General features: G+C 35.0%; 60 protein-coding genes (1 of these 60 cut by a window edge). 29 read left to right on the top strand and 31 right to left on the bottom strand.

All coding sequences use genetic code 11. From position 1 onward, the window contains the following. On the top strand, positions 1-342 hold the final stretch of the coding sequence (locus tag FOL89_RS07385) for a dicarboxylate/amino acid:cation symporter (protein WP_144282173.1). The gene continues 858 nt to the left of window position 1, outside the view; 342 of the gene's 1,200 nt are visible here — the last part of the coding sequence; its start codon lies off the left edge, out of view; the stop codon is at positions 340-342. A 90-nt stretch (positions 343-432) separates the two neighbouring features. Here FOL89_RS07385 and rplS read toward each other — a convergent pair whose 3' ends face one another. Then, positions 433-786: a 50S ribosomal protein L19 gene (gene rplS, locus FOL89_RS07380; protein WP_089742977.1), complete on the bottom strand. Its 354-nt coding sequence runs from the start codon at positions 784-786 to the stop codon at positions 433-435. Positions 787-1,043: 257 nt separating this feature from the next. Between rplS and FOL89_RS07375 the strand changes: the two genes are divergently transcribed. Next, positions 1,044-3,074, top strand: coding sequence for a TonB-dependent receptor (locus FOL89_RS07375; protein ID WP_144282172.1), 2,031 nt, complete (start codon positions 1,044-1,046; stop codon positions 3,072-3,074). Position 3,075: 1 nt separating this feature from the next. On the opposite strand, the gene FOL89_RS07370 is transcribed toward FOL89_RS07375, so the two are convergent. Next, positions 3,076-4,047: a YpdA family putative bacillithiol disulfide reductase gene (locus tag FOL89_RS07370; protein ID WP_144282171.1), complete on the bottom strand. Its 972-nt coding sequence runs from the start codon at positions 4,045-4,047 to the stop codon at positions 3,076-3,078. Positions 4,048-4,147: 100 nt separating this feature from the next. On the opposite strand from FOL89_RS07370, the gene FOL89_RS07365 reads away from it, so the two are divergent. Beyond that, positions 4,148-4,783, top strand: a complete 636-nt coding sequence (locus FOL89_RS07365) for a hypothetical protein (protein ID WP_144282170.1) — start codon at positions 4,148-4,150, stop codon at positions 4,781-4,783. A gap of 53 nt (positions 4,784-4,836) precedes the next feature. Here the strand turns inward: FOL89_RS07365 and FOL89_RS07360 are convergent, their stop codons facing one another. From FOL89_RS07360 to FOL89_RS07330, 7 genes are all read right to left on the bottom strand, one after another. After that, complete coding sequence (locus FOL89_RS07360; RefSeq protein WP_144282211.1) at positions 4,837-6,144, bottom strand: glycosyltransferase family protein; 1,308 nt, start codon at positions 6,142-6,144, stop codon at positions 4,837-4,839. 185 nt (positions 6,145-6,329) lie between these two features. Further along, positions 6,330-8,873, bottom strand: coding sequence for a YfhO family protein (locus FOL89_RS07355; protein WP_144282169.1), 2,544 nt, complete (start codon positions 8,871-8,873; stop codon positions 6,330-6,332). Positions 8,874-8,914: 41 nt separating this feature from the next. Then, on the bottom strand, positions 8,915-9,133 hold the full coding sequence (locus tag FOL89_RS07350; protein WP_144282168.1) for a hypothetical protein: 219 nt from the start codon (positions 9,131-9,133) through the stop codon (positions 8,915-8,917). A 162-nt stretch (positions 9,134-9,295) separates the two neighbouring features. Then, positions 9,296-10,342 carry a DUF6263 family protein gene (locus tag FOL89_RS07345; RefSeq protein ID WP_144282167.1) on the bottom strand — a complete coding sequence of 349 codons (1,047 nt, stop codon included), beginning with the start codon at positions 10,340-10,342 and terminating at the stop codon, positions 9,296-9,298. Positions 10,343-10,416: 74 nt separating this feature from the next. Continuing rightward, positions 10,417-11,157: a 23S rRNA (guanosine(2251)-2'-O)-methyltransferase RlmB gene (gene rlmB / locus FOL89_RS07340; RefSeq protein ID WP_089742963.1), complete on the bottom strand. Its 741-nt coding sequence runs from the start codon at positions 11,155-11,157 to the stop codon at positions 10,417-10,419. Between the two features lie 50 nt (positions 11,158-11,207). Further along, positions 11,208-11,597: a four helix bundle protein gene (locus FOL89_RS07335; protein WP_144282210.1), complete on the bottom strand. Its 390-nt coding sequence runs from the start codon at positions 11,595-11,597 to the stop codon at positions 11,208-11,210. A 25-nt stretch (positions 11,598-11,622) separates the two neighbouring features. After that, entirely contained in the window at positions 11,623-12,093 is a 471-nt protein-coding gene (locus FOL89_RS07330) for a DinB family protein (RefSeq protein ID WP_144282166.1), read from the bottom strand. A 250-nt stretch (positions 12,094-12,343) separates the two neighbouring features. Between FOL89_RS07330 and FOL89_RS07325 the strand changes: the two genes are divergently transcribed. From FOL89_RS07325 to FOL89_RS07285, 9 genes are all read left to right on the top strand, one after another. Next, positions 12,344-13,348, top strand: a complete 1,005-nt coding sequence (locus FOL89_RS07325) for an AAA family ATPase (RefSeq protein ID WP_144282165.1) — start codon at positions 12,344-12,346, stop codon at positions 13,346-13,348. Between the two features lie 85 nt (positions 13,349-13,433). Continuing rightward, entirely contained in the window at positions 13,434-14,297 is an 864-nt protein-coding gene (locus FOL89_RS07320) for a DUF58 domain-containing protein (protein WP_144282164.1), read from the top strand. Between the two features lie 59 nt (positions 14,298-14,356). Then, positions 14,357-15,253 carry a BatD family protein gene (locus tag FOL89_RS07315; RefSeq protein ID WP_144282163.1) on the top strand — a complete coding sequence of 299 codons (897 nt, stop codon included), beginning with the start codon at positions 14,357-14,359 and terminating at the stop codon, positions 15,251-15,253. Continuing rightward, entirely contained in the window at positions 15,246-16,244 is a 999-nt protein-coding gene (locus tag FOL89_RS07310) for a vWA domain-containing protein (RefSeq protein ID WP_144282209.1), read from the top strand. Before FOL89_RS07315 ends, FOL89_RS07310 begins: the two co-directional genes overlap by 8 nt. Beyond that, the gene (locus tag FOL89_RS07305) at positions 16,244-17,251 is read left to right on the top strand and encodes a vWA domain-containing protein (protein WP_144282162.1); all 1,008 of its coding nucleotides are present in this window, start codon (positions 16,244-16,246) and stop codon (positions 17,249-17,251) included. The genes FOL89_RS07310 and FOL89_RS07305 overlap by 1 nt, the downstream gene beginning before the upstream one ends. A gap of 80 nt (positions 17,252-17,331) precedes the next feature. Next, the gene (locus FOL89_RS07300) at positions 17,332-18,066 is read left to right on the top strand and encodes a tetratricopeptide repeat protein (RefSeq protein ID WP_144282161.1); all 735 of its coding nucleotides are present in this window, start codon (positions 17,332-17,334) and stop codon (positions 18,064-18,066) included. Continuing rightward, complete coding sequence (locus tag FOL89_RS07295; RefSeq protein ID WP_144282160.1) at positions 18,066-19,799, top strand: BatD family protein; 1,734 nt, start codon at positions 18,066-18,068, stop codon at positions 19,797-19,799. The genes FOL89_RS07300 and FOL89_RS07295 overlap by 1 nt, the downstream gene beginning before the upstream one ends. 43 nt (positions 19,800-19,842) lie before the next feature. Further along, on the top strand, positions 19,843-20,445 hold the full coding sequence (locus FOL89_RS07290; protein ID WP_144282159.1) for a MarC family protein: 603 nt from the start codon (positions 19,843-19,845) through the stop codon (positions 20,443-20,445). Between the two features lie 5 nt (positions 20,446-20,450). Beyond that, positions 20,451-20,645, top strand: coding sequence for a hypothetical protein (locus FOL89_RS07285; RefSeq protein ID WP_144282158.1), 195 nt, complete (start codon positions 20,451-20,453; stop codon positions 20,643-20,645). A 72-nt stretch (positions 20,646-20,717) separates the two neighbouring features. Here the strand turns inward: FOL89_RS07285 and FOL89_RS07280 are convergent, their stop codons facing one another. The 7 genes from FOL89_RS07280 to FOL89_RS07250 all read right to left on the bottom strand — a co-directional run bounded on the left by FOL89_RS07280 (position 20,718) and on the right by FOL89_RS07250 (position 26,575). After that, positions 20,718-21,875 (bottom strand): hypothetical protein, encoded by a 1,158-nt coding sequence (locus FOL89_RS07280; RefSeq protein WP_144282157.1) that lies wholly within the window; start codon positions 21,873-21,875, stop codon positions 20,718-20,720. Between the two features lie 246 nt (positions 21,876-22,121). Then, a complete protein-coding gene (locus FOL89_RS07275; RefSeq protein WP_144282156.1) occupies positions 22,122-22,412 on the bottom strand; it encodes a hypothetical protein in 291 nt (96 codons plus the stop codon). A 2-nt stretch (positions 22,413-22,414) separates the two neighbouring features. Beyond that, on the bottom strand, positions 22,415-22,996 hold the full coding sequence (locus FOL89_RS07270) for a hypothetical protein (RefSeq protein ID WP_144282155.1): 582 nt from the start codon (positions 22,994-22,996) through the stop codon (positions 22,415-22,417). A 91-nt stretch (positions 22,997-23,087) separates the two neighbouring features. After that, positions 23,088-23,621 carry an NADPH-dependent FMN reductase gene (locus FOL89_RS07265; protein WP_144282154.1) on the bottom strand — a complete coding sequence of 178 codons (534 nt, stop codon included), beginning with the start codon at positions 23,619-23,621 and terminating at the stop codon, positions 23,088-23,090. Between the two features lie 111 nt (positions 23,622-23,732). Then, a complete protein-coding gene (locus tag FOL89_RS07260; protein WP_144282208.1) occupies positions 23,733-24,632 on the bottom strand; it encodes a pirin family protein in 900 nt (299 codons plus the stop codon). Positions 24,633-24,776: 144 nt separating this feature from the next. Continuing rightward, entirely contained in the window at positions 24,777-25,094 is a 318-nt protein-coding gene (locus FOL89_RS07255) for a GNAT family N-acetyltransferase (protein ID WP_144282153.1), read from the bottom strand. A gap of 74 nt (positions 25,095-25,168) precedes the next feature. Then, positions 25,169-26,575, bottom strand: coding sequence for an MFS transporter (locus FOL89_RS07250; protein ID WP_144282152.1), 1,407 nt, complete (start codon positions 26,573-26,575; stop codon positions 25,169-25,171). 228 nt (positions 26,576-26,803) lie between these two features. Between FOL89_RS07250 and FOL89_RS07245 the strand changes: the two genes are divergently transcribed. Beyond that, a complete protein-coding gene (locus FOL89_RS07245; protein ID WP_144282151.1) occupies positions 26,804-27,682 on the top strand; it encodes an aldo/keto reductase in 879 nt (292 codons plus the stop codon). A gap of 79 nt (positions 27,683-27,761) precedes the next feature. On the opposite strand, the gene FOL89_RS07240 is transcribed toward FOL89_RS07245, so the two are convergent. Further along, the gene (locus tag FOL89_RS07240) at positions 27,762-28,127 is read right to left on the bottom strand and encodes a winged helix-turn-helix transcriptional regulator (RefSeq protein ID WP_144282150.1); all 366 of its coding nucleotides are present in this window, start codon (positions 28,125-28,127) and stop codon (positions 27,762-27,764) included. A gap of 124 nt (positions 28,128-28,251) precedes the next feature. Between FOL89_RS07240 and FOL89_RS07235 the strand changes: the two genes are divergently transcribed. Both FOL89_RS07235 and FOL89_RS07230 read left to right on the top strand, forming a co-directional pair. Next, entirely contained in the window at positions 28,252-29,046 is a 795-nt protein-coding gene (locus FOL89_RS07235) for an SDR family oxidoreductase (RefSeq protein ID WP_144282149.1), read from the top strand. Between the two features lie 126 nt (positions 29,047-29,172). Further along, positions 29,173-29,487, top strand: coding sequence for a nuclear transport factor 2 family protein (locus FOL89_RS07230; RefSeq protein ID WP_144282148.1), 315 nt, complete (start codon positions 29,173-29,175; stop codon positions 29,485-29,487). Between the two features lie 118 nt (positions 29,488-29,605). On the opposite strand, the gene FOL89_RS07225 is transcribed toward FOL89_RS07230, so the two are convergent. The 4 genes from FOL89_RS07225 to FOL89_RS07210 are packed head-to-tail and all read right to left on the bottom strand — an operon-like array spanning position 29,606 to position 32,856. Next, on the bottom strand, positions 29,606-30,943 hold the full coding sequence (locus tag FOL89_RS07225; protein ID WP_144282147.1) for a UDP-N-acetylmuramate--L-alanine ligase: 1,338 nt from the start codon (positions 30,941-30,943) through the stop codon (positions 29,606-29,608). Between the two features lie 7 nt (positions 30,944-30,950). Then, the gene (locus tag FOL89_RS07220; RefSeq protein WP_144282146.1) at positions 30,951-31,385 is read right to left on the bottom strand and encodes a hypothetical protein; all 435 of its coding nucleotides are present in this window, start codon (positions 31,383-31,385) and stop codon (positions 30,951-30,953) included. Positions 31,386-31,391: 6 nt separating this feature from the next. Next, entirely contained in the window at positions 31,392-32,198 is an 807-nt protein-coding gene (locus FOL89_RS07215) for a lysophospholipid acyltransferase family protein (protein WP_144282145.1), read from the bottom strand. 28 nt (positions 32,199-32,226) lie between these two features. Beyond that, positions 32,227-32,856: an NUDIX hydrolase gene (locus FOL89_RS07210; RefSeq protein ID WP_144282144.1), complete on the bottom strand. Its 630-nt coding sequence runs from the start codon at positions 32,854-32,856 to the stop codon at positions 32,227-32,229. A 250-nt stretch (positions 32,857-33,106) separates the two neighbouring features. Here FOL89_RS07210 and FOL89_RS07205 point away from each other — a divergent pair, with 250 nt between their 5' ends. The 6 genes from FOL89_RS07205 to FOL89_RS07180 are packed head-to-tail and all read left to right on the top strand — an operon-like array spanning position 33,107 to position 38,877. After that, on the top strand, positions 33,107-34,366 hold the full coding sequence (locus FOL89_RS07205; RefSeq protein ID WP_144282143.1) for a hypothetical protein: 1,260 nt from the start codon (positions 33,107-33,109) through the stop codon (positions 34,364-34,366). Between the two features lie 59 nt (positions 34,367-34,425). Continuing rightward, on the top strand, positions 34,426-34,818 hold the full coding sequence (locus FOL89_RS07200) for a hypothetical protein (protein WP_144282142.1): 393 nt from the start codon (positions 34,426-34,428) through the stop codon (positions 34,816-34,818). 2 nt (positions 34,819-34,820) lie between these two features. Then, positions 34,821-35,552: a CsgE family curli-type amyloid fiber assembly protein gene (locus FOL89_RS07195; protein WP_144282141.1), complete on the top strand. Its 732-nt coding sequence runs from the start codon at positions 34,821-34,823 to the stop codon at positions 35,550-35,552. A gap of 11 nt (positions 35,553-35,563) precedes the next feature. Then, on the top strand, positions 35,564-35,977 hold the full coding sequence (locus tag FOL89_RS07190; RefSeq protein WP_144282140.1) for a curli production assembly/transport component CsgF: 414 nt from the start codon (positions 35,564-35,566) through the stop codon (positions 35,975-35,977). Between the two features lie 8 nt (positions 35,978-35,985). Continuing rightward, a complete protein-coding gene (locus FOL89_RS07185) occupies positions 35,986-37,371 on the top strand; it encodes a CsgG/HfaB family protein (RefSeq protein WP_144282139.1) in 1,386 nt (461 codons plus the stop codon). A gap of 3 nt (positions 37,372-37,374) precedes the next feature. Next, the gene (locus FOL89_RS07180; protein ID WP_144282138.1) at positions 37,375-38,877 is read left to right on the top strand and encodes a carboxypeptidase regulatory-like domain-containing protein; all 1,503 of its coding nucleotides are present in this window, start codon (positions 37,375-37,377) and stop codon (positions 38,875-38,877) included. Between the two features lie 62 nt (positions 38,878-38,939). On the opposite strand, the gene FOL89_RS07175 is transcribed toward FOL89_RS07180, so the two are convergent. Both FOL89_RS07175 and FOL89_RS07170 read right to left on the bottom strand, forming a co-directional pair. Further along, complete coding sequence (locus tag FOL89_RS07175; protein WP_144282137.1) at positions 38,940-40,208, bottom strand: DEAD/DEAH box helicase; 1,269 nt, start codon at positions 40,206-40,208, stop codon at positions 38,940-38,942. Positions 40,209-40,373: 165 nt separating this feature from the next. After that, positions 40,374-40,862 carry a DUF6438 domain-containing protein gene (locus FOL89_RS07170; RefSeq protein ID WP_144282136.1) on the bottom strand — a complete coding sequence of 163 codons (489 nt, stop codon included), beginning with the start codon at positions 40,860-40,862 and terminating at the stop codon, positions 40,374-40,376. 140 nt (positions 40,863-41,002) lie between these two features. On the opposite strand from FOL89_RS07170, the gene FOL89_RS07165 reads away from it, so the two are divergent. After that, complete coding sequence (locus FOL89_RS07165) at positions 41,003-41,734, top strand: class I SAM-dependent methyltransferase (protein WP_144282135.1); 732 nt, start codon at positions 41,003-41,005, stop codon at positions 41,732-41,734. Between the two features lie 64 nt (positions 41,735-41,798). On the opposite strand, the gene obgE is transcribed toward FOL89_RS07165, so the two are convergent. The 3 genes from obgE to hpt form a co-directional block, all read right to left on the bottom strand. Continuing rightward, on the bottom strand, positions 41,799-42,782 hold the full coding sequence (obgE, locus tag FOL89_RS07160; protein ID WP_144282134.1) for a GTPase ObgE: 984 nt from the start codon (positions 42,780-42,782) through the stop codon (positions 41,799-41,801). A gap of 79 nt (positions 42,783-42,861) precedes the next feature. Further along, positions 42,862-43,440 carry an adenylate kinase gene (locus FOL89_RS07155; RefSeq protein ID WP_144282133.1) on the bottom strand — a complete coding sequence of 193 codons (579 nt, stop codon included), beginning with the start codon at positions 43,438-43,440 and terminating at the stop codon, positions 42,862-42,864. A 127-nt stretch (positions 43,441-43,567) separates the two neighbouring features. Further along, positions 43,568-44,122 (bottom strand): hypoxanthine phosphoribosyltransferase, encoded by a 555-nt coding sequence (hpt, locus tag FOL89_RS07150; protein WP_089742235.1) that lies wholly within the window; start codon positions 44,120-44,122, stop codon positions 43,568-43,570. Between the two features lie 287 nt (positions 44,123-44,409). Between hpt and FOL89_RS07145 the strand changes: the two genes are divergently transcribed. Continuing rightward, positions 44,410-45,312: an ABC transporter ATP-binding protein gene (locus FOL89_RS07145; protein ID WP_144282207.1), complete on the top strand. Its 903-nt coding sequence runs from the start codon at positions 44,410-44,412 to the stop codon at positions 45,310-45,312. Positions 45,313-45,314: 2 nt separating this feature from the next. Beyond that, entirely contained in the window at positions 45,315-46,160 is an 846-nt protein-coding gene (locus FOL89_RS07140; protein ID WP_144282132.1) for an ABC transporter permease, read from the top strand. A 145-nt stretch (positions 46,161-46,305) separates the two neighbouring features. On the opposite strand, the gene pruA is transcribed toward FOL89_RS07140, so the two are convergent. The 5 genes from pruA to FOL89_RS07115 form a co-directional block, all read right to left on the bottom strand. Then, the gene (gene pruA, locus FOL89_RS07135; protein WP_144282131.1) at positions 46,306-47,931 is read right to left on the bottom strand and encodes an L-glutamate gamma-semialdehyde dehydrogenase; all 1,626 of its coding nucleotides are present in this window, start codon (positions 47,929-47,931) and stop codon (positions 46,306-46,308) included. Positions 47,932-48,022: 91 nt separating this feature from the next. Beyond that, positions 48,023-48,421 carry a hypothetical protein gene (locus FOL89_RS07130; protein ID WP_144282130.1) on the bottom strand — a complete coding sequence of 133 codons (399 nt, stop codon included), beginning with the start codon at positions 48,419-48,421 and terminating at the stop codon, positions 48,023-48,025. 78 nt (positions 48,422-48,499) lie between these two features. Next, the gene (locus FOL89_RS07125; RefSeq protein ID WP_144282129.1) at positions 48,500-49,603 is read right to left on the bottom strand and encodes a DNA topoisomerase IB; all 1,104 of its coding nucleotides are present in this window, start codon (positions 49,601-49,603) and stop codon (positions 48,500-48,502) included. 11 nt (positions 49,604-49,614) lie between these two features. Continuing rightward, a complete protein-coding gene (locus FOL89_RS07120; protein ID WP_144282128.1) occupies positions 49,615-49,782 on the bottom strand; it encodes a phosphatidate cytidylyltransferase in 168 nt (55 codons plus the stop codon). Positions 49,783-49,877: 95 nt separating this feature from the next. Continuing rightward, a complete protein-coding gene (locus FOL89_RS07115) occupies positions 49,878-50,315 on the bottom strand; it encodes a DUF6526 family protein (protein ID WP_144282127.1) in 438 nt (145 codons plus the stop codon). A 353-nt stretch (positions 50,316-50,668) separates the two neighbouring features. Here FOL89_RS07115 and FOL89_RS07110 point away from each other — a divergent pair, with 353 nt between their 5' ends. From FOL89_RS07110 to FOL89_RS07090, 5 genes are all read left to right on the top strand, one after another. Continuing rightward, entirely contained in the window at positions 50,669-52,438 is a 1,770-nt protein-coding gene (locus FOL89_RS07110; RefSeq protein ID WP_144282126.1) for an aminopeptidase P family protein, read from the top strand. Positions 52,439-52,832: 394 nt separating this feature from the next. After that, positions 52,833-54,221: a tRNA uridine-5-carboxymethylaminomethyl(34) synthesis GTPase MnmE gene (gene mnmE / locus FOL89_RS07105; protein ID WP_144282125.1), complete on the top strand. Its 1,389-nt coding sequence runs from the start codon at positions 52,833-52,835 to the stop codon at positions 54,219-54,221. Positions 54,222-54,370: 149 nt separating this feature from the next. Continuing rightward, on the top strand, positions 54,371-55,510 hold the full coding sequence (locus FOL89_RS07100; protein ID WP_144282124.1) for a tyrosine-type recombinase/integrase: 1,140 nt from the start codon (positions 54,371-54,373) through the stop codon (positions 55,508-55,510). Positions 55,511-55,745: 235 nt separating this feature from the next. Continuing rightward, positions 55,746-56,033: a helix-turn-helix transcriptional regulator gene (locus FOL89_RS07095; RefSeq protein WP_144282123.1), complete on the top strand. Its 288-nt coding sequence runs from the start codon at positions 55,746-55,748 to the stop codon at positions 56,031-56,033. A 91-nt stretch (positions 56,034-56,124) separates the two neighbouring features. Beyond that, the gene (locus FOL89_RS07090; protein WP_144282122.1) at positions 56,125-57,294 is read left to right on the top strand and encodes a VapE domain-containing protein; all 1,170 of its coding nucleotides are present in this window, start codon (positions 56,125-56,127) and stop codon (positions 57,292-57,294) included. Positions 57,295-57,494 lie beyond the last annotated feature (200 nt).

Below are 57,494 nucleotides of genomic sequence, written 5' to 3'. Positions count from 1 at the left end.
ATTGTTATTCCTATCGGAACAACGTTGCATAAGAATGGATCTTCAATGTCTTCGATTATTAAAATTTATATTGCTTTTTTGATTATAGGAAGAGATTTTTTTGATCCTGTCAATTTGCTTTTGGCTTTGGGAATTACTGTTTTTGTGAGTGTTGTTGCAGGTGGCATTCCAAATGGAGGATATATTGGAGAAATGCTGATGATTTCGGTTTATCAGTTACCTCAGGAAGCAATTCCTGCAGTGATGATAATAGGAACTTTGGTAGATCCTCTGGCAACTGTTCTGAATGCAGTCGGACAATTGATAGCCTCTCTTTTTGTAAGCAGATTTGTAAAAGTTTGATGTGATTATTTTGTGAAATTTGAGATCACTTATAAAAAAAAGAGACTTTCTAATGTAGAAAGCCTCTCTTCGTATGTGTTGTTGTCTGAATTATTTCTTGTAAGGAACGTCTTTAATTCTCGCTTTTTTACCTCTAAGGTCTCTGAAATAGTAGATTCTAGATCTTCTAACTTTACCTCTTCTGTCAACTTCAATTTTTTGTAAAGCCGGCATATTGATAGGGAAAACTCTTTCTACACCTACATCACCAGACATTTTTCTGATGGTGAAAGTTTTTGTAGAACCAGTACCTCTCAATTGGATAACTGTTCCTTTAAAGAACTGAGTTCTTGTTTTTTGTCCTTCTTTAATTTCGTAATACACAGTAATTGTGTCTCCTGCTTTGAATTCTGGGAATTCTTTTTTAGCGATGTACTTGTCTTGTACGTACTTTAATAAATCCATTATTAATTAAAATAAAATGTTAAAGCTAAGCAACTTACACGTTCTTCGTCAGAGGTTGAATAACAGACTGCAAAAATAAAACAAATTTTTCTGTTAACCAATACCTTATACAATATTTTTATTAAATTTTTATAAATCTTATCGTGATACACTAGACGGCAAAATTCTTAATGTTTATGATTCATTTTGATTAATAATATTTTAATTAACACTGTTTTTTTCTACATAAAAGAATAATTTTTGCTAAGACTATTTTCATGAAAAAACTTTACTTGCTCCTTACTGCATTTTGCAGCTCGTTTTTATTTTGTCAGGAGAAAGATTCTGCTTCAATAATTTCTGAAGTTACGATAGATGCTTATAAGAAACCAGGCAAACTGATCAATTCCACAAAATCTGTTGCTGTAATTATCAAAAATCTTCTCAATCAGAATATACCAGAAAGATTGCTGGAATCTGTCAACCAGATTCCAGGTGCAAGAATGGAAGAACGTTCGCCGGGTAGTTACCGTATTTCTCTTCGCGGAAGCACTTTAAGATCTCCTTTTGGAGTGAGAAATATAAAAGTTTATCTGGATGATTTTATCTTATCAGATGCCTCGGGAAATACTTATTTTAACATTGTTTCTCCTGAATTGATCGACAGAATGGAGGTTTTCAAAGGTCCGGAAAGTGGTGATTACGGAGCTGTAACAGGCGGAACAATAATTCTGAACACTAGGAACTTGGAAAGTCTTTCTATAAATTCTTCCATCGGCAGCTACGGAACATTTAATCAAAGTGCTGTTTTTTCTAAGCAGGCAGGTAAACATTTTTTCGAAATTTTTCAAAATTATTATCAGACGGATTCTTACAGAAACCAGTCATCTGTCAAAAGAAAGCAGATTTTTATGAAAGATAACTTTCAGTATTCGGAAAAAGGGATTGCAAAAGTAATGGTCATGTATTCTGATCTCAATTATCAGACTCCGGGCGGGCTGACTTTGCAGCAGATGGAAACCAACAGAAAGCAGGCAAGACCTAAAACAGCAGCTCTTCCAGGCGCAGAAGAACAAAATGCAGGGATCACAAACAAAATGATTTTGGGTGGACTTTCCAATGAATATCAGTTTAGTCCTAATTTCTCTCATTTTATTTTAGTTCAGGGTTCGTACGTAGATTTTGAAAATCCGTTTATCATCAATTTTGAAAATCGATTTGAAAAGAATCTGGCATTACGAACCCATTTTAATTATGAAAAAAATTGGGATGCGCTTTCTTTAAGTTACCGATTAGGTTTTGAAGGTGGAGTGAATGATATTTTTGTTAAAAATTACGATAATAACAGAGGGGTTGAAGGAAATCCACAAAATTTTGATCAGATTAAAAATACTTCCGGATTTTATTTTATTTCTCAAAGGCTGAATTTGCAGGATAAGTTGTTTACCGATATTTCTCTAAGTCTCAATTCCAATTCTTATCAATGGGAAAGGTTATTTCCGAATGCCGAATCGGGCAGTGCGAAATTTAGAAATCAATGGCTTCCTAATTTTGGAGTAACCTACGCATTTACAAAAGGATTCTCAGTTCGAGGTAAAATAGGTAAGGGTAATTCTGCACCAACGAATGAAGAAATCCGCTCTTCTAATCAGGAGTTTAACCAAAATCTGAGTCCGGAATTTGGTTGGAATAAAGAAATCGGGATCAGAAAACAGCTGGGAAATTTTCTTTTTGTGGAGGGAAGTTACTTTGATTTCAGGCTTATTGATGCCATTGTGAGAAGACAGAATGAGTCGGGGCAGGAATATTTTATCAATTCAGGAGAGACGGTTCAGAAAGGTTTTGAATTTTTATTGGAATCTAAAAATTTCAATCTTAAAAATGATTTTTTCAGCCATTTTAAATTCAGATTTTCAGGAAGTTTATATGATTTCAAGTTTAAAAATTATCAGCATAATGAAAAAGATTTTTCAGGAAATGATTTGACGGGAGTTCCGCGAAAAACCATCAACAGCTTACTCAATTTTACTTTTTTCAAAAAACTTAGTATTGATTATTCTCATTTTTATACTTCAAAAATACCTTTAAATGATGCTAATTCTGTTTGGTCGGAATCTAATTTGATTGCAAATATTCAGTTCAGATTTCCAATAAATTTTGAGAAAACCAAAGTTGACTTATATCTTCAGATTCAAAATCTATACAATGAAGATTTTGTTCTAGGTTTTGATATCAATGCTTTTGGAAACCGTTATTACAATCCTGCTGCCAAAAGAAATTTTGTTTTGGGAGCGAAAGTTGATTTTTAAGTCAAACGGATTTTTTTGAAAGAATATTTTTTATGATCAATTCCGCATGAATTCTGGAGTTTTCGATGAACCATAAGTGGGTGTCTTTTCCACCGCAGACAACGCCTGCCAAATATAGATCAGGAATATTGGTTTCCATGGTTTCAGAATTGTAGGTAGGGTTTAAACATTCACCATTCAGCTCAATTCCGGAGTTTTTCAGGAAATCAAAATCAGGAAGATAACCTGTCATGGCGAGAACGAAGTCATTTTCAATTTCATTCATAGTTCCGGTTTCATCTTTAAAAATAACGGAATTTTCTTTAATTTCAATTAATTCAGCATTAAAAAAAGCTTTGATAGATTTTTCTGCAATCCTGTTTTCAATATCTGGTTTTACCCAATATTTTACACTGTCAGAAATTGCCGAATTGCGGATGATCATGGTTACCTCTGCACCTTTTCGGTAGGTTTCCAAAGCAGCATCTACAGAAGAATTGCTTGATCCTACAACGGCCACTTTTTGTTTCGCATAAGGATAAGGCTCAGTGTAGTAATGTTTCACTTTTTGAAGCTGTTCTCCAGGAATATTCATTAGGTTCGGAATATCATAAAATCCGGTCGCAATAATTACATTTTTGGCAAAGTACTTAGATTTTGAAGTCTCAATATAAAAAGTCTCTTCGTTTTTGGAGACTTGTACAACTTTTTCGTAAAGTTTGATGTTGAGGTTTTTCTGCCTTGCAATTCCCTGATAATATTCCAACGCTTCCTGTCTTCCCGGTTTTGGAGCTGCAGAAATAAAGGGAATTTCTGCTATTTCCAGTTTGTCGGCTGTTGAAAAAAATTTCATATAAAGAGGATAGTTGTATAAAGAATTTACGATTGTTCCTTTTTCAATAATGAGACAAGAAAGATTTTTCTTTTCAGCTTCCAAAGCACAATTCAGTCCGATAGGTCCGGCTCCGATGATGAGAATGTCTAGAATTTCCATTACACAAATTTACAAAATCAAAAGTTTCCTGTGCGAAATTACCAAAGTCTTTTAGATCAATTCGGCATTGGTTTTGAACTTACCGGACAAATTTTTAGTTATGAAACATTTCCTTATCATATTTCTGATGTTTTTTTTTATTTCATGTGAAAAGAAGGTGAGCGAAAATTCCGCAGTTTCTTCTGATACTATTAAAAAACCAGATGAAAAAGCCGAAATTAGTCAGAAATCATTTTCTAAGGAAGTGATATTAGAGAAAATGAATGATGATTTGCTTCAGGCAATAAAGCTGGGTAATTATGGAACATTTTCAGATTGTATTCATCCGGAAAAAGGGGTGAGATTTTCTATGTACGCCTTTGTTAACAGAAATGAAGATAAACATTTTTCCAAAGCGGATTTTCAGAAGTATTTTCCTACCAAAACAATATTTACTTGGGGATCTCGTGACGGAACAGGTGAAATTTATCAGGCGACGATTAATAATTATTTTAAAAAATGGATTTTTAAAAAAGACTTTATTCAATCAAAATACTCATTCAATAGGTTTCAGGGAAGCGGAAATTCTTTGAACAATCTTAAAGAAATTTATCCTGATGCTGATTTCACAGAGAATTACATTTCAGGTTCGGAAAAATACAGCGGTATGGATTGGAACTCACTCCGTTTTGTTTTTGAGAAATTTGAGGGCAAGTATTACCTGGTTGCTGTGATTAATGATGAATGGACGATTTAGCAATTGTCATTTAGCAATTTAATAAAGCTCTTTTTAAATTATTGAATGAAATTTTAAAGAGACCTTTTATCCAATATTTCTGCTAACTGTTTCGTTAAGTTTCTTCTTGAAAATTGTTCAATGTTTTGAGTATTTTGCGAAAAATCTCCATTTTTCCATGATTCAAATTTGTTTAAGATAAAATCTTCAATTTCTTCAGAATCATGATAACTGAAATGTCTTCCTGCTTTTGTTTCATCTAAAATTTTGGAAACATCGGCTTCTTTGGGTCCGAAAGAAATAATCTGTTTTCCTGTCGCTAAATATTCAAAAATTTTACCCGGAATAATTCCTTTAGAAGCTTCACCCGGAAAATTGGTAATGAGAAGTAGTGATGATTTTGACATTTCTTCTACAGCTTTTTCATGCGAAACGTAGCCCAGATTCAAAATGTGATTTTTCAATACAGATTTTTCAATGGTATTTAAAATCTTGTCGTCGATTCTTCCAACAAATTTTAAGCTGAAATTTTCAGCAAAATCTGAGTTTTTTTGCACTAAACTTTCTAATGCTTTCCAAAGGTTTTCAGGATTTCTCAATTGTTCTAAAACACCGATATAGCTGAGTGTGAATTTAGCATGAGTGTCTGAAAGTCTGAGAATTTCAGATTTTGAATCTGTCTCATCAAATCCATTAGTGATACAGATTGCATTGGCTCCGTTTTTTCGGAAATTTTCCGCATCAGTATAGCTTGTTGCCAAAGTAATATCTGCATTTTTAAAAACTTCGCTTTCCAAAAAACGGTGTTTTTTATCGGATCTGTTGGTGAGTTTTAAATGTTTGTAATAGGAAATTTCCGTCCACGGATCACGAAAATCGGCAATCCATTGTAATTCAGGAAATTTCTTTTTTAGATTTAAACCAATCAGATGCATGGAGTGGGGTGGTCCTGAAGTAACAACCGTGCCTATCTTATTTTCTTTCAGATATTTTTCAAGAAATTCGGTAGAAGGTTTTACCCAAAAAACTCTTGCGTCAGGAATGAAAAAATTTCCTCTCACCCAGATCGAAAGTTTAGATTTCCAGCTTTGGTTTGTGCCTACATCAAACTGTCCTGCTTTGAATTTTTTATTGCTTTTATTGAGTTTTTCAGCCAGTTGATAAGGTTCCCATATTTTTGTTCTTACAATTTCTAAATCTTCAGGAACATCTTTCATTAGAGTATTGTCTAATAATGGGTAACTGGGATTTTCCGGGGTGTAAATAATAGGTTTCCAACCAAAATCAGGAAGATATTTTGCAAACTTAAGCCATCGCTGAACGCCCGGTCCTCCTGCAGGAGGCCAGTAATAAGTAATGATAAGAATTTTTTTATCTTCCATGAGTTTTAATGTAATCCTGCTTTCTTTTGTCATTCTGAATGAAGTGAAACGGAATGAAGAATCTCATTTAATTTCATCATTTAGGAACCTCCAAGTTGGATCGCTGTATTTTTTCATTGTGATTGTATTTAGTTTTTGGAGATTCTTCACTGCGCTTTGCTTCGTTCAGAATGACAATATAGCATTTAAGCTTCTTCTTTAAACTGAGTTTCTTTCTTTTTCTTTTTGTTTATCCAGAAAATCCCGAAAGCACTCAATGCAATGAATAATCCAAAACAAATAAGAGAAATCCATTTTCCTTTTTCGATTACTTGAGGCTCAAAAATCATTTTGATATTGTGAGTTCCGGAAGGAACGTGTACGGCACGTAAAAAATAATCTGCTTTAATGTAAGGAACTTCTTTTTCATCCACAAAAACTTTCCAGCCGTGAGGATAATATACTTCCGAGAAAACAGCCAACTGTCCGGTTTTCGACTGTGATTTGAATTCTAGTTCGTTCGGTTCATATTTTGTGAGATTGATCGAAGCGGTAGAGTCCTGCTGTACATTTTTACCATTGAAATACGCTTTGTCTTCTGCATTGATTACCGCAGTCTTTTTAGTGTCAATGTCTCCAATTAATTTAATTTCTTCGTCCGGTGTACTCACAAATTTCATATCACTTACGAACCATGCATTTCCATTGGCATTCGGATTAGGAACGACCTGTGGTTGTGAAGGATCACCGAAAATCATATATTTTGTATTGAGGAGGTTGAGAATTTTTGGTGTTTTGATGCTGTCAACATTAGAAATATATCTGTTCATTACATCATCAAATCTTCTCAGTCTCACTGCATGATAACCTCCTACTGAAGATTTGAAATATGAGGTATTGGTTTCACTGGTTACCCCTAAAACCTGATTGTAAATTCTGTAGTGTTTTTTATCTTTTTCGGCAATAGTTTCCAGAACTTTGTTGGTTGGAATGCTTGCCAAAATTGATTGCAGATTAGCATTGTCACCCACTTTTTCAGCCAGATATTCTGTGCCTTCTGTCTGAAAAGGGTTTTCAGCAAAAATTTTATCTACGTAATTGTCGTCATTCAGATAGCGTTTATTTACTGTCCACAGATCAAATAAACTTACTGCTCCGATAATAATAAGTGCAATATTCTGATTGAGTTTTTCTTTTAAAGCAAAGAATAAAACTGCTGCAGTAATTCCTATATATAATAAGGCTTTGATGGCATCAATTCTGAATAATTTAAAACGATCTTCTTTCAACACATCCAAGATGAAAGTTGGTATTTCGGCTTCTCTGGAATTCGTTAAATCTAATAAAGATTTTCCGAAAAAAATAAGGGTGAGGGTAAAGACGAATATTGCTCCGCTTACGTAAGTAAGAATTTTCTTTTTGTAGTCTGCGTCCAGTTTTTCACTCTTGAAAAAACTGTACAATCCCATTATTGCAATGAGTGGAAATAACAATTCTACCACCACCAATATAGAAGAAGGAGCTCTAAATTTGCTGTAAAAAGGAACATATTCAATAAAGAAATCCGATAGAAACATAAAGTTGCTTCCCCATGCTAATAAAATTGTTAAAATAGTGGCACCTAAAATCCAGTAGCGGTATTTCTTCGGCGCAAAAAAGAATCCTAGTAATGCTAAAAAGCATACTACAGCTCCCTGATAAGCGGGTCCGGAAGTTCCGGGCTGGTCTCCCCAATAAGGTGTTGTCTGCTGACTGATGCTCTCAATCGCCTGTTCTAATTGTTGCCCATCATCAATCTGACCCGATAAAGATTCTCTTAGTTTATTTTTATAAGAATCGGTGAAATTTTCCTGGCTTCCGCCTCCCATCAGTCTTGGAATAAAAAGATTCAGTGTCTCAAGTTTTCCGTAGCTCCACATCAGAATACTTTTTTTATCCATTCCGGAGTTTCCTGCGGTATTATTTTCAGTGTTGAGAATCTGTTTTCCTCTTACTGTTTCTTTAATGTATTCGGAGTTTGCCATAATTCTCTGGGAATTCATTCCGACTCCAATTGCCAATGATGCAGCAACAATTCCTGACGAAACCAGAAAATGTTTCATCGGAACTTTCTTCTGAATGGCTCTTACCAATTCGGAAATAAATAAAAATCCTAATCCCAAAAAGAGGTAGTAGGTCATTTGCGGATGGTTTGCAGCCACCTGCAATCCGAAGAAAAGAGTCGTAATAATAAATCCGAGAATGTATTTTTTTCTAATATAGACGAGTAAAATTCCAGCCAAAAGCGGAGCGAAATATTCTATGGTATTTACTTTTCCGTTGTGTCCGGCTGCAATAATGATGTAAAAATAAGTGGAGAGACCAAAAAATGTGGCTCCCAAAAGTGCATATTTCCAGTTTCTTACAGCAACCATTCCCAAAAGAAAAAAGCCTGAAAATAATAAAAAGAGATAATTGACCGGTCTCGGCAAAATATTGAGATAGCTGTCGATTTTTTTGATAATATCACCTTCGAACCGACTTCCCATCTGATAGGTTGGCATTCCTCCAAACATAGAATCGCTCCAGTAGGTTTCTTTATCGAAGTTATTTCTGTAGTCAATGAGTTCTTTAGCACCTCCTCGGTATTGTACAATATCGTGCTGGAAAAGCTGTTTTCCCGTAAATACAGGAGTAGAATATAAAAATGCCAATAATAAGAATACAACCAGTGAAGCTGCAACGTATATTAAGTTTTTATTTTTTGCCATTTTGGTCATTAGATAGATTTAATTTTCAATCTTTTTTAAAATTATTTTTTGTCTTTCACCTCTTCATAGTCAACAGTTTCCGCATCCCATTTCACTTTCTGTTCAATATTCGGTTTTGAGCTTTTCTTTTGTTCCTGCTGATTATTTTGCGGTCTGAAACCAGTGTACTTGTAAAAAGACTTAAAAAACATTCTTTTTAAAATATTCCAGACAAAGAAAATAATAATCGTTGCGAGAATTAACTCAAAAATAAATTTCATAGGTAGATATTTATTGTTTTTTTAAATGATGTTATTGCTTATTTCAGAATTTATAGGGAAATTCTGGTTTGGCAATTTCATAATCTTATTACTTTAATATTCAATTTTGAAATTCGAGGTTCAATTTAGATATATGACTGAACCTCAAATTGTACAATTCATTTATTTGGATGAAGGATTTACCATCACCGATGAATTTGAAACACTTTTCATAGATTTAGACTCTTTTCCGTCTGAAATGGTTTCTACCTGAGTGGTTTTTACACTGATGTTCTGGTTTTGAATCCATCCTGTATTTTGATCAAACTTTATCGTTCCGTTTTGCTGAAGCTCGCTGCTCATGCTGTGGTTGATTCCGTTCTGGCTCTGCTTCTCAGTTTTTTTAGGAATTCCTCCGGTAATGGAAATCTCAGCAACCCCGTTTCCTACACTTTTCAAAGCATAATTTGAGGTAACTTTTATTTTTCCTGCTTCATCAGCACTTTCAGAAGTAGTCCATTTTTCTCCGATTTTTACTCCTTTTTTAGGAATTACAGAAAGATTTTTTTCAAACTGATCTTTTAGCACTTTTTCGTTGAAAGTTTCTTTAAGACTTGCCACCACGCTTGCTCTCTGATTAGCATCTTTTACAATGTTTTTTAGTGCATCAGAAATTTTGGTGTAAACTGCATCAAAGCCAGTAATGGAAATTACCTTGCCGCTCGTGTCCATTTTCATATTCAGTTTATTTCCGGTAAGTGCTTTATTAACATTCCAGATCATTTTAAGATTGTCATCTTTTGGAATCGGCTGATTGGTGTCTACCACAATGGTTTTCCCTTGTGCGGACTGTGAGTTTCTTTTCGAAATAAGATTGATGGTCATATCATACACATTTCCTTTAATATCGTTTACGGTAAAACTCATTTCATCTGTAGATTCGCTGCTTCCGCTCATGCTTTTCCCTTCTGGGTCAGTCATGGTTTTGGTATCTCTCTGGTAAGTTGTTAAAGGATAGGTTTTTCCTTTTTCCAGTTTAAAAGTCTGCTTAAAAATACCTGCTGAATCTTTAATTGCTGCATCGGCTTTTACTTCTTTTACAGAATCTGCAGGAACTTCTACCGTAATGGTTTTACCGGTTTTAGGATCTACTTTGGTGATGGTTGCCGTTTCTTTTTTACATGAAACAACGGCTAACGAAATTATGGCTAATGCAAATATTTTTTTCATAAAATTTTTCTTTTTGAATCAGATAGATTTTTCAGATAAACGAAAATTTCTAATTGATATGAATGTAGGTTAAATTAAATCTTTGTAAGTTTTTGTCTCATTGCTTCATATAAAATAGCTCCACAAGCTACAGAAACATTAAGAGATTGGGTTTTTCCTTCAATAGGAAGCTTTATTTTTTCGTCGGAATGGTGCAATACTTCTTTTGAAATTCCTGTTTCTTCATTTCCCATTACGATGGCGCAAGGTTCAGTAAAATCTACATCATAGATCAGCTTTTGAGCTTTTTCTGTTGCCGAAAATACAGAAATTCCGCTTTGTTGCAGGAAATCTACCACATGCGCCAAATTGGGTTCTTTACAGATTTTGATGTTGTACATTGCACCTGCAGAAGTTTTGATGGCATCAGAATTAACGGGAGCTCCGCCTTTTTCAGGAATAATTACGGCATCAATTCCCACACATTCTGCGGTTCTGCAGATGGCTCCGAAATTTCTGACATCTGTCAATCGGTCTAAAATCAGAATGAAAGGAGTTTTCCCCTGCTCAAATAATTCGGGAACAATATCTTCAATTTTGTGGAATGGTACATCAGAAATAAAAGCCACCACACCCTGATGATTTTTTCTTGTAAAACGATTTAGCTTTTCTACAGGAACGTAATTGGGACGGATTTTATTTTTAGCTAAAATAGCTTTCAGTTCTGCATAAATCTCTCCCTGCAATGCGTTTTGTACAAAAATTTTGTCAATCGTTTTTCCAGCTTCAATAGCTTCTAATACGGGACGGAGCCCAAATATAAAATCGTCTTTCATATGTATCGTTCAACGTTTAAGGTTTAAAGTTCAATGTTTTTTACTGTCTGTTATTTGAACTTTGCCCCTTTCAAGTCTGTATTCTTTAAATAATTTATAAATGAGCCTATTTTTCTGCTCAATATTTCTGTCTGTTCTTTTAAATTTTCAAATTTTTCAGGAGTTATAAAATTCCTATCAAATACTCTGTACAATTGTGATCTTGTTTCTCCACAAGATGCTTTAGCGATTGAAAGGAAATTAATGAATTCTTTATTTCCGTTTCTTTCAAATCCTTCAGCAATGTTATCCATAATTGAACCGGATGAACCATCAATCTGGTTACTTAATCTAAAGTTGTTTTTAAGATTTGTAGTTTCAATAATTTCAAAAATCTCAGCGCATAAAATTCTTGATAATTTCCATATTTCCAAGTCTTCAAATTTATTGACTGTTGCCATAACCTTAAACTTTAAACATTGAACCTTAATACTTTTCTCCCAAAACTGCTCTTTTCTGCGCCATTGCATAGCCATAATGCAGACTTTCGTGAAGGTTATTAAAAATAATAGCATCCTGAATACTTTTCAGATCCATTCCGAAACTTGTGGTATAAGGAGTATAGTCTGAAAAAAAATCGCTGTCAAAATCTTTCATTAAAGTTTTAGAAGTTTCTGTCAGCAAAAATTCAAGATCTTCCACTTCAGATTTTTGAACATTCAGGTTAGGTAAAGTTCCTTTTTTGTAGGTTTCTATCCAGTATTTATCTATTCTGAAAGGATTTCCGCTCAGATAATAATGCAGCAGTTGCTGTGTGGCAACTGTATGGGCAATATTCCAGTAAATATTATTGTTAAAACCATCGGGAATCAGCAAAAGATCTTCATGAGAAGTATTTTGAAGAATATCTAAAAGGTTTTTTCTGACTTGTCTGTGTGCTTGAAAATGATAATTCATTTTGCAGAATTTTAATCTCCAAAATTAGTTTAATAAACTGAAAATGACAATTCTTAAATCATCTAATCCTTGAAATATTACATTTTTTTATGAAATTATTCCTTGTGTTTATTGGTTTTATGAGAAACTATTCGCAAATAATAAATTTATTTCGGAATTTATTTAACAAACTTTAACTCAAAAATGGCATTCATTGTGTTGATTAATGCAAGTATTTATCAGAAATTTACCCATTATTTTAAATTAAACTATGTCAGATTCATATCAAGCAGAAGACATCCGCCAACTTACAGAAAAAGTGAAAGAACAGAATTACTTTTTTACTCTTCTGAGGCAGGAAATCAATAAAGCAATTGTCGGGCAGCAATACATGATAGACCGACTTCTGGTCGGGCTTTTGGGAAACGGGCATGTTTTGCTGGAAGGGGTTCCCGGTTTGGCAAAAACTTTAGCAATAAAGACTTTGGCAGAGGCTGTTCATGGTGAGTTTTCCAGAATACAGTTTACGCCGGATCTGCTTCCTGCAGATGTAGTGGGAACGATGATCTTTAATATCAAAGACAATGATTTTTCTATAAAAAAGGGACCTGTTTTTGCCAATTTTGTTTTAGCGGATGAGATCAACAGAGCTCCTGCAAAAGTACAATCGGCTCTTTTGGAAGTCATGCAGGAAAAGCAGGTAACTATAGGAGACGAAACGATGGTACTACCAAAACCTTTTTTGGTTTTAGCCACTCAAAACCCGATTGATCAGGAAGGTACTTATCTTTTGCCTGAAGCGCAAAGTGACCGTTTTATGCTGAAATGTACAATAGATTATCCTGAATTTGAGGACGAGAGAAAGGTTATGAGAATGGTTTCTACCTCACATCAGCCGGAAATCAGGCAGGTGATTTCTCTGGAAAATATTATGGAAGCAAAATCTTTGGTCAATCAGATTTATCTGGATGAAAAAATTGAAAAATATATTCTGGATATGGTTTTTGCCACGCGTTTCCCTGAAAAATACGGACTTTCTGATTTGAAAAATTATATCAGCTTCGGGGCTTCTCCAAGAGCATCAATCAACCTGGCTATTGCTTCCAGAGCGTATGCATTTCTTAAAGGAAGAGCATTTGTGATTCCTGAAGATGTGAAAGCTTTGGCACATGATGTTTTAAGACACCGAATCGGGTTGACTTTTGAAGCGGAAGCAGAAGAGATTTCGGCAGAAGAAATTGTCAATAGAATTTTAGCAAAAATAGAAGCACCATAATAATGTAGCAATTGACCAATGTAACAGTTTGGCAATTTTTGAGATTGTTATATTGATAAACTGATACATTGTTACATTTGAAACTATGCAGATAAAAGATATTGTAAAAAAAGTAAAGCAGATAGAGATCCGAACCAGAAGGAAAACGGAATCTTCGCTGATGGGACAGTATCATAGTGCCTTTAAAGGGCAGGGAATGACGTTTTCGGAAGTGCGTCCTTATCAGTTCGGAGATGAAATCCGTAGAATCGACTGGAATAAAACAGCGCGTTTTCGCGAACCGTTTGTAAAAGTGATGGAAGAGGAGCGGGAATTAACGATGATGATTCTGGTGGACATTTCCGCATCCATGGATTATGGAACAAAAACTCAGCTCAAAAGAGAATATGCAGCAGAAATTGCAGCAAGTCTCGGTTTTTCTGCGGCAGGAAACAATGATAAAGTGGGTTTAATTCTTTTTGCTGACAAAGTCTATAAAGTGGTTCCGCCACAAAAAGGAAGAAAGCACATTTTATCAATCATCAGTCATATTTTAACGGCAGATTATATACCTGCTGTTTCAAAAATTGATAAAGCTTTAGAATATATGATGGGAATTTTCAAAAGAAAATCTCTGGTATTTCTGATTTCTGATTTTGAAGATGGATATGATCCTAAAACATTGCGTGTGGCATCCAAAAAACATCAGCTTTTGGGAATGAGAGTGTATGATGAAAAAGACAATGAAATTCCCGATGTAGGATATGCATTGCTGAATGATGCAGAAACAGGAAAGCAGATCTGGGTAAATACATCCAGTGCAAGATGGAGATATACTTTTGCGGAAGCCCAAAAACAAAAAATAAGAATGCTTGAAGAAGATTTTGCCAATTCTTCCGCAGAGTTGCTCAATATCAATACTGGCACAGATTATTCTAAGCTTTTATATAATTATTTTCAGAGAAAATAGATAAGAATTGAGATTTTATAACCTCACGTTCTAACTTTAACCTTGAATGATAAATTAAATTGAAAAAATTACTTTTATTACTCTCCTTTTTAATTTGTGTAAGTTCTTTTGCACAACTCCTTTCTTCCAATCTGGAGAAAAAAACTCTGGCACTGGGAGAGGTAGATCATTTAGTTATTAAAATTGATAATCTGAGAAGTAAATCTGTCATCACTGCTCCAGAAAATGAGCTTTTACCTTTTCATTTTGAAGAAATAAAAGACAGTATCGGTATTAGTGCTAATACTTATGAAAGAAAAATAGAATTTGCTGTTTATGAAGAGGGAACTTTTAAAATCCCCGAACTAGAATTTAAAGTAGGAGAAAAAATTCTGAAAACGATTCCTTACGAAATTGAAGTTGTTAATACTGCGCAAAAAGAAGATCAGATCAATGACATTATGAGTAATAAAGAAGTGCAGCTGGAAGTTACAGATTATTGGGAATTGTACAAATGGTATCTTTTGGCAGCTTTGGCATTGATTGCCCTCATTATTGCTATTGTAATGTTTATGAAATATGGAAGAAAAACCAAGGGGTCTCCGGTGGTTGCCACTAATCAGACCTTAAAGGAACTGGATTCATTAAAGAAGAAAAAATATATTGAAGAAGGAAATTACCGCTCGTTTTATGTGGAATTAATTGATATTTCAAGGAAATTTATTACCAGACAATATAATATTCCGGCAGATGTTTTGCTTACTGATGATCTCATTTCTCTGATGAAACAGAATAATACGATTTCACAGGAAAACGAAAAAATTGTGGAAGACGTATTTTTGAGAGGCGATCTGGTAAAATTTGCCAAAACTTTTCCGGATCAGCAAATGATGGAGAAAGACTTCAGCGAAATAAAAGATTTCGTGAAACGCTCATCCGAAGACATAGAATTTGAAAACCTTAGAAAAGATGTTTGATGTAGATTTCGAGTTTTACAGTCCATGGTTTTTATTGCTTTTCGCTGTTTTTATACCTCTTTTATTTAGAGATTTAAGTCAGAAAAAAAGAAAAGGAATCAAAGTTCCGACTACCAAAAATATGGAAGTGAACAGTGGTATTTTGCCGGTTCTTTTTCTTTTGAAAATTTCCAAATATATCATTCTTTCTGCATTGATTGTTGCCATGGCAAGACCCAGAACTTTTTCTGTTTCTCAGGATAGAGACGAAACAAAAGGGGTAGATATTATGCTTGCTGTGGATGTTTCTCTGAGTATGTTTTCTAAAGATTTTGATCCGGACCGATATTCTGTCTTAAAGAAAATTGCCGTTGATTTTATCAAAAACCGTCCGAATGACAGGTTTGGTTTGGTTAATTATAAATTGGAGGCATTTCTGAAAGTTCCGCTGACTTTTGATCATGATGCGGTCATCAATGAAATTCAAAATCTTAATCAGAGAGAAATGATAGATGGAACTTCTGTGGGAGACGGTCTGGCTGTTGCGGTGAATCATTTGATAAAAAGTAAGGCAAAAAGTAAGGTGGTAATTTTAATGACCGATGGGGTGAATAATCAGATCAATGGTTTGTTTCCGCCACAACTTGCTGCTGTACTTGCGAAGGAAAATGATATCAAAGTATATTGTATAGGAATCGGAACCAACGGATATGCGCTGATGCCTGTAGATGTGGATGAATTTGGATTTTTTTATCAGGAAATGCCGGTTTCTATTGATGAGGATACATTGAAAGAAATTGCTTCTACAACGGGAGGAAAATATTATCGTGCAAATTCTGAAAATAAACTTCAGGAAATTTATTCAAATATTAATACGCTTGAAAAAACAGATCTTAAGGTTGCAAAAAATTATAACTATGAAGAGCATTTCAGAATTTTTCTGTGGATAGCATTAGGAATGCTCGTCTTTGATGCTCTATTACGTTGGGTACTTTATAAATTTATAAGCTGATGAATTGGTATTTAGGAAATAACGGATACTTACTTCTGCTGTTGCTTTTACCGCTTCTGGCATTCATTGTCGTAAAATATCTCCGTTGGAAAAAAAGAAAGAAAAATCTTTTTGCAGAATCAAAATTTCATGACAGCTTATTTGAGAAAAACACCTCTTTTATCAGATTTTTTCCAGTGCTTTATTTTTTGGCGGTACTGTTTCTTATTTTTTCGATTGTGGATTTGCTGAGCGGATCAGAGAAAATAAAGTCTGTTCAGAAAATGAATAATGTGATGTTTGTAATGGATGTTTCCAACTCAATGAATGCGGAAGACATCAGTCCGGATCGTTTGACTCAGGCCAAAAATATTATCATCAATACCATTAAGGAACTTAAAAATGATAAGATTGGCATTGTCATTTTTGCGGGCGAAGCAGTTTCAGTAATGCCATTAACTACCGATTACAGCTCTGTGGAAACTTATATATCAGATTTAAAAACGGATAATATTACGATTCAGGGAACTGATTTTCTTCAGGCAATGGAAATTACTTCCGGAAAATTTAAAAATATCAGCAAAGGTTCCAGAAAGGTAGTTTTAATCAGTGACGGAGAAGATAATGAAGGAAACGATAATGCTGCCATTAGACTGGCCAATAAAGAAGGCATTACTATTACTTCTGTAGGAGTGGGAACTGATGAAGGTGCACCTGTTCCTGTTTATGAATTTGGTCAGCTTGAAGCATATAAATTTGACAGAAATGGAGAGACGGTTATATCTAAAAGGCAGACAGAAGCGCTCAAAAAAATGGCAGAATCTACAGGCGGGATCTATATAGACGGAAATAATATGAATGATGCACCTCAAAGAATAGCCCAGGAAATCAGTAAAAAAGCTTCCGAAACGGATACGGTAGTCAATTCTCAGAATGCGAATCATTATTATCAGTACTTTTTAGGAACTTCAATATTCCTATTCCTGTTTATTTTTATTTTTAATCCGAAGAGAGACTTTAATCTTTAATTATACAAGTAATTACTTTAACCCAATTTTAACAATTAAACCGCTGTTTATTAACATATAAAGAGATAATTTTGCAATAGATGAATACTAAAATTCTATTTTCAGCGTTAATACTCGTTTTTGTATTCTCAGGTTTTGTATCTGGGCAGGAAAATTACAGAACTTTAGTGTTTGAAGGAAATCAGAAGTTTAAAGGAAATGACTTTGATGGTGCATCTTCAAAATATATGGAAGCTATAAAATCCAAAGGAAATGATTTTACCGCACACTATAATTTAGGAAATACACTTTATAAAAAGCAGAAATATCAGGAAGCGCAGGAAGAATATTCAAAAGCGGAAAAGCTCTCACAGACTTTACCGGACAAAGCTGCAGTACTGCACAATCTTGGGAATACCATGATGCAGATGAGCGAACCAGAGAAAGCTGCAGAATATTACAAGCAGTCATTGAAGCAGGATCCTTATAATGAGGCAACAAGAAAGAATTACGAAATTGCCAAGCTTAAAATAAAGGAACAACAAAGAAATAACGGCGATAAAGATAACAGCCAAGGGAAAAGCGGAGGCGGAGAAGATCAGAATAAAGGCGAAAAAGGAGATTCTAAAGATCAGAAAAAAGATCAGGGAAATGGTCCTCAACAAAGTAAGGGAAAAGAGAATAAGCCAAATGGAAGCGGACAGGAAGGGAAACTTCCGAAAGATCTGCAAAAAGCGATTTTAGACAGTATTGACGGCAGAGAAAAACGTACTGCGAGAAGAATATTAAATAATAAATCTTATTCTAAGCCCGAGAGCAACGAGAAAGATTGGTGATGAAGCAAAAAATTATTTACGCATTTTTTACCCTCCTATCTGTAATTTCTTACGGACAGGTTGAGCTTTCTATGAAGTCTGATAAAACCGACTACAATGGCAAAGATATCGTAAACCTCACCATCGTTCTGGAACTCAACGGAGACAATCTTGTACAGCAAAGCAAAATAATGCTTCCTGATCTTTCCAAATTCAACATGATCGGAAACGGTTCATACAGCCAGGCTTTTATGGATGGCTCTACCAATACTTCTGTAGAACAGTACGTAACCAGAATTGCTCTGGAACCTAAGCAAAAAGGTAAGGTGAGAATCGGATCTGTATTGGTTACCGTAAACAATAAAATTTACAAAACCGAACCTTTTGATATTTTCATAAGAGATATAGATAAAAAATCTGTTGCGAATGTCAGCAACGATGTGTATCTCAATATGGAAATCGAAGACAGAGAAGTTTATCAGAGTCAGCCGACCATTGCTGTTTTGAGGGTGTATTCAAAAAATATGGATCACTTGAGAAAAGTAAAAAACATTCGTCTCCCACAGCGTGATAATATTAATGTACATCCTGTAAGTTTAAAGAGATCTGAGATCGACCCGAATGGTTTTGGAAATATGGCATCGCAGATTCTGGCGGTTTTCATGGTGTTTCCTAATGAATCCGGGTTTGTAGAAGTTCCTCCGGTATCGGCATCAGTCAATACTTTTTCAAGTAAAAATTCAATTACTTCCAATAAGGTAAAATTAAATGTAAAAAAGCTTCCTGAAGGTTCTCCTGAATCATTCAAAAATGCTGTCGGAAATTTTAAAGTAGATGTTTTCTGTAGTTCCAAAGAAAAAATTGAAGTTAAAAAACCAGTTAATGTTACCGTAAAAGTTACCGGTGAGGGAAATCTCTCTGATATGAATCTTCCTAAAATAGAAGAGTCTCCTTTTTATGATGTGTTTACCCCAAAAATTTCGTCATTTGTACGTCCCGGTACAACAGGAATGAAAGGAGAGATCCTGGCAAAATATGTTATCATCCCCAAAAAATCGGGTGATCTTGTTATAACAACGGAGTCTTTTTCGTTTTTTAATCCCGAAGAAAAAGAATATGTTGATCTAGGTGAAAAAAAGCTTGCCGTTACAGCATTTTCACATGATGAGGTTTTGGAAGCAAAATCAACTGTTGAAAAGGTAAATGAATACACCAATACTTTTCTGGAAACGGTTGACAGTCCGGTGCTGAAAACGACTTCTTTTAAGGTAAAAGAAAAAAGCAAACTCAACTGGAATATCTTTCTTACCAATATTGCTATTCTTTTAGGATTAATCATTGCCTACTTTCTATTTAAAAATTGGCAAAAAAAGCGAAATATCATTAAGGAAAAGTCAACTTCTAAACCTTTAGGTTCTGTCGCTGAAACAGAAGCAGAGATGAGACAAAGTCTAAAAACAGATATTACCGACTATTTTGCTTATCTGGAAAATCTTAAACTTTCGGCAGAAAAGCAAAAGTTCTTTGAAACATTTGAAGAAATGGATTCGGAAGTCAGAAGCCAGTATTTTCAAAGCTCTAAACAGGATTTCACATCTTTCCTCGAAAGACATAATGGTCAGGATATAGCAGAAGATTATCAAAGGCTGCTTCAAAAAGTTCAGATGGAGAAGTTTTCTCCTCTTACTTCCGAAGAATCTCTTCATGATCTTCTTAGTCATATTGTTAAATTATATTCTGTAATTAGCAAATAATCATTTTTTATTCATATTTTTGCGAAATTAATAATTTTAAGTGATGGAAATCTTTGAAAGTTTTGCTATTAAAGAAGTATTTACCAGTTTTATGGTTCTTTTTGCCGTGATAGATATCATAGGTTCTGTGCCTATTGTTGTAAGCCTGCAGCAAAAATTTGGTCAGATAGAAGCAGGAAGGGCTTCTGTTACTGCGGGGCTCATCATGATTGTATTTCTTTTTGTAGGAAATAAAATTCTAAAATTTATCGGAGTTGATGTAAACTCATTTGCCATTGCAGGTGCTTTCGTCATATTTATCATAGCCCTTGAAATGATTTTGGGAATTGAGATCAATAAAACGACTGAAGCCAAATCGGCATCTATTGTCCCAATTGCATTCCCGTTGGTTGCAGGAGCGGGAACATTAACAACGACGTTATCTCTTCGGGCAGAATTTCATGATATTAACATTATCTTTGGCATCATTCTCAATACAATTTTCGTATATTTGGTGCTGAAATCGGCGAAATGGATTGAGAAGAAAATGGGAGAGGCATCACTGGCAATTCTTCAGAAAGTTTTCGGAATTATTCTTCTTGCTATTTCAATTAAATTATTTACCGCTAATTTTGCTCAGCTGGTGCAGAATTACATTAACTTTTAATGATCATGCAAAAATTTTATAAAGTATTTCTGGTAGTTTTTATCGTTTTTATTGCTATCAATTTATATGCAATCGAATGGAAATCAAGTGTTTTATCTGAAGATAATCTCAAATTTGTTTTTTCAATTCTTGCTGCGTTTTTAGGTTTGATTTTGCTTTTTGTTCTGAATACATGGAGCAAAATAGGGGTAAAAAAATAATATAGATCACATCAATACAAATCCTCTTTCATCATTGAAAGAGGATTTTTTTATGTCAAAATTTTGTCCTTATTATTGTAATCCGGACCAGCCGATTGCCCAAACCGGAGTCAACACTCCGTTGCCTGCACCTGATGCATCCGCTTTTTTGATGTAAGTAGAATCTGCAATTGCGACTGCTGTACCTCCGGAAGACATTAGTAAAGCCTCTGTTGCAACATTATCAAATAAAATATTGTTGATTTTCTTTTTCCCGTTGAAATAAGTAACTGACTGATCACTTTCAATCATAATTCCCTTTTTCCATTCAGATAAAATGATATTATCAAGACTGGCTGCAGCTCCTTTCTGTAATTTAACTGCAACGGAATCTCCTGCATTGGCTCCAATAAAAGTAGCATTTTTGATCGTCGGATTAGATTGCGGAAGTGCATTGTCGTTGAGGTCGTTATTAATTCCTTTTAAGCCCAAGTTTCCACTTCCGTCTGTTTTTCTTTTCGTGTAAATATTGGTGGCTGTACCAATCCAGCCATCTCGGAAACTGATGGCATTATTTGTATTTCCTATCGAAACAATATTAGAAATATTCACGGTTCCACCATAAATTTCCATACCGTCTTCGTCATTGTTAACAGTTGCAATATTCTCAATTTTTGTTTCGTTACCTACACCATATAAAGACAAACCGTTGAATCTTTTTCCGCTGGTAAATTCTGCACCCGCGTATTCAATTCGCACATAGTTTAAGGATCCTGAATTATCATCTGAATCCGTTCCGCCATAGGCTGCATTTCCGATTTCAGTAATACCCGAAATACCATTGTTGACAGGAGCTTTACCACAGATAATAACTCCGCCCCAGTTTTCAGAGTCAGGGTTTTCTGAAGTAAAGACTACAGGTGAAACGGAAGTTCCATTAAGATATATTTTTCCTCCCTGTTCTACCAGAACATATGATGAAGTGCCTTCAGTTGCTGTAATTATGGTTCCTGCAGGAATAACGAGTATGCCTCCACTTTTAATGACAACAGACCCGGAAAGTTTGTAATTTATCATGGCATCCAGCGTTACGGTTTCCCCATTTTTTACCTCTCCTTTAAAGTTGTTCGGGTCTAATGCAATTCCTACAGGAACAATAGAAGCAAAAGTTTCTTCATCTTTGCTGCACGAATGGATTGATATACTTAGTGTGAAACTCAGTAAAATTATTGTTAGCAGGTTTTTCTTCATTCAATAAATTTTATTTTAGAATTTTTAGATCTGAAATGTTAACTGTACGATAAATATATCAAAATTAAATGAATGTTTTAGAGCTTTTTTTGACAACTACATTTATATCAAAGCTAAAATAAATCGTTTTTCGATGAATTTGTAATTGTAATTTGTTTTATTATTGAACTTCTAAGGAGTTAAATTTCTTTACTTGCACTATTTTTAGACAGATTGCACTACATAGGAGCGGGATGTTATTTATTCTTAGTCATTTAGATTTACTTCGTTTTCATTTATTCCGTTTAAGTCCATAATTGTAAAAATTATTTCCTCGGTTTTTTTGCAAAGTACTATCATTTTTTGAACATTTACATCTTCAACATCTTCAAAATGATTTAAAGAAAATGAATAAATATCCCCTTGGTCAAAAACATCTTTTAAATGACTGAATTCATTTGACATTGCAAGATTTATAATTTGTTCAAAAATAGTATATCTGGTTTCGATTAATTTGTTTATAGATTCAATAATTTGTTCTCGGTACGTCAATTCCATACTTATTCACCTTTAAAAAATGCAAGCTCCAAAGCTCTGTATTCAGTAATTTCATAGCCAACCTTTTGTTTCATTAATTTGTAAAAAGTCTTAAAAGTCTTTTCGTTTTTTGAATTTTCTATAAACTCAATATATTCGAGATAAATTTTTGGTTTTTCAAGTTTGTATTTATGAGGTTCTTCTTTGTTTAAAAATCGAAAAACTCGGCTATCCCAAATTGCGTACTGCTTTGGATTAATAAAATGTAGTAGTTTTGAAGTTCCTACTAGTGAATTGTTAAATGCTGCTTTCACAGTCGCAAGTTGTTCTTCGTTTATTTTTTGTCCCTTTTTTACTTCGTTTAAAATCGAAATTACTTTTTCAGAATTTTGGAGTTTAATTGATTTCAGTATTGTTGGCATCCAAGAATATGTAAAACTTATTCCTATGATTAAGTTCTCTAAATTTATCGTATCAAGTTTTTTAAAATAGTTCAAAAAGTGTGGGTAGGAGAGAAGATAGTTTTCTTTTGTTGGGTCGAAATTCTTAGCAATTTCGGACAGTTGTTCAATAATTTCTTGGTTAGATTTTTCGGATATTTTCATATTGTGAGTTCTGTTTGGAAGTAATCCCAGCTAACATTAAATAAACAAGTATATTAGGACTTACTTTGATTCAATTCTACTCATTAATTTATCAATTTTCTGCCAGTTTTTTGAACTCTTCAATTTTATTTTGCAATTCATTAAGCGTTTCAGGATTGATGATACCGCTTTCGAGATCAAAATTTTCATAAAACTTTGGAAGTGAAAATGTTTCTTTAATCTCTGCTCCGAAATTCGGAAAGAAAGTCTTTGCAGCATTCATCACATTTCCTCCGCCATAGCCGCCCGGTGAAGTGCTCATTAGAAGCATCGGTTTATTTTGAAAGACTTTTACATTAATTCTTGATGCCCAGTCGAAAATATTTTTGAAAGCAGCCGTGTACGAACGATTGTGTTCTGCCAACGAACAGATGATAGCATCACAGTCTTCAATTTGTTTTAAAAACAAATGTGCTTCCTCAGGAAATCCTTTCTTTTCCAGATCAACTGAAAATACAGGCATAGAATAATTATTCAGGTCAATGAGATTGATTTCATCGTTCGGAAAACTTTTCAATACAAATTTCACAAGTTCTCTGTTGATGGATGTGGAAGATATGCTTCCTGCAAAAGCAAATATTTTCATAAGTAGATTTTAATTGTTTTTATATTGTTATACGGTGTTGTCAGGCATAGTTAACTTGGTATTGTTAGCCAATGAGAACATTTCGTGTGATTTTAATTAAATTTAATAAAGCTATTTTCTGTTTAGAATTGCCTTTGGAAGAGGAACATATTCCTGATCATCGCCCGGAATCAGAGGAAATAGGTCGTGATTCTGGTCATGCCAGTTGACCTTTGCTTCTTCTATTTTTTCTTTATCCGAATGTACAAAATTCCAGAAGATATGTCTTTCTTCAGGAAACGGTTCTCCCCCGAACAGGTAAAGTGTAGTATTTTCGTTGATTTCAAACTCGCAGAGCGAAGCGTTTTTTGCGATCAGAAGCTGTTTTGTACCATATTCATTTCCTTCAATATTTACCGAACCATCCAAAACATACATTCCAACTTCACCAAAAAGGTGTTGGCCAATGTTTAGCTTTTGTTTTGTTTTGCTTTTAATTTCTACAAAATACAGTGCGCTATGAACAGGAACAGCCGATTTTTTACCAAAGGCTTCACCGGCAATAAGTTTGTATTGAATATCGCCTTCATTCCAGAAAGGAATTTCGTCTGCTTCGATATGAAAAAATGAAGGTTCGCTTTGTTCCAGTTCTTTAGGAAGCGCCACCCAGATTTGAAAGCCATGCAAAAACTGAGGCGAATTTCTAAGGTATTCAGGAGTTCTTTCAGAATGCACAACCCCTTTTCCGGCAGTCATCCAGTTGACGGCTCCTGGTTTTATTTCTGTGGCTGAACCCATGCTATCACGATGAAAAATTGAGCCTTCGAAAAGATAAGTGAGAGTAGAAAGACCAATATGAGGATGTGGCGGAACATCAAAATTCTGGTATTCCTGAAGGCAAGTAGGTCCCATGTGATCTATAAAAATAAATGGACCTACCGAACGCTTTTCACGAAAAGGTAAAAGTCTTCCTACAAGAAAATTGCCTATATCTGCAGCTCTTTCTTCTACGACAAGACCAATATTTGACATCATATTTTTTGAATTTAGTAGTTAAATATAAGTAAGTTTTTTAATCAATGGAAATTTAAGTCTCTATTTATATTTAATTTTATAGTACTAATTTTTTTGATTAAAGGATAAGTTTTATAACTGATAAAGGGTATTCAAAGAGCTTTAAAGTTTTTCGTAACCTTCAAATCTTTCATCTACAAGACGTTTCCATTCAGGATTTTTTTTGATGAAAGCAAAAACATACGGACAATAAGGCAAAAGCTTCTTGCCGCTTTCTTGAATATACATTAACGTTTTTTCGACTACTGCAGCTGCAGCCCCGCTTCCTGCCAGTTCTTTTGGAGCTTCTGTATGAATAAGCGCAATCTGTCTGCTATTCTCTTTATAATCTATAAAAGCAAAATAACCATTTACTTCTATTTCAAATCGTTTTTTATCTTCGTTTTTTACCAACGGAATGTTATCAAATTCTGGTTTCATAAGTTTTAAATATTTTAAATCAAAATTATCATTTAATACATTTTTGTACATTGATGTGTGATAAGTTTGGAAAATTATTCCTGAGATTTCATATTTTTTCCGTCATAGACATGAAGTCGTCTGAAAACTAATGAAGACAAAATTGTAAGCAGACCAACCGTAAGAAAAGTATAACGGAAAGCCTGATGTACTTCATTATTGATGAGTTCAGCATTGTTTTCATAAATTTTTAGAACAATCAACCCAAACGCAATTCCAAAACCAACCGCAAGCTGTTGATTGACTGATAAAAGGGAATTTCCGCTGCTTGTCTGAAAATTTCTGAGATCTGCAATGGAAATGGTATTCATCGAAGTAAATTGTATAGAGTTAAAAAATCCCATGATAGCAATTATAGGAACAAACCAATAAATGGAAGTTTGAATACCCGGAATAGCAAGACAGCAAATCAGTATTCCGATGACAGAAGTATTGACCATCAAAGTACGTTTGTAGCCAAATCTATTCAGAATTTTAATTACATAAGATTTTCCGAACATGGCTGTTAATGCCATTGGAGCAACAATCCAGCCGGAAACTACAGCTGACTGCTGATAGGCAATCTGAATCATTAAAGGAAGCAGCAAAGGTACAGCGCTGATTCCTAATCTTGTAGCAAGATTACCTACGATCCCAACCCGGAATGTCCTTACCTGAAACAAACTTAAAGGAAATATTGGGTTTTCACCTTTTTTAGCATGACGGTAATAATAATAAAGAAATAAAAAGCCTAATATAAAGACAACCAAAACAGGAGTGGTATTCTGCGATTCACCGAAAAGTTCCAGCGAAATTGACAATAGAAGTGAAGCGGCGGCAAATATGAGAAATCCTTTCAGATCGAAGTCTGTTTTTTTGGAATTGTAGTTGGGCATAAATTTCAAGCCTAAAATAATTCCCAGGATTCCGAAAGGAATATTGATAAGAAAAATCCAGTGCCATGAAAGATAGTCTACCATATAACCTCCCACTAAAGGACCGAGAACAGGGCCTATTAATGCAGGAATGATCGCGAAATTCATCGCTTTGAGCAATTCATTTCTGTCAAATGTTTTAATAAGGGCTAATTTTCCTACAGGAGTCATCAGACTGCCTCCAACTCCCTGAATTACCCTTGATATGACGAGCTGTGTAAGGTCTTGTGAAACAGCACAAAATAAAGAACCCAAACTGAAAAGAATTAATGAGAAAACAAAAACTTTCCTTGTGCCGAATTTGTCTGCCATAAATCCGCTTACAGGCATAAAAACCGCCAAAGTAAGAACGTAACTTATGATCGCATTTTGCATATTGAGTGGCGATTCGTTGAGGTCTTTCGCAATAGATGGAAGAGAGGTATTGAGAATGGTAGAATCCAGCATCTGCATAAAAATAGCAGTTGCCAAAATCAGGGGTAGTATTTTTTTTACGGTTTGTCGGGGCGTAGAAGATGTTGAAGGCATTAGCTCAAAAATTACAATCAGTTTAGATTTATAGTTTGATATTCAGTTGTCTCGGATCAATAAATTTAAAAATCTTACAAGCATTTTTTATAAAAATAAATGGTAAAAAAAATTCAAATTAAAATATTTTCCAACAAAAGCAGATATCTATTTTAAATAAAAACAGAAAACATCATTCCAAATCAATTATTTTACGAAATTTGTTTAATAAAATAAATCTCAAATATTATGACTGAAAATAAAACATATCCTAACCAGCCCTTAATCACAATGAATAATGGTGTAGATATTCCTGCTTTAGGGTTCGGAGTCTGGCAAATGGAAAACCAGGAGGAGTGCGAAAATGCAGTAATGAAAGCGATTGAAACCGGTTACAGGATGATAGATACGGCTTCTATTTATCTCAACGAAACGGCAGTAGGAAATGCCATCAAAAAAAGCAATGCAAATCGTGAAGATCTATTTGTAACTTCCAAACTCTGGGTACAGGATTTCAGTTATGAAAAAGCAAAATCGGCTTTTCGCAGAACACTTGAGAGGCTGCAGCTAGATTATCTTGATATGTATCTTATCCACTGGCCTTTCGGAGATTTTTTGGGAGCATGGAAAGCAATGGAGGAGTTGTACGAAGAAGGGAAAATTAAAGCAATTGGTGTCTGTAATTTCACCGTTGAAAAGATGGAAGAGCTTACATCACGTTCCAGCATTATTCCTGTTGTAAATCAAATAGAGCTGCACCCGATTTTTCAGCAGAAAGAACTTCAGGTGTATAATAAAGAAAATAATATCATTACACAGCCTTGGAGTCCGCTCGGTAATGGAAATGCAGATCTTCTGGATAATCCTTTATTAAAAAAGATTGGTTTTAATCATAATAAGTCGGTAGCTCAGGTGATTTTAAGATGGCATTTACAGGAAGGTTTTTGTGTGATTCCTAAGTCTGTAACTCCTTCAAGAATTGAACAGAATTTTGATGTTTTTGATTTTCAGCTTTCAGAAGAAGATATGGAAACAGTCCGTTCTTTAGACACCGGAAAACGCTTGTTTTTTGATCCTAAAGATCAGGAATGGGAAAAGAAAATGCTGAATGCTGTGGCAGATATTTAATAGTTTTTATTCCTGATAAATGTTTTTTGTGCAAGTAAGAAATTAATCATACTCAGCAATATCAAATTATAACTAAACATCATCCCTCAGAATTTAGCCTTTTTAAAATAACAGCGCGTAAACGCTCTTCATTTTTGTCACCCCAGTTTCCTAAGGTGGAAATTACAGGAATCAGCGTTTTACCAAATTCGGTGAGGCTGTATTCTACTTTTGGAGGAACTACAGGATAGATTTTCTTGGTAATTAACTCGTGCTCTTCCAGTTCCTTCAGTTGGATATTCAAAACCCGTCTTGTTGCATCGGGTATTTTACGTTGCAATTCGCTTGGACGTTGGTGACCTTCATTGATGAACCACAGCAAACGGATTTTCCACTTACCATATAATACTTCGCCTATTAAATCTAAACCGCAGTTCAGATTGGGTAAAATTTTTCTCTCATACATCATGTAAAATTAAACCTATGTTCCAAAATGTGCAATAGGGGATAAATTTATCCCTATGTGAATCGTATTTCCGTACTTGTGAGAAGGGTACATAAGTCTCAACTTTGTCCTAAATAATTCAACAATGAAACAGGATTTTAATTTTAACAATGAACTATCAGGGAAAATTGCTTTGGTTACCGGTGGTACAAAAGGTACAGGAAAAGCCATTGCACAACAACTTTATCAGGCGGGAGCAACGGTAATTATTACTGCAAGAAATGCACCCGAAGTCAGTAACGAACAATTACATTTCATTTCAGCAGATCTGAGCACCACAAACGGAACTGAAAAAGTAGTGGATGAGGTTTTGACAAAATACGGCAGATTAGATATTTTAATTAATAATTTCGGTGGCTCTGAAACGAAAGGCGGCGGTTTTTCGGTTCTCAACGACCAGGATTGGGAGCATTCCATTCAAACCAATTTACTTGTCCCGGTTCGCTTAGACAGAGGTTTTTTACCGAAAATGCTGGATCAGAAATCGGGAGTTATTATTCATATTGCTTCTATTCAGGGAAAATTGCCTCTTTACGATTCCACATTGCCTTATGCAGCCGCAAAAGCAGGCTTAATCAATTACAGTAAAGGCTTATCTAAAGAAGTTTCGGCAAAAGGTGTAAGAGTTTTGACGGTTTCACCCGGCTGGATCATGACTACATCGTCCGAAAGAATGATGGATCGCATTGCAGAAAGTTCAGACATGACCAAAGAAGAAGCCACAAAAAGTGTGATGGACGCATTGGGCGGAATTCCCATTGGCAGACCTGCACAACCGGAAGAAGTTGCAGAGTTGGTCGGTTTTTTAGTTTCGCCGAGAGCTGTTTATCTTACAGGAACTGAATTTGTAATTGACGGCGGTACCATTCCTACTATTTAACATTTGGGCGTGTCCCTTTGGGTCGGGCTATCCGCTGTATCTTTTGCTTCATTTCATTTCGCAAAAGGATGCCGCTGCTATCCCTCACGCAATAAAAATAATATTAAACATCAAAATCTAAAAACAATGAATTTACCAAAAGTAATCACAGATCTCGTAATGGCACAGGACAGTTTTAACAGTACTGCTTATGCCGATTGTTTTACCGAAACAGCGGTAGTTTTCGATGAAGGCAAAACATACAAAGGAAAAAAGGAAATAGAAAATTGGATTGATAAAGCCAACAAAGAGTATCAGGCAACAATGAAACCGCTTGAATACTCGGAAAAAGATCAGACACTGAAGGCTGAAGTTTCGGGTACTTTTCCCGGAAGTCCGATAGTTCTGACTTATCACTACGAATTTCAGAAAGGCTTAATCCAATTACTGGAAATTGTATAAAAATCAAAGGTTGTAATAAACTTTTTGTGATCTAAACAATATTAAATATTCTAATATTCATTTTAAACATAAAACAAATCCGTCTCAAAAATGAGACGGATTATTTATTTATTGAAGTTTATTTTGTTAAGTCCAGACCTCCGAAGTTTCCTGAACTCATCATCATGTAGACTCCTTGGGTTTTGTCTAAAGTGTTCCAGTACTGATGTAACTCTTCAGCATTTGTAAATACTTTTAGATTTTTATTTTTAAATTTTTCTTTAATTAAATCAGGAGAAATAGGTTCCATTCTTTTGATTTTTAAAGCATCTTCAGAATAGAAAACAATGGCTTCCTCCAACCCATCCATTGCGTGGTCGTATTGCTCAAGAAAAACAGGATTTAGGCTAGAATATGTGTGAAGCTCCAGAAAACCGTATTTTTTTTCGTTTTTAAACTGTTCGCAGAATGCTTTTACGGCAGCTTTTACCTTACTCGGAGCGTGGGCAAAATCTTTATAAAGTACTCCTTTATCTTCTCTTTCTACTTTTTCCAGACGTTTTGATGCTCCTTTAAAGCTCATGATTGCCTCATAAAATTCTTCATCCATAATGCCTAAAGTCTGGCAAATATATCTTGCTCCTTCAAGATTTAGTAAATTGTGCGCTCCGAAAACAGAAAGCGGGATGTCACCCATTTCAGTTTTTAATAAAACTTTTCCGTTGCTGATTTCGTATTCCGGAGTTTTGTATGGCATTTTTCTGAAATAATTTTCAGCATTTTCTACTACCTTTACAACTTCTGCATCTTCTTCGTTATACACTAAAACACCTCCGGGAGTAATGCTTGCAACAAATTTTCTAAACTGCTCTACATAATCATCAAATGTTTTAAAAACATTGATATGATCCCACGCAATACCGCTCATTAAAGCGATATTTGGCTGATACAATAAAAATTTAGAACGAAGATCAATAGGAGAGGAAAGGTATTCATCACCTTCCAGGACTACAAAATCATTGTCTTCTGTTAATTTTACCATACAGTCAAAACCTTCAAGCTGTGCTCCTACCATGAAGTCTACTTCCTTCTGATGAAAATTCAAAACATGAAGAATCATTGATGTAATGGTCGTTTTACCATGTGATCCGGCAATTACGACTCTGGTTTTACTTTTTGATTGTTCGTAAAGAAATTCCGGATATGAATAAATTTTCAAACCCAGCTCTTTTGCTTTTGCCAGTTCTGGGTTATCCTGATGAGCATGCATCCCCAGAATAACAGCGTCAATATCTGAAGTGATTTTTTCAGGAAACCAGCCCAATTCTTCAGGCAGAATTTCTTTTTTTTCAAGTCTTGATTTTGAGGGTTCAAAAATAGCATCATCCGAACCTGTTACCTGATAACCTTTATCTTTTAGAGCTATAGCAAGATTGTGCATGGCGCTTCCGCCAATAGCGATGAAATGAGTTCTCAAATTTGTGTTAATTTTTGATTTTTTTATTGATAATTTTCTGAAAAGCAGTTACAATATTTCCCCAGTTCTTTTCATAATTAGGCATTATTGCGCTTCCGTCGTTTTTGCTTCCTGCATTTGTTCCTTTCTTTATATTGACAGAAGTCGTGATATTGTCGTATATTTTCTTATGATCTTCCTGAATCTGTCTGAAATTATTTTTAGATAAAATATCATTAAGATTTTTGATTTCGGAATCTGAAATATTAATTTTTCTTTTTATTTTTTTTTCCTGTCCTTCAAAAGAATAATAAGCTTTGTTGTTTTTAATCAGAAGATTTTCGTAGGTAGGAGCAAAGCCTCCACTACGAGAAAAACTGATGTCATAATCCGAATACATTTTTTGGTTGTTACAGGAAACTGCAAATAATAGCATTAAAATGATTCCTAAAATCTTTTTCATCTAACTTTAGTTTTGAGATTTATTCTGTTCAGATTTTTTTGCTTTTATTTCTTCATCATAGGTATGAAGCACGTTGAAATCTTCAGTCTGCTCAATGGCAGTCATGATTTTATGAAGAATTTCCTGTGCATTTTCGTTGTCGTAATCAATGTCTAACGGTTTTTTAAATTCCATTGTTGGTTTTACGCCGGTTACTTTTACGCGAAGTCCTTTCTTATCAAATGCTCTTCTGAATCCGTTTATTTTAATCGGAATAACGATTGGTCTCTGGTTTTTAACCAACTTTGCTGTTCCCTTTCTTCCTTGGGCAAAAGCAGCAGTAGTACCTTGAGGAAAAGTCGCAACCCAGCCATTATCCAAAGCTTTCATAATATTATCAATCTCAGTGAGATCAACCATTCTGTTTACATTTTTACCTTCTGCTCTCCATGTTCTTTTTACGGTTACTGCGCCTGCAATTTTAAAAATTTTGGGAAGTATGCCTTTATTCATAGTTTCTTCTGCCGCAACATAGTAAAAGTCTACTCTTGGATTCAATAAATAAATAGGATTCTTAATGGTATTCAGGTATCCGTTATTGACAGCACAAAATGCATGATACATGGCTGCAACATCTGCAAAATAAGTTTGATGGTTGGAAACGAAAAGTACATTGGAATCGGGAAGATCTACCAAATTTTCTGTACCTGTGATTTTAAGTTTGTTGAAACCATTAAATCTTCTGTAAGAAATAATTCCCAGAACAAAAATGATTAATCTTTTTAAAAAATAAGGTGTTCCGAATGAATCGGTGAAAATGTTTTTCTTCGCCATATTTCAATTAAACATAATATTTGCAAAGTTACATTTTTTTAATCAACTGGCTGAATTCACTTAAAATCATTGCTGTGGCTCCCCAAATAATATATCCGTTAAAATTAATAACCGGAACTTCATGTCCTCCTGCTTCCTGAAGAGCCATTATTTCAGGGGTATCAGAAAGGCTTAGGAAGGAGTTTATAGGAAATTCGATAACTTCAACGGCTTCAGTTTGCTGCAAAATAAATGCAGGGTTTCTTTTGGTGTAAGAAATATAAGGATAAACGTAAAAATTACTTGGCGGAATATAGATTGGAGATAAATCACGGATTATTTTTACATAAGGTTTTTCGATACCGATTTCTTCAGAAGTTTCTCTGATGGCAGTTTCAGCAAAATCCTGATCCATTTCTTCACGTTTTCCTCCGGGAAGAGAGATTTGCCCGCTATGCCTGTCGTGCTGGTTTATAGATCGTACAATTAATGGGAAATGCCATTCATTATTTTTAAGGTATAAAACGATATTTACTGCTGCAAATTTTGGATTTTTTTCTAAAATCTGCTCATGACTAAACAATAGTCTGTAAGGCGGAGAGAAAATTCCGTGCGCATTTTGACCTTCAAGAGAAGCATTTTTTATTTTTTGTAATAAATCTTTTCCAAAACTTTCCATATTTCAAATTTACTAATATATCGCTATAAACTGAGGGAAATGGGAGCTGTTTAATTTAAAATTTTTTAATATTTCCGTCTATAGTGTTTTTACGGTATATTTTATAACTGTATTAAGGTATATGCCATTTCCTGAAATGGGTACGATTAGCACGGTAAGCAGTGATTTTGTTAATTTACACTTTTAACGTGATTTTTGTCATGTTTTATAACTCTAGCTTTGTATCACTAACCAACAAAAAAATTTCACCATGAAAAAATTAGTTACCGGAGCTTTTGCTTTATTATCAGCGAGCTTCATCTATGCACAAAGTACCAACAGCTCAAACACGGTGTCTCAAAGTGGAAACAATAATTCTGCCACAGTTTCACAAAAAGGTTTGGAACAGCTGAACGAATCTACACAGACCGGAAGTTTTAATACAGTAAATGTAACTCAAAAACATCAGTATAACGAAGCAGCTACTACGCAAAACGGACTTGCTAACAGTGCTACAGTTGTACAGGGGGTTGCATGGGCAAATAAAAATTATGTTACTCAAAATCAAGATGGTATTTTGAATAATGCGAGTGCTACTCAAGATAAGACTTACATGAACGAGATCAATCAGGAGCAGGATGGTATGCTAAATGGAGCAACAGCTTCACAAAGCGAAGGTTCCAGAATGTATATTGATCAAATTCAAAACGGAATGGGTAACTCGGCTACTGCTTCACAGGTAGGAGATTCCAGCCCGGGAAGTGCTAGTGCTGATGCTAATGATATTTATCAATGGCAGGATGGTCTTTTCAATTCTGCATCTGCTTCACAATCAGGATGGAAGAATGATTTGGATCAGATTCAGGATGGAAATTTCAATTCAGCAAATTCAAGCCAGACAGGATATTTTAATATTGCCAATCAATCTCAAACAGGAAATTTGAATGACGCTGATCTGATGCAGGATGGAGATGAAAACTCTTCTATGCAGACACAGGCAGGAAACAATAATGACGCTGAAGTTCTTCAGGACGGTAACAGTAATATGGCAACACAAACTCAGACCGGAAACGGAAATGATGCTTATCTTTCTCAGGTAGGAGATATGAATTCCGGCTCACAAATTCAGAGTGGTAACAATAATGATGCTACCGGTGAACAGCAAGGTAATTCAAACATGCTATCTTCTTCACAAACAGGAAATGGTAATGCAGCTTATGCTTCTCAGGCAGGTAACTCCAATTCTGCAATGCAAATTCAGACAGGAAACAATAATAACGCAACCGCTTATCAGTTAGGAAACGGAAACTCGTTATCATCTTCACAAATCGGAGACGGCAACATGGCTTACGTTTCTCAGGATGGTAATTCCAACCAGTCATCTTCTGTACAGACAGGAAATAACAATGACGCTTGGGCTTACCAGACAGGACTTTCTAACCAGTCTACTCTCATCCAGACAGGTAACGGAAATTATCACATGGGTACACAAACAGGTAATGGAAATTCTATCACAGTAACACAAAACTAGAGTTTCTTTCAAATGTATAGGAGAGCAATCTCCTATACATTATACCAAAAAAACAGACTATGAAATCAATTATCATCATATTGATGCTATTTTTTCCGATGGTATTTTTTGCACAGCAGAATATGGCTTTCGAGAAAATAAACAGCCAGAATATTCTTCACTTATATAATGAAGGAAAGATAATTGATAACTCCGTCAATACAGTTGTACAGATCGGGAATTATAATGATGTGAAAGTATACGATAAAAACCCTAGAGAGCTTACGATTGTTCAGCAGGGAGATTACAACACAACGCTTTACATCAATGCAGGAAATAATCCGACTAAAGCATCTGTAAGTACCAAAGGAGATAATAATTATATTGATATTACAGGAAGCAACAGCATTTCCGAAAAGATGAAAATCAATATCAATAACAGTGACATGACCATTTTTGTAAGAAATTACTAGCCATGAAAACCCGTTTTTACTTTTTCGTTTTGTTTTTGTTTTGTGTAAGCAGCATTTCTGCACAATACGAGAATCTGAGCGGAAAGATGAAGGCTAAAATTATTTCTGAAAATGCAGATGGTCTGTATAATTTTGCGGCAACAGCCGAAAACAATTCGGAAATCCATTACCCAATCAAATACATTCTTTTAGCTTTAAAAAAAAGCAGTACCGGAAATACATCTACCAACAAACAGGAAGGCAAATATGTGGTGAAGCCCGGCGAAACCCTTAAACTTTCTGAAATAAAAACCAATCTTGATAAAAATGATGCATTGAAGGTATATCTTTTTATAAAAGATGAAGAAAACGACAAAGTTATTTCTAAAGACAGCATTGAAATTAATCCTGAAAAATTAGCAGCTAAAAAACCTCAGTATATTCCTGAAAATGATATAGAATTAGTAGGTCTTACGATAGATGAAACCCGCACCAAAATAGGGAAACACTATTACGATCAGTTTTTTATGTATTATCTTCAGAACGACAGAAAATTTCCGGGAACAGTAAAAATTGTAGAAATCCCCGGTTTGGCAAGAAGTACAAGAATATCGGTTTTTTACAACGATCAGGAAATATATAATTTCAATACAACTCCGGATGAGGAGGTCACAGAAAATGAAGCCAGAAATACTTTGGAAATTTTAAAAAGAATCACATTACCTAAAAACGAATTGTTAAAAAGTTCAACTTAAAAACTTTAATCATGAAACTCTTTTTTAGCGGATTACTATTTCTTGTTACCACAAGCAGTATATTTTCCCAGCAGCTGGTTTATACACCAGTCAATCCGGCATTCGGAGGCAATACATTCAATTATCAGTGGCTGCTGAGCTCAGCTACTGCCCAAAATCAGTTTGATGACGATAAAGGGAATCTCTTTTCTAATCAAAGTTCATTAAGCAGTTTTACTGAGAGCTTAAACAGGCAGCTTCTCAGTCAGCTTTCCACAAAATTATTCGGTGAGCAGTTTGGCGACGGAGATCTTAAACCGGGAACATACGTTTTTGGTTCAATGTATCTTGAAGTTATTCAAACCAACAGCGGAATGATGATCAAAATTTTAAACACCAGTACCGGTGAACAATCTGAAATTGTAATTCCAGGTGCTAATAAATAATTTATACCATGAAAAATCTAGTTCAATATCCAAAATTTTGGGTAACGATACTGTTGATTTTTTTGGTGTTAAACAGTTGCAGTACATTATTTAATTTACCAACAAACAGCGAAAGATCAACTTTAGGAGAAGTTACCCAGTACACATCCAAGATTAAAAACCTTCCATTACCAAACGAAAAAATAGTTGTAGGGGTGTACAAATTCAGAGACCAGACCGGTCAGTACAAACCATCAGAAACAGGAGCCAACTGGAGTACCGCAATTCCTCAGGGAACAACCACAATACTTTTGAAAGCTCTTGAAGACAGCAAATGGTTTACGCCTATTGAGAGAGAAAATATCGGAAATCTTCTCAACGAAAGACAAATCATCCGTACCACACGAAAAGAATATATGCCCAACCAGAGCAATGAATCTGGCAATCTTCCTCCGCTTTTATATGCAGGAATTATTCTTGAAGGCGGTGTGATCTCTTACGATACTAATATTATGACAGGTGGGGTGGGAGCAAGATACTTCGGAATCGGAGCATCAACTCAGTACCGTCAGGATCGTATTACCGTTTATCTTCGTGCCGTTTCTACCCAAAGCGGAGAAATTCTTAAAACAGTATATACTTCAAAAACAATTCTTTCTACCAGTGTTAACGGAAGTTTTTTCAGATATGTAGATACAGAAAGACTTTTTGAGGCTGAAGCAGGTTTTACACAAAACGAGCCGGTGCAGCTTGCGGTAACTGAGGCTATTGAAAAAGCAGTGCATTCTCTGATCGTAGAAGGTGTAAGAGACAGAATCTGGAGTAAGAGAGTACATGATCCCAACAAATTTACAAAAATCATTGAAGAATATAATACTGAACAAAATAAAAATAATGACCGATTGATAGGAGATAAATATCCTGTAAGCCAGAGAGGTAAATCTTCTTTATTTGTTGTAGCAGAAGGAACTCAGATCAAAGGCGACTATGCCAATCCTAAAATGAATATCGGCGGAAAAGCGGGCTTCAAATATTTTATTACCGATCATCTGAATGCTGAAGCCAATATCAGTTATCTTACCTTCGAAAACGAGAATATATACAAGGCAAATGTTTTTACTACAGAAGCTAATGTAGAATATCTTTTATTTCCTAAATATAAAGTTACACCCTATCTGTATGGAGGTTTAGGCTCGTTGTTTTTTAACAGTAAGAATGAATTTAAAATGCAGTTCGGCGGCGGGATAGAATATCTTTTTTCAAAAAGTCTGGCTGTAAGAATAGGAACGCAGTATGATTTCGGATTCAATGATGGATGGGACGAATATGTCGGCGGAAAACGAAATGACCAAAGTATAAGAATTGGTCTTGGATTGAACTGGTATATCAACAACAGACCTTTCAAAAAAAACTAAATCATGAAAAATTTTAATCTATTCTTATTGTCTATTATATTGTTACTCTTCGTTGGATGTAGCGAAGATCTCGTTGAAAAAGAACTAAAAGGCACTATAAAAGGAGTTGTAGTTGCAAAAGGAACCAATACGCCGATTGCTAATGCAAAAATATCTACAAGTCCTTCTACAAGCAGTCTCTTTACGAAATCAGACGGAACCTTTGAAATTACCGATGTTACTTTGGGCGACTACTCTGTGAAAGCAGAGGCTTCAGGATATGTTGCATCTTTTCAGGGAATTAATCTAAAGGGTGAAGCACAGACCGTCAATATAATTTTTGAACTGGCAGATGATAATTCGCTCAATTCACCACCTACAGTTCCGGTTCTGGTTTCACCGGCAGATAATTCTGAAAATCAGCCACTGTCTGTAAACCTCACCTGGACCTGTACAGATCCGGATCAGGATGATGTATTGAAATACGATCTTATCATCAAAAACAGTATCAATACCAATGTCTTAAACATCAATGATATTTCTGCTACCAATTATACTTTAGACAATCTTCAGTTTGGTGTAACCTACTTTTGGCAGGTAGTTGTTTCCGATGGTGTCAATCCGAAAGTGTACAGCGAAACAAGACAGTTTAAAACCAGCACTACACCCAACAACAGATTTCATTATGCTAAAAAAGCAAACGGAAATTATTATCTGGTATCTTCTGATGAGGCAGGAAACAATTTTACAGTTACCTCACAGACCCAAAACAGTTTCAGACCACGATTGAATAATGATGCCAATAAAATTGCTTTTTTAAGAAATGTAGGCGGAAACTTTCAGATTTTTACAGCCAAAAGGGACGGTTCGGATGTTACACAAGTTACCAATCTTCCCGTAACGGGCTTCAATAATGCAGAAATAGATTTTTCGTGGAATACCAACGGCAATCAGTTTATTTATGCTAATTTCAATAAACTATATAGAATTAACAGCGATGGAACTGGCTTGACCTTATTGTATACTACAACAGACGGAAGCTTGATTTCGGAATGTGACTGGAGCTACGATGGCAGCAAAATAGTTTTGAAAACCAACGGACTGAATGGCTACGGAGTGAAGATTTTCATTATAGACATGGCGGGAAATATTACCAAAACAGTCCTATCTTCTGTAACCGGTGGAGCAGGAGGAGTCAATTTTTCAATTGATGGAAAAAAATTATTATATACCAGAGATGTTTCAGGATTCGAAGATATTACCTACCGTCAGTTAGATTCCAGAATATTTATTTACAATCTGGAAAATAATACCGAAATAGATTTGTCAAATTTGAGCCAGAAAGCCAACGGAACCAATGATCTGGATCCGAGATTTTCGCCTAATGATTCGGAAGTCATCTTTGTCAATACCTCCAATGATAATATTTCAACAAGAAATGTTGTGAAAATTACCATCAATTATAACAATAATACTTATCTCAGGACCACACTTTTTACCAATGCAGAAATGCCCGATTGGGAATAAAAAGTCAATCACTTTATCTATTCTAGGAGAAGTGCCTTCCAAAACGGAAGGCACTTCTTATTTTATTTTTTTCTGGAAAAGTTGCTCTTGTTTTTTGGTTTCTTAAAACTAGCCTCTTTTCTCTGTTGAGAAGGGTTTGCAGGTTTGGGTTTTGGCACAAAAGGTTTGTTGTTAGAATCTCTCTTTTGAACGATGAGATCATCGGTGTGGAAAGGATGATCTTTTACCACAGGAATTTTCATCCCGATTAGTTTCTCCGTGTCTTTTAGGTTCAATAAATCCAGTCCGTCTACAAAAGAAATAGAACTTCCTTTTGCTCCGGCTCGCCCGGTTCTTCCGATTCTGTGAACATACGTTTCAGCGACATCAGACAATTCATAGTTTACCACATATTTCAATTCATCAATATCAATTCCACGCGCTGCAATGTCAGTAGCAACTAGGACTCTGGTTTTACCTGATTTGAAATTGCTCAAAGCATTTTGTCTTGCATTCTGCGATTTATTTCCATGAATGGCTTCTGCTGTAATTTTGCTTTGCTGCAGTTTTCTTGCAATTTTGTCGGCACCGTGTTTTGTTCTTGAAAAGACAAGTACAGAATCCGAAATATTATTTTTTAAGATGTGCGTAAGCAAATCCAGCTTATTTTCTTTCTCTACAAAATAGACCGATTGTTTAATGGTTTCAGCGGTAGAAGAAATCGGCGTTACCGATACTTTAATCGGCGTGTTGAGTATAGAATCTGCCAGTTTCTGAATTTCACCGGGCATTGTTGCCGAGAAAAAAAGAGTCTGTCTTTTTTGAGGAAGAAGTTTGATGATCCTTTTCACATCGTGTACAAAACCCATGTCCAGCATTCTGTCGGCTTCATCCAGTACAAAAATTTCAAGATTTTTTAAGCTGATAATTCCCTGCGCAATAAAATCCAGTAATCTTCCGGGAGTTGCCACCAGAATATCAACTCCTTTCTTCAAAGCAGCTTCCTGATTGCCTTGTTTTACACCTCCAAAAATCACCAGTTTTCTGAGAGGAAGATTTCTTCCGTACGCATTAAAGCTTTCTTCAATCTGTATGGCAAGTTCCCTTGTTGGCGTAAGGATCAATGCTTTGATGTGGTTGTTTTTAGGAGCTTTTCTTTCGGTAAGATTCTGAAGGATAGGGATGGCAAAAGCGGCCGTTTTTCCTGTTCCGGTCTGGGCTGTTCCCAAAACATCTCTGTGTTCTAATATAGAAGGTATTGCCTGTTCCTGAATGGGGGTAGGTTTTTCATAACCTTCGTTTTGAAGCGCATCCAGGATGGGCTTAATCAATTTTAAGTCGGTAAATAACAAATTCGTATGTGTATTAAAATAATGCGGTTGAAGCAGTTTACTTCATCATTTTTAGCAGATCTGCTAATTTTTTTTTAACAGAATTTTTAAGTAAAATCAATTACTTTCTGGCTGAGAATGCCGCCGAATATACTACAAAGATAGTCTAAATTAATTAAAAGCCCGCTACTGTACTTTTTGCCATTGCTGATGATGCTTCAGATCTTCAAAAAACTGGTAAACAACAATCAGTTTTTCGGTTCCTCTTTTACCGTAGTCTTCAATAGTTTTTACAGTACCGTCACTGGATTTTATTCGGAGATAAGATGTTGGTAAGTCGCTCACATTCCGTGTTCCGTACTTGTCTTTCAGGTTTTTGATTTCCAATTCATCAATAAGTTTTACCAGCCTTAAATAATCTTCTTTTTTGATCGTTGTTTTAAAAGTTCCTTCTCTTGGTTTATCAAACTCACTTTTAGAAAAACCTTTTGAAAAGTTAAAATGCTCAGCTTCCAAAATAGCAGTTCGGTCTCCCTGAATGGTCATTTTATAAATCGGACACGACCCGAAGCAGGCTCCTGCTTCATATTCAATTTCAGAATATTTTGATGCTGCTTTTTGAGAATTGCAAGAACATAAAAAAATCAGGGTACAGATGGCAAATAAATATTTCATTGTAAAATTTTCTAAAGTCTTTCAATAGTTATTCCAAAAAACAGATGATGCTTTACAAATTATTATTTTGGTGGCAGATTCTTTTTAGATAAGAGAATTCGTATAAATTTTTGTTATTTTGAAGTCAGAAAAATTATTTCATGTATAATTTCTTAAAATCAGTTGTAAAGAATATCATTTCAATAAAAATTCTCATCAAGAATGAAGATAATTTCAGAAAGCTTCTCAAGCCTTTTTATCACGGGAAAAATCACGAATGTATTATCTGCTCTACAAAGCTTAGGAAGTTTGCAGAACTGCAAAACGGTCAGCTTATCTGTCCTGTTTGTGGAAGCTTACCCAGAACGAGAAGACTCAGTCAGCTTTTGGAACATGAATTTTTAAATTCCGGGATGACTTTTCTGGATTTTTCACCTTCTAGAATGCTGTATAAAAAATGGAAAAAAAGAAGTGATATTTTTTATTATCCCACTGATTTTGAAAATGAATTTCTTTCTGATTATCAGTTTGATATCACCAATATAGAAGCTGAAAACGAAAAGTTTGATCTCATTGTATGTTATCATATTCTGGAACATATTACTGATGATAAAAAAGCAATGAGCGAATTGTACCGTGCCCTGAAAAAGGAGGGAGCAGTTTTGATTCAGACTCCTTTTAAGGAAGGTGAGATCTATGAAAACTATAATATTGTTTCTCCGGAAGATCGTCTGAAACATTTCGGACAGGAAGATCATGTGAGAATTTATTCGGTTTCCGGTTTAAAAGAACGGCTGCAAAATGCAGGATTTAAAACCGAAGTGAAAGTTTTTGATGAGGATAGTTATCAAGGGTTTACGAAAAATGAAGTTGTAATTGTCTGTAAAAAATAAAGGAGAAACATGATATTTCTCCTTTTGCTTTTTATTTAATTTAAATGAAATCAATCATTTATTTCTATCCGTGAAGTCTTTTCCAGATGGCATCTTTCAGCTCCATCAATCCTTCTCCGGTAACTCCTGAGAAAAACAACGGCTTTCGGTTTTCGGGAAATTCTGCAGAAACTTCTTTTTTCAGCTCATCATCCAAAAGATCAGATTTGGAAACTGAAATAATAAAATCTTTATCCAAAAGTTCAGGATTATATTCTTTCAGCTCATTTTCCAGAATCTTAAACTCCTGGAAATGATCTTCGGAATCTGCCGGAATCAGAAATAATAAGATTGAATTTCTTTCAATATGTCTTAAAAAACGGTGTCCTAAACCCTTTCCTTCAGCTGCCCCTTCAATAATTCCCGGAATATCTGCCATTACAAAAGATTTGTAATTTCTGTAATCCACAATTCCCAGATTGGGTGTTAAAGTGGTGAATGCGTAATTGGCAATTTTAGGTTTTGCGGCAGAAACAGAGGATAAAAGCGTAGATTTTCCGGCATTGGGAAATCCTACCAAACCTACATCTGCCAGAATTTTAAGCTCAAAAACTACATAACCTTCCTGCCCCTCCATTCCCGGCTGTGCAAATCGGGGAGTCTGGTTGGTAGAAGATTTGAAGTGTTCATTTCCTTTTCCGCCCATTCCGCCTTCCATCAGAATGATTTCCTGACCATCTTCAAGGATTTCACCGATGATTTCGCCATCTTCGTTTTTAGCGATCGTACCAATAGGAACTTCAATATATACATCGGCTCCATAAGCTCCTGTAAGCTGATTTTTCCCGCCGTTTTCCCCACGTTCGGCTTTCACATGACGAGTATATCGCAAAGGAAGTAAAGTCCATTCATTAGCATTTCCTTTCATGATCACATGACCGCCTCGACCACCGTCTCCTCCATCGGGTCCGCCTTTGGGAATGTATTTTTCACGGCGAAGATGGGCAGAACCTGCACCTCCGTGACCGCTTTTACAATGAATCTTTACGTAATCTACAAAATTTGACATTTTTTATAATTATGAGTTATGAGTTATGAATTATGAGCTATGAATTGGAAAACTATAACCCATCACTCATAACTTTTAACTATTTTACTTTCTCTACTTCAGCAAAAAGTTTTTCAGAGATTTCGTTGATGTCTCCGACACCGTTGATTTCTACATATTTTCCTTGTTGTTTGTACAACTCGGCTACTTCTGCTGTTTTTGTGTAGTATTCTTTTATTCTGTTTTCGATGATTTCTACATTGCTGTCGTCTGATCTTCCGCTGATTTCACCTCTTTTTAGAAGCCTTTCAACTAAAATTGAATCTTCAACAACTAAAGAAAGACAAACATCAATCTCATCATTCAGCTCTTCTTTTACAATTTTTTCCAAAGCTTCTGTCTGAACTGCTGTTCTCGGATAACCATCAAAAATAAATCCTGCTGCATCAGTAGGTTTTCTGATCTCATCAATCAGCATATCTGTAGTTACCTGATCCGGAACCAGCTCTCCTTTGTCGATGTAAGATTTTGCCAGTTTTCCAAGTTCAGTATCATTTTTCATATTGAATCTGAAAAGATCGCCTGTTGAAATCTGCTTCAGATTAAATTTCTCAATCAGATTTTGAGCTTGTGTGCCTTTTCCGCTTCCCGGAGGACCAAACAGAACAATGTTTATCATAATGTGGTTTCGCTGTTGGCAATTGGCTGTTGGCTTCTTGCTCTTAGCATTTTTAAATTAATAATTACTTTTTATTTAGATATAATTTTTAAAAGCTAATAGCCAAAAGCTAAAAGCTAATAGCAATTTAATGATTGATTTGTCCGTCTTGCAATTGATACAAATTCGGTAAGTTTCTACCCAACTCATCATAATCTAATCCGTAGCCTAGAACAAATTTGTTCGGAATTTCTTTTCCGATATAATCAAGCTTAAAATCTTTCTTATATACTTCAGGTTTTAATAAAAATGAAGCTAATTTTACTGACTTCGGACGCTGTGTTTCTTTAAAATATTTGAAAAGACTTTCAACCGTATTTCCTGTATCCACAATATCTTCTACCAGAATAATGTGGCGGTCTTTTACATCTTTGGTAAGTTCCATTTTCTGGTAAACAATACCGGTAGACTCTGTTCCTGCATAAGAACTCATCTGGATAAATGCAATCTCGCAAGGACCCGGATAATGTTTCAAAAGATCTGAAAAAAACATGATGACACCATTTAAAACTCCAATGAAAACAGGTGTTTCATCTTTGTAGTCTTCGTATATTTTTAAAGCGGTTGCTTTTACGATTTCCTGAATTTCGGCGTCCTTTAAATAGGGTACAAAAGTTTTGTCGTGTACTTGAATACTTTCCATAAAATTTTTCGTAGGCTGCAAAGTTACGTTTTTTTGATTAAAAAATAAGAGCGTTGAGTACTGCAGTTTTTATAGACTTACCTGTAAAGTGTTTGGCTAAGCTTAATTTTAATCAGTAAACAGCTTTAATTTAAAATGCCTGATCTAAAGATAAGCCTCAAATCAAAGATATTCTGAATAATGCGCTTTTATCTTAAGAATATGGCTTTTTTAATTATTGATAATAATTTGCATTTTTTGTAACAAACGATGTAAATATGAGACTTTTTAGATATAACTCAATTTACATGGAAAAAGTTTTATCAGTAAAGAATCTGACAAAAAAATTCAAAAGAGTAGTGGTAAACAATATTTCTTTCGATGTAGAAAGAGGGAATGTGTACGGGCTTCTCGGTCCCAATGGAAGTGGAAAATCTACAACATTCGGAATGCTGCTTTCCACTATTAATCCTACAAGTGGTGACTGGTTTTGGTTTGGCAAAAAAGGAACTGATCCGGAAACACTGAAAAAAATCGGGGCAATCATAGAACAGCCTAATTTTTATCCGTATCTGAGCGCAGAAACTAACTTGAAAATTGTTGCGGAAATCAAAGGAACTCCCGTATCAAGAATTGATGAAGTGCTGAATACCGTTAAGCTTTTAGAAAGAAAAAAAGACAAGTTTAAAACTTTTTCTCTGGGAATGAAGCAGCGTTTGGCAATAGCATCAGCTTTGCTGAATAATCCTGAAGTTCTGATTCTGGATGAGCCCACCAACGGACTGGATCCTGAAGGAATTATCCAGATCAGAGAAATTATCGCAAGTATTGCGAAGCAGGGAATTACGATTATTATTGCAAGTCATCTTTTGGACGAGATAGAAAAAATATGCAGCCATGTGATTGTTTTGAAAGAAGGAAATTCGATCTATTCCGGAAGAGTAGATGAAATGACCAGCAATCAGGGCTTTTTTGAATTAAAAGCAGATCAAAATACCGTCCTTTTGAGTGCCTTGGAAGAATTGAAATGGTTCAGCTCTGTTTCTGCTGAAGGGGATATCATTAAAGCTTATATCCGTGATGATGCTTCAATTTCGGCTTCTGCCCTCAATCAAAAACTTGCCGAAAAAGGTATTTACCTTTCTCATTTGGCAAAGAAAAAGAAATCTCTTGAAAATCAATTCCTTGAACTTGTAAAAAACAATAACTAATCATGATGAAATTATTAAAATTAGAATACTATAAAAACCTTAACTATACTCCGTTTAAGGTCTTTACAATCATATATTTTGCCATCCTGATTATCTTCCTTTTTATGGGTTTGGCAGATCTTGAATTATTTGGAAGTACCATTAACCTGAAAGAGCAGGGAATGTATAACTTTCCTGAAATCTGGAATTTCACGACTTGGACGGTGGCTTTGCTTAAAATTTTCCTTGGTTTTATCATCGTATTTTCTATTTGTCAGGAATTCAGCAACAGAATGTTTAAGCAAAACACAATAGACGGTTTGAGCAGAGAGGAGTTTATCGGCTCGAAGCTTCTCACTATTACTGTTTTTACGATTATTTCTACTGTTCTTGTTTTTGGGATTACGTTATTTTTAGGATTAAATTATTCTACAAAAACAGATTCAGCCTTAATCTATGAAGAAATGTATTTTATCGGAAGCTATTTTCTTAAGCTATTTACTTTCTTCTGCTTTCTGATGTTTCTGTCTATACTTTTGAGAAAATCAATGTTTGTATTCTTGGCGTTTTTTGTCTTGTGGGTTGGTGAAAGTATCATTGGCGGAATTGAAACCTTTATGAAAGTAAAAGGAACACAGGCGGCAGAACGAAATGAAATTCTTCAGAATGACTTTTTTATTAGTAAACTACTGCCTCTGGAAAGTATGTCAAGTTTAATTCCTAATCCGATGTTGAGACTAAATATGGCTAAAGCCTTAGGTTTGAAATACGAGTTTACCTATCCGATTGATAGTCTGATTGCCTGTTTGGTTTGGTGCGGCTTATTTATTTTGGGATCTTATCTGATTCTAAAGAAAAGAGACTGGTAAAATTTTTTAAATATTGTTCAAATAAAAAGTGATTCCTTACTGGAGTCACTTTTTTTCATTTAATCCTTTCAGCGAAATTATTAAAGCAAAAGCCCCGAAACCGAAATTCCGAGGCTTTATTAAATCATTTATTAATGATAATTTATTACCCAAGATATGGATATTTATGATCTTTTGGCGAAACAAAAGTTTCTTTAATTGATCTTACGGAAGTCCATCTCAGTAAATTCATTTTAGAACCTGCTTTGTCGTTTGTTCCGGATGCTCTTCCTCCGCCGAAAGGCTGTTGACCGACTACAGCACCGGTTGGTTTGTCGTTGATGTAAAAGTTTCCGGATGCATTTTCCAATGCTTTGAAAGCTTCATTCACAGCATATCTGTCCTGCGCAAAAACAGAACCGGTTAATGAATATGGAGAAGAAGAATCTACCAATTTGAGAGTTTCAGCCCATTTTTCGTCTTCATAAACGTAAACAGATAAAATTGGACCGAAGATTTCTTCTACCATACTTTCATACTGAGGATTTTTGGTTTCAATTACAGTTGGATGTACGAACCAGCCTTTAGAATCATCACATTTTCCACCGATGATTACTTCGGCTTCGGTGGAAGCATTGGCTCTGTCGATATATCCTTTACATTTTTCGAAAGAATTTTTATCAATTACGGCATTCACAAAGTTTGAAGGATCTTCAGGAGAACCTACTTTTATAGAAGAAATCTGAGTTTCCATTACTTTTTTCACATCAGCCCAAAGAGATTTCGGAATGTAAGCTCTGGAAGCTGCAGAACATTTTTGTCCCTGATATTCAAAAGCTCCTCTTACCAAAGCTGTTGCAACTGCTTCTACGTTTGAAGACGGATGAGCGATTACGAAATCTTTTCCGCCCGTTTCTCCTACGATTCTTGGATAGGTTCTGTAATTGTGAATATTGTCTCCGATCATTTTCCACATTCCCTGAAAAACTTTGGTAGATCCTGTAAAGTGAAGTCCTGCAAAATCTCTGTGTGCTAAAACTTTTTCCGCAGTTTCTTTTCCGTCTGTAAAAATCATGTTGATCACGCCTGCAGGAAGTCCTGCTTCAGTCAAAGCATCCATGATTACTTTTGCAGAATAGATCTGCTTGTCAGAAGGTTTCCAAACCACTACGTTTCCAAGCATTGCCATACAAGTTGGTAAATTCCCTGAAATCGCTGTAAAGTTGAACGGAGTTACCGCAAAGCAGAAACCTTCTAAAGGTCTGTATTCTACTCTGTTCCAGATTCCTGCATCAGAAATCGGCTGCTCAGAATACATTTCTGTCATAAATTCTACATTGAATCTCAGAAAATCTATGAATTCGCAAGCGGCATCAATTTCAGTCTGATGAACATTTTTAGACTGTCCGATCATGGTTGCTGCATTGATGACATCTCTGTATGGTCCGGCTAGAAGATCTGCTGCTTTCAGAAAAATCGCTGCACGATGTTCCCAGCCAAGTTCGTTCCATTGTTTTTTTGCAGCTAAAGCTGCATTGATGGCATCATCCACATGCTGCATAGTTCCTTTATGATAAAAACCGAAATCATGAGCATGATCCTGCGGAGACTGTAACTGAACTTTGTCTCCTGTGGTTACTTCTTTTCCATTAATAATCATTGGAATTTCAATCTTTTCAGACCACATTTTTTTGTAAGTAGCGAGAAGTGATTTTACTTCTGATGATCCCGGTTCGTAAGAAGTTACCGGCTCATTTACTGCAAATGGTACTTGCGAAATTGCTTTTGACATATCGTTGTATTGTTTGTTTTTGCTTTTTTACAAATTTACAACATTTTAAAATTTATTATGTTATAAAGTATGAATAGTCTATTATCTTTGATTATTGATTTCCGTTTATCAGTTCTGAATGATTTTTAGCTGCTCTCAAATCTGACAGCCATTTTTCACTATGCTTATTCTTTTCTAATTCTGAAACTCGGTCAATTAAATATTTTCGCAATTTTTCAACTGACCAGCTTTTTCTGGTTGATTGAAAAATAATTTCTCGCTTCCATACATTGGGAATGAATCGTAACCAGTGTCTCCATTTTCCTTGCAATTCATATTTTCCAACAGGAATAAAGATATTTCCGTCACAATCAATAAAATGTTGATTTCTATAAAATTGGTTAAATATTGATTCGTCATCAGAATATATAAATTCATCAAAAATAATATATTCAAGCAGATATCCTACATCCCATTTTTCAGCAGATATATTAATTATTGGAAAGTTCATCATAAAATGGTTACCACCCAAAAATACATCAAAAATTAATAATAGAGTAATAATGATTTTAGATATTAGAATTTTTCCTTACATCTTCTCTGTTTCCAAAATTTTCAGAACCAGTTTTTCTTCGTGGGTAAGGTCTGCTTTACCGTCATTTTCTTCAATAACTTCCAGTTCATCAAGGTATTTCTTGATGGTGTTATTTTCATAAAGATTAATAACCAAAGGATGTACATAGTATTTTCTGCACACAGTACTCGTATTTCCCAGATGTTCGGCCACAATTTCCAGAGCTTCTTTTACTTTTTTCTTGTACTCTTTATTATTTTCTGCGTAGCCGATTTCCTTGAAGGCAATAAGCGCATTTACAGTTCCCGACCATGTTCTGAAATCTTTTGCAGTAAAATCTTCTCCGCTGATTTCTTTAATGTATTCGTTGACCATTCCGGAGTCAATTGTATGTCTGTTTCCTTCTTTGTCAAGATACTGAAAAAGTTCTTTGCCGGGAATCTCTTTACATTTCATAATCAGCTTTGCAAGGCGTTTGCTTTTAAGACTTACATCATGCATTACTCCTTTTTTTCCCTTAAATGAAAATCTTATTTTCTGCCCTTCGATTTTAACATGTTTCCCCTTCAGAGTTGTAAGTCCGAAAGATCCGTACAGTTTTTCGTAGATGTTGTTTCCGATACGAATATTAGTACGCTGCATCAGACTTACGATTAGAGCTAAAATCTTTCTTTTTTCAAAATTTCTCAGAGCCAGATCTTTTTCAAGATGAAGACGTATTTCCGGCAAAGCATATCCAAACTGGAGCATACGGTAAAATTTAGTATGATTTCTCAAAGCACTCCACAACGGATGATAACGGTACTGCTTTCTTTTTCTGGCATCCAGACCAGTCGCCTGAAGATGACCGTTGTCTAAAGCACAGATCCATACGTTTTCCCATGCTGGAGGAATTACGAGTTTGTTGATTCTGGTAATCTCTTCCTTATTTTTGATTTTTTCTCCGTCTTTAAAATACTGAAATTTCTTTCCTCTTTTTTTTCGGATAATACCGGCAGTTTCTGCATCAGAGGTATAGATAAGGTTTACCGCCTTTGCAGAAGCCACCGGATCTTTCATAATTTTAATGATTTTTGAAGGCTTCAGATGAGAAATGATTTCTAATTCCGGCTGATTCATAAAAATATTGGTTAAGAGTTTCTACCCCTAGAAAATAGCCATAGTAATAATCCTATAACTCCGACAACCAGAATGATTCCCCACCACATTCCTGCTTTGAAAATAGTTTCTACTGCTTCACAACTTGTTAAAAGCATCAAACTCATTACGGTAATACTGAATAGTGTTAATTTTTTCATAGGTAAATATTTTATTGTTTTAATTTAGTCAGGTTGATTGGGTGTATGATAATCGTTATTTATTCCAGATAATAAAATTTTATTGATTTAATAATTTAAATTCTGTGGTAATCTCCTTTCCAATTTTTAATGGCTTTTTTTATTTCATCACCAGAAGTTTTTTCTATTAAAGCCTTGTTCAGGAGTTCCTTAAATTCATCATCGTAAGCAAAACGCAGTGCAGCAATCTGTCCGAAGCTTAGTTTTTCTTCTGCTTCATCTGATCTTATTCCATAAAGCTCAAAATATCTTTGCTTAAATTCTAGTCTTACCAGACGGTTTTGTAATCCTAAAGCATAATGCTGACGAACCATAATAGATAAGTACAGCAGCAGAAAAATAACAACTGAAAATAAAATCCATACAAGTTGGTTTTCATCATTTTTCAGAGCTTTGTAAATGCCGTAAACCTGTAACACCAGTAACAGCGGAAGATAAATAAAGTGATGTGGTAGATAAAATTTTCTGTGATTCTGATAATTTTGGGTGTTCATATATTGTATTGTTATTTTTTTATGGTTTAGTCAGTCATGTGATCTCTGTAAGTTTTATATCACAGCGAAATATAGAGGTGTAGTAGCAATAACCTTTCCAAATTTTTTTAATTTTATCTATACTTTAAAAGAAATAGAAAGACAGATGCTGGAAGTAATCTCATCTCTGAACGATGATGCGTTTTCTTAAAAAGAAATGTACCAAAAAAAAGAAAAACTTAATATGATGTTTTAATCAAAGGCCGCTTCCGTTATCAGCAACACATAAACTTTGTATATATTTTAACCTTTCCGTTTATCCGCAAATCTTAAAAATCCGTAACTTTCCGTTCTTAAATAATAAATAAATTAAAATGACTTCAAAAGATAAAGTAGCTGCGCTTCGTGAAGAAATGCAGAAAAATAATGTAGATGCATTTATTGTTTATTCGGCAGATCCTCACATGAGTGAATATTTACCTCAGGAATGGCAGGAAAGAGCATGGCTTTCAGGTTTTATGGGCTCGGCTGGTTTTGTGGTAATTACAAAAGATAGAGCAGGTTTGTGGACGGATGGAAGATACTTTACACAAGCTCCTGTAGAATTGGCAGGTTCGGGAATTGATCTTTTTAAAGATGGTATGGAAGGAACACCTCATTATATTGACTGGATTATTTCTGAAATTCCTGCTAACGGAAAAGTGGCGGTAAATGCTTTGGCTACTTCTCATGCTAATTGGGAAATGCTTCATTACAGATTTAACGAAAAAAATATTCAGCTAATAGATCTTCCGTTATTAAAGGAAGTCTGGAAAGACCGCGGAACTCCTTCGCAGAATCCTGTTTTTACACACCCTGTAGAAAGAGCAGGCAAATCTGTAACCGATAAAATTTCTGCCATCCGCCAGAAAATGGAAGAAATGGAAGCTACAGTTCATATCATTTCCAGTCTTGATGATGTAGCGTGGACTTTAAACTTGAGAGGAAGCGATGTAGAAAGCAATCCTGTATTCCTTGGTTATATTATCATTACTAAAAATGACGCTATCTTGTTTACAGGGCTTGAAAAAATGGAAGTGGAAGCCAGAAAGCAACTAGATGAATCTTTTGTGAAAATGATGCCTTACGAAGAATTTTATAAGCATTTAAAGACAATCAAAAACGAGAAGGTTTTAGTTTCACCCAACAGCAATCAGTCGATTTTTGAATCGCTGAAAATTGATAATGAATTTATAAAAGCTGCTCCTCCGGGAAATCTTATGAAGGCTCAAAAAAATGAAACTGAACTGGAAGGTTTCAGAAAAGTAATGGTGAGAGACGGAGTGGCGATGGTGAAATTTCTGTACTGGCTGACTCACAATGCCGGAAAAGAAGCGATGAATGAATATTCTATTGGCGAAAAGCTGCGGGAATTCCGTGCTGCAGGACAGAATTTTGTAGGCGAAAGTTTTAGCAGCATTATTGGATATAAAAATAACGGTGCTGTGATTCACTATTCTGCAAAACCGGAAGGAAGCAATGAGGTAACCAACGAAGCCAGTATTTTGGTAGATTCAGGAGGTCAATATCTGGAAGGAACGACGGATATAACAAGAACTTTGGCTTTAGGAACTGTTTCGGAAGAGTTTAAAATCAATTCTACATTGGTTTTACAGGGAATGATTCGTTTATCAATGGTGAAATTCCCAAAAGGAACAAAAGGGGTGCAGCTTGATGCCATTGCAAGACTTCCTTTGTGGATGAACGGAAAAGATTACAATCACGGTACCGGACACGGTGTTGGAAGTTTCATGAATGTACACGAAGGTCCGCAGAACATCAGAAAAGATATGAATCCTCAGGAACTTTTAACAGGAATGGTTTGTTCTAACGAGCCGGGATATTATGTAGAAGGCGAATACGGAATCCGTCATGAAAATCTGATTGCGGTAAAAGAAGCTGAAACAACAAGTAACGGAATTTTTTATGAGTTTGAAACTTTAACGATTTGCCCGTTCTTTAAAGATACTATTGTGAAAGAAATTCTTTCTGAAGAAGAGATCAACTGGCTGAATGCTTATCATAAAACCTGCGAAGAAAAACTTGCTCCGCATCTGGAAGGTGAAGTGAAAGAATGGTTTTTGGAATTAGTCAGTCCGATTTAATTGAGGTAAGTAGACATTATAATATGACATTGAGCTTGTGAAAGTGCTTTTAATGGAAATAGCTTGCTTTTTTTCAGCAAAAACCCTGATATTTTATTAAATTAAAGAATTTATTTTTGCAGAATTAAGCCCAATAAAAGTATAATTAATTTTTACAATCATCTTTTCGAAGGTGATTGTTTTGTTTTTGGGGATGAAGTTTAGCCCTGATTGAACGGCATGTCTGAGCTCTTTTTGCAGAAAGGATAAAGAAAGGGTGCAAAAAAGCGAGTAGTGAAAGCAGGTTCCCGGCTTCCTTAAAAAATGAACGCATTAAAGTAGCTGAGTTTACCTTTAGTACTTCTAACTTTTAATATTAAACATTTTACAGCTGAAATTTCCTTAATTTTGTAGCATGAATCAGGATACCATCTGCGCATTGGCAACAGCCAACGGAATAGGAGCAATCGGAATTATAAGAGTTTCGGGAAACCAGGCTTTTGAAATTGCCAATAAAGTTTTTCAGGGAAAAAATCTTGAGAAATCTGATTCCCACACTGTCCATTATGGTTTCATTATAGATGGGGAAGAGATGATTGATGAGATTATGATATCGGTTTTCCGAGCGCCAAAAACTTTTACCGCAGAAGATTCTGTAGAAATTTCCTTTCATGGTTCCCCTCACATTGCCAAAAAAATTCTTGAAGTTCTGATCAAAAATGGAGCAAGAATGGCAAAAGCAGGCGAATTTACCATGCGGGCCTTTATGAACGGCAGAATCGACCTTTCTCAGGCAGAATCCATTGCTGATTTGATTGCTTCTGAAAATGAAGCTTCCCGAAAAGTTGCCTTAAATCAGTTAAAGGGTGGAATTACCAATGAAATATCTGTTTTGCGTGGAGATTTGCTCAATTTTACTTCTCTTATAGAGTTAGAACTTGATTTTGCGGAAGAAGATGTTGAATTTGCAGACCGTACTGCCCTGAAAACACTGCTGAAAAAAACCGAAGAAAAATTACGTTCATTAATCGACAGTTTCCAATACGGAAATGCCATTAAGAATGGAGTAGATGTAGCCATCATCGGTAAACCGAATGCCGGAAAATCTACGCTTCTGAATGCTTTACTGAAAGAAGAACGTGCCATCGTTTCTGATATTGCAGGAACAACAAGGGATACTATTGAGGAAGTTTTGCACATCAAAGGCACAGCTTTTCGTTTTATAGATACGGCAGGAATTCGTGAAACGACTGATCTGATTGAAGAAATCGGCGTGAAAAAAGCCAAAGAAAAAATAGAGACTGCAAAAATCCTTCTGTATCTGTATGATGAGACAGATTCCACACCTCAGGAAGTGATTAATTTTATAAAGGAATTTTATCGTAAGGATCTGAAAATCATTCTTCTTCATAATAAAATTGATCTTCAGAATGGTTATTTTGAGAATGAATTTGACAGAGAGCTAAGTTCTGCTCTTTTCCCTGATTATACGACCCAGATCATAGGTATTTCAGCCAAAAAACAAACCGGAATTGAGGCTTTGAAATCAGAACTTTCAGATTATATTCAGAATCTGGAAACTCAGGAAAATACGATCATCACTAATCAACGTCATTATGAAGCCCTGCAAAAATCTCTGGAATCCGTAAAAAAAGTGGAAGATGCCATCTCCGGAAACATCTCTACAGAATTATTAGCATACGAACTTCGCTACGCTTTGGAATACCTCGGCGAAATTTCAGGAGAGTTTACGAATGATGAGGTTTTGGGAAATATTTTTTCTAAGTTTTGTATCGGCAAATAATTTACGTTTCTTTTGATTTCTTTTGTAATCTTATGTTTGATTATCAGATAATTAAATAATTTATTTTTTCTGATGTTAACCTTTTTTTTCTATATTTGTACCAGCGTAGTACTACATCATATCAAAACGTAGTACATTCGTACTACATTATGAAAATCTCACTATATAAAAGAAATATACAAGGTGGTAAAGTTAGTTTGTTTGTGGAATACTATAAAGGTTCAGAAACTTCTGCGGACGGAAAAAGAAGACATATAAGGGATTTCGAAAATCTTAAGATTTATATTTACAAGAGCCCCAAAACTGCAGAAGAAAAAAGGCATAACAAAGAAACCCTCGCATTGGCAGAAAGCATTCTAGCAATTAGACAATCGGAATATGTGCAAGGTAGATTTGATATTAAGAATAAATCTAAATCTAAAAGAACATTTTTAAATTACTTTGGTGAAATGACTGAAGAGAAAATGAAAGCAGACAGTTCCAATAATTATGGAAACTGGTTTTCTGCTTTTCAACATCTAAAAAAGTTTATTTCTCCTAATCTAACTTTTGACGATATAGATGAAGATTTTGTAAAGCGTGTCAAAAACTATTTTGAAAATGAAGCGAAAACTAAAAGCAATTTGGATCTCTCACAAAATTCAAAATATTCCTATTTTAATAAAGTAAAAGCAGCTCTCAGAAGTGCTTTTGATGAAGGGTATATTTCCATTAATTACGGAAGCAAAGTAAAATCGTTTGATCAAGCAGAAAGTCAGCGAGAATACTTAACTTTTAATGAAGTAGAAAGCCTTGCAAAAGCATATTGCAAATATGATGTGTTAAAAAGGGCATTTTTATTTTCATGCTTAAGTGGATTACGATGGAGTGATATCAATACATTAACTTGGTCTGAAGTGAGAGATGAAGAAGACGGTTTTAAAGTTAATTTTAGACAGGAAAAAACGGACGGTGTTGAGTATTTATATATTTCAGAACAAGCAAGAGAATTACTCGGTAAACGTGGAGAACCAAAAGAAAGAGTTTTTATTGGATTGAAGTATGGAGCAGTATTTAACCACGAAATTGTAAGATGGAGCGTTCGTGCAGGTTTAACCAAACATATCACTTTTCACAGTGCTCGTCATACCAATGCGGTTCTATTGCTTGAAAATGGAGCGGATATTTACACCGTTTCAAAACGGTTAGGACATAGAGAAATCAGGACTACTGCAATTTATGCTAAGATTGTAGATAAGAAAAATAAAGAAGCTGCGGAACTCATTCCAAAATTGAAACTTGAAATATAGTGTAGTTTTTTTCTGTCATTTCAATCAAAATATTGAATTTATCTGAATCCATTTGCTTCGTTTTGTACTATTTTGGTCTTCATCATCTAAACTAATCTAAATTATTCTTATTTAGACTTTTCACATTCCAAACTCATCTAATTTAATCTTTTTTAGCCCACAACCCATTGATTGTATTGTAATTATAGTTTTCTATATAGACCTTTGCTTCATAAAATTAAACAAAATGTAAGCAATGGAAAACGAAATTATTTTACAAAAACTCAGTCGGATAGAAAAGCACATTTTCGGTTTAAAACCAATTCTTAATGTCGAGGAATTGTCAGATTATACTGGATTCAAAAAATCGTATATCTATAAACTCGTACACGGCAATCTTATCCCATTTTCAAAACCGAACGGTAAAGTTCTATTTTTTGAACGCCAAAGGATAGACGAATGGTTATTGTCTAATAGCGAAAAATCCACTGATGAAATCCAAGCTGAAGCAATAGAATTTGCTTTCAAAAAGAAAAAAGCATAACCCGCCAGTTATGCTCTCAATTTTTGTTTCACCTTGAAACTGATGCAAATATACTAAAATATTTGCTCGGTTTTGGTATATCCTAAACTTTATGGAGACCGAAAAAAAGTTGTATCAAGTGGATACAGCTACCAATACGATATTCGATCGTATCAGAAAATACCTTGCAAAGAAATACCAACTCCGCTTCAACGAAATTGCTCATGAATTCGAGATAAAAACAGAGAATGGCGATTGGACGGAATTGAATTTAAACTCTCTGTACATCGAACTCACTCAGGCAGGAATCAATATCGCTTTCAACAAACTTGAAATATTGATGCGAAGCCATTTGATTTCGATTTTCAATCCATTCGAGAACTATTTTCAGAACCTTGAAAAATGGGACGGTGAAAACCACATCCAACGATTGATAAGCTTTGTCAAGACTACGGACACGGAACCCTTCCAAATCCATTTTGAAAAATGGTTGACAAGATCTGTCTTTTGTGCATTGAAAAGAGGCTACATCAACAAACAATGTTTCGTGTTCTACAATACGAAGCAAAACAGTGGAAAGACAAGTTTTTTGAGATTCCTGATTCCGCCAAGTTTGGAGAAATACTACACCGAAGATATTGGTGTGGACAAGGACGGACTCATTGCGCTTTGCAAAAACTTCATCATCAATATCGATGAACTTTCGGTGATGTCCAAAACGGATGTCAATATTTTGAAGGCGTTTATTTCTAAGAATACCGTGAATGCAAGATTGCCTTATGACAGAAAATCGTCGTTGATGTTTAGAACTTCGTCATTCTGTGGTTCGACCAATCGTTCCGATTTCTTGACTGATGAAACAGGAAGCGTTCGATGGATCATTTTTGAGGTATTGGAAATTGATTTTGGCTATTCCAAAGAAATCAACATCAATCAAATATGGGCTCAAGCATACTATAATGCTTTTGAAAGGAAAAATTACAATCCTGAACTCACTGCAGAAGACCTTATTGAGAATGAAAAACGAAACGAGAAATTCAAACAGGTCAGTTTGGAACAGGAAATCCTCATCTCCCATTTTGAAAAATCAGAAAACAAAAACGATTTCCTCACCGCAACCGAAATTATGCTTGCAATGAGCAATGCTTTAGGAGTTCGGATGAACAATGTAAAAATCGGGAAAGCATTGACCGCCTTAAATTTTGAAAGAATAAAGCATTCCAAAAAGCAGGTTTATGGCTACTTGATCAAACGCAAAATTGAGGATGAAAAAAATGAATGAAAAAATAATTAAAAATCCACTTACCTAATTACCTGCTTACCTAAAATTCTTTAAAACCATTATGAATAAACACTTTTATAAGAGGTAAGAATAGATGTTTAGACTTACCTAAAGTTACCTTTTAATAGAATTTAGAAATAAAAAAATATTAAAAAATACAGGTAGAAAGGTAAGTCAAGGTAAGTCAATCAAATCACTCT

The organism is Chryseobacterium echinoideorum, from assembly GCF_007474535.1.
GTDB classification, from domain to species: Bacteria; Bacteroidota; Bacteroidia; order Flavobacteriales; family Weeksellaceae; genus Chryseobacterium; species Chryseobacterium echinoideorum.
The sequence above is the reverse complement of the archived record's forward strand: the minus strand, read 5'-3'. Positions and strand labels throughout refer to the sequence as shown.

Bases quoted from the DNA above. Each gene is read 5' to 3' on its own strand.
- rplS (WP_089742977.1), bottom strand. From the start codon at position 786: ATGGATTTATTAAAGTACGTACAAGACAAGTACATCGCTAAAAAAGAA.
- FOL89_RS07375 (WP_144282172.1), top strand. From the start codon at position 1,044: ATGAAAAAACTTTACTTGCTCCTTACTGCATTTTGCAGCTCGTTTTTA.
- FOL89_RS07370 (WP_144282171.1), bottom strand. From the start codon at position 4,047: ATGGAAATTCTAGACATTCTCATCATCGGAGCCGGACCTATCGGACTG.
- FOL89_RS07365 (WP_144282170.1), top strand. From the start codon at position 4,148: ATGAAACATTTCCTTATCATATTTCTGATGTTTTTTTTTATTTCATGT.
- FOL89_RS07360 (WP_144282211.1), bottom strand. From the start codon at position 6,144: ATGGAAGATAAAAAAATTCTTATCATTACTTATTACTGGCCTCCTGCA.
- FOL89_RS07355 (WP_144282169.1), bottom strand. From the start codon at position 8,873: ATGGCAAAAAATAAAAACTTAATATACGTTGCAGCTTCACTGGTTGTA.
- FOL89_RS07350 (WP_144282168.1), bottom strand. From the start codon at position 9,133: ATGAAATTTATTTTTGAGTTAATTCTCGCAACGATTATTATTTTCTTT.
- FOL89_RS07345 (WP_144282167.1), bottom strand. From the start codon at position 10,342: ATGAAAAAAATATTTGCATTAGCCATAATTTCGTTAGCCGTTGTTTCA.
- rlmB (WP_089742963.1), bottom strand. From the start codon at position 11,157: ATGAAAGACGATTTTATATTTGGGCTCCGTCCCGTATTAGAAGCTATT.
- FOL89_RS07335 (WP_144282210.1), bottom strand. From the start codon at position 11,597: ATGGCAACAGTCAATAAATTTGAAGACTTGGAAATATGGAAATTATCA.
- FOL89_RS07330 (WP_144282166.1), bottom strand. From the start codon at position 12,093: ATGAATTATCATTTTCAAGCACACAGACAAGTCAGAAAAAACCTTTTA.
- FOL89_RS07325 (WP_144282165.1), top strand. From the start codon at position 12,344: ATGTCAGATTCATATCAAGCAGAAGACATCCGCCAACTTACAGAAAAA.
- FOL89_RS07320 (WP_144282164.1), top strand. From the start codon at position 13,434: ATGCAGATAAAAGATATTGTAAAAAAAGTAAAGCAGATAGAGATCCGA.
- FOL89_RS07310 (WP_144282209.1), top strand. From the start codon at position 15,246: ATGTTTGATGTAGATTTCGAGTTTTACAGTCCATGGTTTTTATTGCTT.
- FOL89_RS07305 (WP_144282162.1), top strand. From the start codon at position 16,244: ATGAATTGGTATTTAGGAAATAACGGATACTTACTTCTGCTGTTGCTT.
- FOL89_RS07300 (WP_144282161.1), top strand. From the start codon at position 17,332: ATGAATACTAAAATTCTATTTTCAGCGTTAATACTCGTTTTTGTATTC.
- FOL89_RS07295 (WP_144282160.1), top strand. From the start codon at position 18,066: ATGAAGCAAAAAATTATTTACGCATTTTTTACCCTCCTATCTGTAATT.
- FOL89_RS07290 (WP_144282159.1), top strand. From the start codon at position 19,843: ATGGAAATCTTTGAAAGTTTTGCTATTAAAGAAGTATTTACCAGTTTT.
- FOL89_RS07285 (WP_144282158.1), top strand. From the start codon at position 20,451: ATGCAAAAATTTTATAAAGTATTTCTGGTAGTTTTTATCGTTTTTATT.
- FOL89_RS07280 (WP_144282157.1), bottom strand. From the start codon at position 21,875: ATGAAGAAAAACCTGCTAACAATAATTTTACTGAGTTTCACACTAAGT.
- FOL89_RS07275 (WP_144282156.1), bottom strand. From the start codon at position 22,412: ATGGAATTGACGTACCGAGAACAAATTATTGAATCTATAAACAAATTA.
- FOL89_RS07270 (WP_144282155.1), bottom strand. From the start codon at position 22,996: ATGAAAATATCCGAAAAATCTAACCAAGAAATTATTGAACAACTGTCC.
- FOL89_RS07265 (WP_144282154.1), bottom strand. From the start codon at position 23,621: ATGAAAATATTTGCTTTTGCAGGAAGCATATCTTCCACATCCATCAAC.
- FOL89_RS07260 (WP_144282208.1), bottom strand. From the start codon at position 24,632: ATGTCAAATATTGGTCTTGTCGTAGAAGAAAGAGCTGCAGATATAGGC.
- FOL89_RS07255 (WP_144282153.1), bottom strand. From the start codon at position 25,094: ATGAAACCAGAATTTGATAACATTCCGTTGGTAAAAAACGAAGATAAA.
- FOL89_RS07250 (WP_144282152.1), bottom strand. From the start codon at position 26,575: ATGCCTTCAACATCTTCTACGCCCCGACAAACCGTAAAAAAAATACTA.
- FOL89_RS07245 (WP_144282151.1), top strand. From the start codon at position 26,804: ATGACTGAAAATAAAACATATCCTAACCAGCCCTTAATCACAATGAAT.
- FOL89_RS07240 (WP_144282150.1), bottom strand. From the start codon at position 28,127: ATGTATGAGAGAAAAATTTTACCCAATCTGAACTGCGGTTTAGATTTA.
- FOL89_RS07235 (WP_144282149.1), top strand. From the start codon at position 28,252: ATGAAACAGGATTTTAATTTTAACAATGAACTATCAGGGAAAATTGCT.
- FOL89_RS07230 (WP_144282148.1), top strand. From the start codon at position 29,173: ATGAATTTACCAAAAGTAATCACAGATCTCGTAATGGCACAGGACAGT.
- FOL89_RS07220 (WP_144282146.1), bottom strand. From the start codon at position 31,385: ATGAAAAAGATTTTAGGAATCATTTTAATGCTATTATTTGCAGTTTCC.
- FOL89_RS07215 (WP_144282145.1), bottom strand. From the start codon at position 32,198: ATGGCGAAGAAAAACATTTTCACCGATTCATTCGGAACACCTTATTTT.
- FOL89_RS07210 (WP_144282144.1), bottom strand. From the start codon at position 32,856: ATGGAAAGTTTTGGAAAAGATTTATTACAAAAAATAAAAAATGCTTCT.
- FOL89_RS07205 (WP_144282143.1), top strand. From the start codon at position 33,107: ATGAAAAAATTAGTTACCGGAGCTTTTGCTTTATTATCAGCGAGCTTC.
- FOL89_RS07200 (WP_144282142.1), top strand. From the start codon at position 34,426: ATGAAATCAATTATCATCATATTGATGCTATTTTTTCCGATGGTATTT.
- FOL89_RS07195 (WP_144282141.1), top strand. From the start codon at position 34,821: ATGAAAACCCGTTTTTACTTTTTCGTTTTGTTTTTGTTTTGTGTAAGC.
- FOL89_RS07190 (WP_144282140.1), top strand. From the start codon at position 35,564: ATGAAACTCTTTTTTAGCGGATTACTATTTCTTGTTACCACAAGCAGT.
- FOL89_RS07185 (WP_144282139.1), top strand. From the start codon at position 35,986: ATGAAAAATCTAGTTCAATATCCAAAATTTTGGGTAACGATACTGTTG.
- FOL89_RS07180 (WP_144282138.1), top strand. From the start codon at position 37,375: ATGAAAAATTTTAATCTATTCTTATTGTCTATTATATTGTTACTCTTC.
- FOL89_RS07170 (WP_144282136.1), bottom strand. From the start codon at position 40,862: ATGAAATATTTATTTGCCATCTGTACCCTGATTTTTTTATGTTCTTGC.
- FOL89_RS07165 (WP_144282135.1), top strand. From the start codon at position 41,003: ATGTATAATTTCTTAAAATCAGTTGTAAAGAATATCATTTCAATAAAA.
- obgE (WP_144282134.1), bottom strand. From the start codon at position 42,782: ATGTCAAATTTTGTAGATTACGTAAAGATTCATTGTAAAAGCGGTCAC.
- FOL89_RS07155 (WP_144282133.1), bottom strand. From the start codon at position 43,440: ATGATAAACATTGTTCTGTTTGGTCCTCCGGGAAGCGGAAAAGGCACA.
- hpt (WP_089742235.1), bottom strand. From the start codon at position 44,122: ATGGAAAGTATTCAAGTACACGACAAAACTTTTGTACCCTATTTAAAG.
- FOL89_RS07145 (WP_144282207.1), top strand. From the start codon at position 44,410: ATGGAAAAAGTTTTATCAGTAAAGAATCTGACAAAAAAATTCAAAAGA.
- FOL89_RS07140 (WP_144282132.1), top strand. From the start codon at position 45,315: ATGATGAAATTATTAAAATTAGAATACTATAAAAACCTTAACTATACT.
- pruA (WP_144282131.1), bottom strand. From the start codon at position 47,931: ATGTCAAAAGCAATTTCGCAAGTACCATTTGCAGTAAATGAGCCGGTA.
- FOL89_RS07130 (WP_144282130.1), bottom strand. From the start codon at position 48,421: ATGAACTTTCCAATAATTAATATATCTGCTGAAAAATGGGATGTAGGA.
- FOL89_RS07125 (WP_144282129.1), bottom strand. From the start codon at position 49,603: ATGAATCAGCCGGAATTAGAAATCATTTCTCATCTGAAGCCTTCAAAA.
- FOL89_RS07120 (WP_144282128.1), bottom strand. From the start codon at position 49,782: ATGAAAAAATTAACACTATTCAGTATTACCGTAATGAGTTTGATGCTT.
- FOL89_RS07115 (WP_144282127.1), bottom strand. From the start codon at position 50,315: ATGAACACCCAAAATTATCAGAATCACAGAAAATTTTATCTACCACAT.
- FOL89_RS07110 (WP_144282126.1), top strand. From the start codon at position 50,669: ATGACTTCAAAAGATAAAGTAGCTGCGCTTCGTGAAGAAATGCAGAAA.
- mnmE (WP_144282125.1), top strand. From the start codon at position 52,833: ATGAATCAGGATACCATCTGCGCATTGGCAACAGCCAACGGAATAGGA.
- FOL89_RS07100 (WP_144282124.1), top strand. From the start codon at position 54,371: ATGAAAATCTCACTATATAAAAGAAATATACAAGGTGGTAAAGTTAGT.
- FOL89_RS07095 (WP_144282123.1), top strand. From the start codon at position 55,746: ATGGAAAACGAAATTATTTTACAAAAACTCAGTCGGATAGAAAAGCAC.
- FOL89_RS07090 (WP_144282122.1), top strand. From the start codon at position 56,125: ATGGAGACCGAAAAAAAGTTGTATCAAGTGGATACAGCTACCAATACG.